This is a genomic window from Rudanella paleaurantiibacter (assembly GCF_009184635.1).
Classification (GTDB): Bacteria; Bacteroidota; Bacteroidia; order Cytophagales; family Spirosomataceae; genus Rudanella; species Rudanella paleaurantiibacter.
The window spans coordinates 1,038,087-1,095,757 of sequence record NZ_WELI01000001.1 but is presented as its reverse complement, the minus strand read 5'-3'; the positions used below and the strand labels follow the sequence as shown (position 1 = coordinate 1,095,757).

At 56.0% G+C, this 57,671-nt stretch carries 47 protein-coding genes (2 of these 47 cut by a window edge); 31 read left to right on the top strand and 16 right to left on the bottom strand.

Going from position 1 to position 57,671, the window contains the following annotated elements:
* Positions 1–2,966, top strand: partial view of a PAS domain-containing protein gene (locus F5984_RS26505; protein WP_185155414.1) — the 3' portion only. Its footprint begins 337 nt before the window's first position; the window shows 2,966 of its 3,303 coding nt (coding positions 338–3,303); the start codon falls outside the window, past its left edge; its stop codon occupies positions 2,964–2,966.
* Positions 2,967–3,000: 34 nt separating this feature from the next.
* On the opposite strand, the gene F5984_RS04220 is transcribed toward F5984_RS26505, so the two are convergent.
* The 5 genes from F5984_RS04220 to F5984_RS04200 all read right to left on the bottom strand — a co-directional run bounded on the left by F5984_RS04220 (position 3,001) and on the right by F5984_RS04200 (position 9,224).
* On the bottom strand, positions 3,001–3,684 hold the full coding sequence (locus F5984_RS04220; protein WP_152122988.1) for an MCP four helix bundle domain-containing protein: 684 nt from the start codon (positions 3,682–3,684) through the stop codon (positions 3,001–3,003).
* A gap of 422 nt (positions 3,685–4,106) precedes the next feature.
* Positions 4,107–5,375: a hypothetical protein gene (locus tag F5984_RS04215; RefSeq protein ID WP_152122987.1), complete on the bottom strand. Its 1,269-nt coding sequence runs from the start codon at positions 5,373–5,375 to the stop codon at positions 4,107–4,109.
* A 25-nt stretch (positions 5,376–5,400) separates the two neighbouring features.
* Positions 5,401–6,765 carry a neutral/alkaline non-lysosomal ceramidase N-terminal domain-containing protein gene (locus tag F5984_RS04210; protein WP_152122986.1) on the bottom strand — a complete coding sequence of 455 codons (1,365 nt, stop codon included), beginning with the start codon at positions 6,763–6,765 and terminating at the stop codon, positions 5,401–5,403.
* On the bottom strand, positions 6,762–8,159 hold the full coding sequence (locus tag F5984_RS04205; protein WP_152122985.1) for a DegT/DnrJ/EryC1/StrS family aminotransferase: 1,398 nt from the start codon (positions 8,157–8,159) through the stop codon (positions 6,762–6,764). Before F5984_RS04205 ends, F5984_RS04210 begins: the two co-directional genes overlap by 4 nt.
* A gap of 57 nt (positions 8,160–8,216) precedes the next feature.
* A complete protein-coding gene (locus F5984_RS04200; RefSeq protein WP_152122984.1) occupies positions 8,217–9,224 on the bottom strand; it encodes a Gfo/Idh/MocA family protein in 1,008 nt (335 codons plus the stop codon).
* A gap of 182 nt (positions 9,225–9,406) precedes the next feature.
* Here F5984_RS04200 and F5984_RS04195 point away from each other — a divergent pair, with 182 nt between their 5' ends.
* From F5984_RS04195 to F5984_RS04135, 13 genes are all read left to right on the top strand, one after another.
* Positions 9,407–10,045: a GntR family transcriptional regulator gene (locus F5984_RS04195; protein ID WP_152122983.1), complete on the top strand. Its 639-nt coding sequence runs from the start codon at positions 9,407–9,409 to the stop codon at positions 10,043–10,045.
* A gap of 197 nt (positions 10,046–10,242) precedes the next feature.
* Positions 10,243–13,407 (top strand): SusC/RagA family TonB-linked outer membrane protein, encoded by a 3,165-nt coding sequence (locus tag F5984_RS04190; protein WP_152122982.1) that lies wholly within the window; start codon positions 10,243–10,245, stop codon positions 13,405–13,407.
* Between the two features lie 21 nt (positions 13,408–13,428).
* Positions 13,429–15,219, top strand: a complete 1,791-nt coding sequence (locus F5984_RS04185; protein WP_152122981.1) for a RagB/SusD family nutrient uptake outer membrane protein — start codon at positions 13,429–13,431, stop codon at positions 15,217–15,219.
* Between the two features lie 296 nt (positions 15,220–15,515).
* On the top strand, positions 15,516–16,331 hold the full coding sequence (locus F5984_RS04180) for a creatininase family protein (RefSeq protein WP_152122980.1): 816 nt from the start codon (positions 15,516–15,518) through the stop codon (positions 16,329–16,331).
* 150 nt (positions 16,332–16,481) lie between these two features.
* Positions 16,482–16,868, top strand: a complete 387-nt coding sequence (locus tag F5984_RS04175; protein WP_152122979.1) for a RidA family protein — start codon at positions 16,482–16,484, stop codon at positions 16,866–16,868.
* 8 nt (positions 16,869–16,876) lie between these two features.
* Positions 16,877–17,848: a 3-hydroxyacyl-CoA dehydrogenase family protein gene (locus F5984_RS04170; RefSeq protein ID WP_152122978.1), complete on the top strand. Its 972-nt coding sequence runs from the start codon at positions 16,877–16,879 to the stop codon at positions 17,846–17,848.
* Positions 17,845–18,978 (top strand): mandelate racemase/muconate lactonizing enzyme family protein, encoded by a 1,134-nt coding sequence (locus tag F5984_RS04165; protein WP_152122977.1) that lies wholly within the window; start codon positions 17,845–17,847, stop codon positions 18,976–18,978. The genes F5984_RS04170 and F5984_RS04165 overlap by 4 nt, the downstream gene beginning before the upstream one ends.
* The gene (locus F5984_RS04160; protein WP_152122976.1) at positions 18,975–19,916 is read left to right on the top strand and encodes a DMT family transporter; all 942 of its coding nucleotides are present in this window, start codon (positions 18,975–18,977) and stop codon (positions 19,914–19,916) included. The genes F5984_RS04165 and F5984_RS04160 overlap by 4 nt, the downstream gene beginning before the upstream one ends.
* Positions 19,913–20,866, top strand: a complete 954-nt coding sequence (locus F5984_RS04155; protein WP_152122975.1) for a dihydrodipicolinate synthase family protein — start codon at positions 19,913–19,915, stop codon at positions 20,864–20,866. Before F5984_RS04160 ends, F5984_RS04155 begins: the two co-directional genes overlap by 4 nt.
* A gap of 264 nt (positions 20,867–21,130) precedes the next feature.
* Positions 21,131–21,874 (top strand): SDR family NAD(P)-dependent oxidoreductase, encoded by a 744-nt coding sequence (locus F5984_RS04150; RefSeq protein WP_152122974.1) that lies wholly within the window; start codon positions 21,131–21,133, stop codon positions 21,872–21,874.
* A 532-nt stretch (positions 21,875–22,406) separates the two neighbouring features.
* Positions 22,407–24,473: a glycoside hydrolase family 20 zincin-like fold domain-containing protein gene (locus tag F5984_RS04145; RefSeq protein ID WP_152122973.1), complete on the top strand. Its 2,067-nt coding sequence runs from the start codon at positions 22,407–22,409 to the stop codon at positions 24,471–24,473.
* 16 nt (positions 24,474–24,489) lie between these two features.
* Positions 24,490–25,575 (top strand): hypothetical protein, encoded by a 1,086-nt coding sequence (locus F5984_RS04140; protein ID WP_152122972.1) that lies wholly within the window; start codon positions 24,490–24,492, stop codon positions 25,573–25,575.
* A 22-nt stretch (positions 25,576–25,597) separates the two neighbouring features.
* A complete protein-coding gene (locus tag F5984_RS04135) occupies positions 25,598–27,010 on the top strand; it encodes a Gfo/Idh/MocA family protein (protein ID WP_152122971.1) in 1,413 nt (470 codons plus the stop codon).
* Positions 27,011–27,208: 198 nt separating this feature from the next.
* Here the strand turns inward: F5984_RS04135 and F5984_RS04130 are convergent, their stop codons facing one another.
* On the bottom strand, positions 27,209–27,841 hold the full coding sequence (locus tag F5984_RS04130; protein WP_152122970.1) for a pyridoxamine 5'-phosphate oxidase family protein: 633 nt from the start codon (positions 27,839–27,841) through the stop codon (positions 27,209–27,211).
* Positions 27,842–27,982: 141 nt separating this feature from the next.
* Between F5984_RS04130 and F5984_RS04125 the strand changes: the two genes are divergently transcribed.
* Positions 27,983–28,729 (top strand): SOS response-associated peptidase, encoded by a 747-nt coding sequence (locus tag F5984_RS04125; RefSeq protein ID WP_152122969.1) that lies wholly within the window; start codon positions 27,983–27,985, stop codon positions 28,727–28,729.
* 148 nt (positions 28,730–28,877) lie between these two features.
* Positions 28,878–31,808, top strand: a complete 2,931-nt coding sequence (locus F5984_RS04120; protein ID WP_246168811.1) for a TonB-dependent receptor domain-containing protein — start codon at positions 28,878–28,880, stop codon at positions 31,806–31,808.
* A gap of 98 nt (positions 31,809–31,906) precedes the next feature.
* Here the strand turns inward: F5984_RS04120 and F5984_RS04115 are convergent, their stop codons facing one another.
* The gene (locus F5984_RS04115) at positions 31,907–33,142 is read right to left on the bottom strand and encodes a 3-phosphoshikimate 1-carboxyvinyltransferase (RefSeq protein ID WP_152122968.1); all 1,236 of its coding nucleotides are present in this window, start codon (positions 33,140–33,142) and stop codon (positions 31,907–31,909) included.
* 168 nt (positions 33,143–33,310) lie between these two features.
* Between F5984_RS04115 and F5984_RS04110 the strand changes: the two genes are divergently transcribed.
* The gene (locus tag F5984_RS04110; protein ID WP_246168810.1) at positions 33,311–34,075 is read left to right on the top strand and encodes a hypothetical protein; all 765 of its coding nucleotides are present in this window, start codon (positions 33,311–33,313) and stop codon (positions 34,073–34,075) included.
* Between the two features lie 28 nt (positions 34,076–34,103).
* A complete protein-coding gene (locus F5984_RS04105) occupies positions 34,104–34,370 on the top strand; it encodes a nitrilase-related carbon-nitrogen hydrolase (protein WP_317163079.1) in 267 nt (88 codons plus the stop codon).
* A 10-nt stretch (positions 34,371–34,380) separates the two neighbouring features.
* Here the strand turns inward: F5984_RS04105 and F5984_RS04100 are convergent, their stop codons facing one another.
* The 4 genes from F5984_RS04100 to F5984_RS04085 form a co-directional block, all read right to left on the bottom strand.
* The gene (locus tag F5984_RS04100; protein WP_152122967.1) at positions 34,381–35,511 is read right to left on the bottom strand and encodes an ATP-binding protein; all 1,131 of its coding nucleotides are present in this window, start codon (positions 35,509–35,511) and stop codon (positions 34,381–34,383) included.
* A 65-nt stretch (positions 35,512–35,576) separates the two neighbouring features.
* Positions 35,577–36,080 carry an MOSC domain-containing protein gene (locus F5984_RS04095; RefSeq protein WP_152122966.1) on the bottom strand — a complete coding sequence of 168 codons (504 nt, stop codon included), beginning with the start codon at positions 36,078–36,080 and terminating at the stop codon, positions 35,577–35,579.
* The gene (locus F5984_RS04090) at positions 36,077–36,733 is read right to left on the bottom strand and encodes a cation transporter (RefSeq protein WP_152122965.1); all 657 of its coding nucleotides are present in this window, start codon (positions 36,731–36,733) and stop codon (positions 36,077–36,079) included. The genes F5984_RS04095 and F5984_RS04090 overlap by 4 nt, the downstream gene beginning before the upstream one ends.
* Before the next feature lie 64 nt (positions 36,734–36,797).
* Positions 36,798–37,856, bottom strand: coding sequence for a glycoside hydrolase family 5 protein (locus F5984_RS04085; RefSeq protein WP_152122964.1), 1,059 nt, complete (start codon positions 37,854–37,856; stop codon positions 36,798–36,800).
* Between the two features lie 208 nt (positions 37,857–38,064).
* On the opposite strand from F5984_RS04085, the gene F5984_RS04080 reads away from it, so the two are divergent.
* The 7 genes from F5984_RS04080 to F5984_RS04050 all read left to right on the top strand — a co-directional run bounded on the left by F5984_RS04080 (position 38,065) and on the right by F5984_RS04050 (position 47,461).
* Positions 38,065–38,676: an RNA polymerase sigma-70 factor gene (locus F5984_RS04080; protein ID WP_246168809.1), complete on the top strand. Its 612-nt coding sequence runs from the start codon at positions 38,065–38,067 to the stop codon at positions 38,674–38,676.
* Positions 38,677–38,739: 63 nt separating this feature from the next.
* On the top strand, positions 38,740–39,762 hold the full coding sequence (locus F5984_RS04075) for a FecR domain-containing protein (RefSeq protein WP_152122962.1): 1,023 nt from the start codon (positions 38,740–38,742) through the stop codon (positions 39,760–39,762).
* 59 nt (positions 39,763–39,821) lie between these two features.
* Positions 39,822–43,355, top strand: coding sequence for a SusC/RagA family TonB-linked outer membrane protein (locus F5984_RS04070; protein WP_152122961.1), 3,534 nt, complete (start codon positions 39,822–39,824; stop codon positions 43,353–43,355).
* A 13-nt stretch (positions 43,356–43,368) separates the two neighbouring features.
* Positions 43,369–45,012: a RagB/SusD family nutrient uptake outer membrane protein gene (locus F5984_RS04065; RefSeq protein ID WP_152122960.1), complete on the top strand. Its 1,644-nt coding sequence runs from the start codon at positions 43,369–43,371 to the stop codon at positions 45,010–45,012.
* Positions 45,013–45,019: 7 nt separating this feature from the next.
* Positions 45,020–45,694, top strand: a complete 675-nt coding sequence (locus F5984_RS04060; RefSeq protein WP_246168808.1) for a hypothetical protein — start codon at positions 45,020–45,022, stop codon at positions 45,692–45,694.
* Between the two features lie 139 nt (positions 45,695–45,833).
* Positions 45,834–47,003 (top strand): right-handed parallel beta-helix repeat-containing protein, encoded by a 1,170-nt coding sequence (locus F5984_RS04055; protein WP_152122958.1) that lies wholly within the window; start codon positions 45,834–45,836, stop codon positions 47,001–47,003.
* 89 nt (positions 47,004–47,092) lie between these two features.
* Positions 47,093–47,461 carry a hypothetical protein gene (locus F5984_RS04050; protein WP_152122957.1) on the top strand — a complete coding sequence of 123 codons (369 nt, stop codon included), beginning with the start codon at positions 47,093–47,095 and terminating at the stop codon, positions 47,459–47,461.
* Between the two features lie 8 nt (positions 47,462–47,469).
* Here F5984_RS04050 and F5984_RS04045 read toward each other — a convergent pair whose 3' ends face one another.
* On the bottom strand, positions 47,470–49,665 hold the full coding sequence (locus tag F5984_RS04045) for a beta-galactosidase trimerization domain-containing protein (protein ID WP_152122956.1): 2,196 nt from the start codon (positions 49,663–49,665) through the stop codon (positions 47,470–47,472).
* A 189-nt stretch (positions 49,666–49,854) separates the two neighbouring features.
* On the opposite strand from F5984_RS04045, the gene fbaA reads away from it, so the two are divergent.
* The 4 genes from fbaA to F5984_RS04025 all read left to right on the top strand — a co-directional run bounded on the left by fbaA (position 49,855) and on the right by F5984_RS04025 (position 52,652).
* Complete coding sequence (fbaA, locus tag F5984_RS04040) at positions 49,855–50,934, top strand: class II fructose-bisphosphate aldolase (protein WP_019987362.1); 1,080 nt, start codon at positions 49,855–49,857, stop codon at positions 50,932–50,934.
* Positions 50,935–51,036: 102 nt separating this feature from the next.
* Positions 51,037–51,621 (top strand): Uma2 family endonuclease, encoded by a 585-nt coding sequence (locus F5984_RS04035; RefSeq protein ID WP_152122955.1) that lies wholly within the window; start codon positions 51,037–51,039, stop codon positions 51,619–51,621.
* Between the two features lie 367 nt (positions 51,622–51,988).
* A complete protein-coding gene (locus tag F5984_RS04030) occupies positions 51,989–52,309 on the top strand; it encodes a hypothetical protein (RefSeq protein ID WP_019987363.1) in 321 nt (106 codons plus the stop codon).
* Positions 52,310–52,412: 103 nt separating this feature from the next.
* Positions 52,413–52,652 carry a hypothetical protein gene (locus tag F5984_RS04025; protein WP_152122954.1) on the top strand — a complete coding sequence of 80 codons (240 nt, stop codon included), beginning with the start codon at positions 52,413–52,415 and terminating at the stop codon, positions 52,650–52,652.
* Here the strand turns inward: F5984_RS04025 and F5984_RS04020 are convergent.
* Positions 52,609–53,994: an MATE family efflux transporter gene (locus tag F5984_RS04020; RefSeq protein ID WP_185155413.1), complete on the bottom strand. Its 1,386-nt coding sequence runs from the start codon at positions 53,992–53,994 to the stop codon at positions 52,609–52,611. The two genes, F5984_RS04025 and F5984_RS04020, sit on opposite strands and share 44 nt — an antisense overlap.
* 122 nt (positions 53,995–54,116) lie before the next feature.
* Positions 54,117–54,539, bottom strand: a complete 423-nt coding sequence (locus F5984_RS04015) for a RidA family protein (protein ID WP_152122953.1) — start codon at positions 54,537–54,539, stop codon at positions 54,117–54,119.
* 120 nt (positions 54,540–54,659) lie between these two features.
* Between F5984_RS04015 and F5984_RS04010 the strand changes: the two genes are divergently transcribed.
* Positions 54,660–55,427: a DUF4290 domain-containing protein gene (locus F5984_RS04010; protein WP_246168807.1), complete on the top strand. Its 768-nt coding sequence runs from the start codon at positions 54,660–54,662 to the stop codon at positions 55,425–55,427.
* A 93-nt stretch (positions 55,428–55,520) separates the two neighbouring features.
* Positions 55,521–56,819 (top strand): UDP-N-acetylglucosamine 1-carboxyvinyltransferase, encoded by a 1,299-nt coding sequence (gene murA, locus F5984_RS04005; RefSeq protein ID WP_152122951.1) that lies wholly within the window; start codon positions 55,521–55,523, stop codon positions 56,817–56,819.
* A gap of 258 nt (positions 56,820–57,077) precedes the next feature.
* Here murA and F5984_RS04000 read toward each other — a convergent pair whose 3' ends face one another.
* Both F5984_RS04000 and F5984_RS03995 read right to left on the bottom strand, forming a co-directional pair.
* Entirely contained in the window at positions 57,078–57,461 is a 384-nt protein-coding gene (locus F5984_RS04000) for a hypothetical protein (protein ID WP_152122950.1), read from the bottom strand.
* 50 nt (positions 57,462–57,511) lie between these two features.
* Positions 57,512–57,671: the final stretch of a site-2 protease family protein gene (locus F5984_RS03995; RefSeq protein ID WP_152122949.1), read on the bottom strand. The gene runs 1,007 nt beyond the window's last position; the window shows 160 of its 1,167 coding nt (coding positions 1,008–1,167); its start codon lies beyond the right edge, outside the window; the stop codon is at positions 57,512–57,514.

Here is a 57,671-nt window from a genome sequence, read left to right as displayed (position 1 = left end):
ACGAAGGGGCTTTTCTGGACCAATACACCTACCGGGAAGAGTCGACCGACGGAAGCTGGGCGCTGAGTTACAGCCCTATTCGCAACGAGTACGACGAGGTAGCAGGGGTACTGATTACGGCTACCGACGTCCCTACCCCATCTGCTGCAGAACTGACTCCTCAGCCACGACCGACCACATTTGGTTCGGCCCAGATCGGTATCAGTCTTCTGTCGCCAATTCGGGATGCTCAGGGGGCTATTGTTGATTTTGTCTATAACCAAACCAACTGGGCCCCCGAATCCATCCGGGCCGGGTCTGACCTGACAGGCGAACGGTTTCTGGCTATTCACCATTCCCCCGAATTACTGGGCCTTTTTGACGTACTAAAGGAAGTTGCCGAGGTCGGCGTATCGCGCCGATTGGTATTTCGCTACCGGGCTTATGGTATTGAAAGCTGGTACGATACGGCTATTCTTTACCGGAACAACGAACTCATTCTGGTCTTTCATGATGTGACCCAACAGGCCGAAGCCCACCGGCAACTGGAACAGAGTGCCTTGTTTGTGCAGAGTGTCATTGAACAGTCGCCGATAGCCAAAGCCGTATTCATTGGCGACTCCATGGAGATTCAGATCGCCAACGCCCGGATGCTGGCTATACTCGGGCACGATGCGAGCATTATCGGCAAACGACCCGAGGAAGCACTGCCCGAATCTATTCTGGCTTCAACACGAGCCGTTTTGCAACAGGTGTACCAACAAGGGCAACTGTTGCATCAGCGCGAAGTACAGTACGCATACGTCAAAAACGGGGTCACCCGAATTGAGTATCATAACCTGACGTTCCAGCCCCTGCGCGACCCCCAGGGTACCATCTACGGGGTGCTCATGTCGGCCCTCAATGTGACCGATCAGGTACTGACCCGCCAAACCGAACAAGTGGCGCAACAGGCCCTCGCCGAAAGCGAAGAGCGGCTGCGGTTTGCGCTCGAAGCGGCCCAGCTCGGCGTCTGGAACCTCGACCCCGTCACAAACCTCATCAACTGGGACAACCGGAGTAAAGGGTTGTTTGGCATTGCCGACAACCAGCCCTACACCTACGAGCAGGCCGTACAGTTTATCCACCCCGACGACCGGGCGGGCGTTGATGAGGCCGTACATAAAGCTATGGACCCGCAGCACGATGGCACCTACGACATGACCTACCGCACGGTTGGAGCCTCCGACGGTGTGGTCCGCTGGGTTCGGTTTATGGGCCGGGGTTATTTCAACGCATCGGGGCAGGTATATCGGTTTGCGGGGATCGCCCAGAACGTGACTGACCAGATTATGGCCCGCCAGCATATTGAAGAGAGCCAGCGGCAGTTGCTCGACTCGTTTGAACAGGCCCCGGTCGGCATTGCCCTGCTGCATAGCGACCCGCAGCTGACCTTCCGCATGGTCAACCCATTTTACGCCCAGTTGGTAGGGCGCACGCCCGAAGAGCTTGCCGGTAAGCCCCTGCTCGAAGCTTTACCCGAGTTACAGGGACAGGGTTTCGACGAATTGCTGAGAAACGTGATCGAGACGGGCGAAGCCTACGTAGCCCATGAGATGTCGGCGAGGGTGGTTCGAAACGACCGGCTCGAAACCATCTACGTTGACCTAAGCTACCACCCCCAACGTGGTATTCAGGGCGGCACCGATCCGGCCGGGGCTGCCCCAAACGCCGTCACGGGGATTCTGGTGGTGGCTACCGACGTGACCCAGCAGGTAAACGCCCGCCAACGGATCGAAGCAAGCGAACGCCGATTCCGGCAGTTGATCGAAGACGCGCCCGTGGCTATTGCTTTGTATATGGGCCCGGATCTGGTGATCGAGTACTCCAATGAGCGCATGCAGAAGTTATGGGGCAAAGGCGAGTACGTCAACGGCATGTTGCTGCACGAAGCCCTGCCCGAACTCGATGGCCAGCCGTTTATCGAGCTGCTCAACGAGGTGTACCGAACGGGTGTACCCTACCATGCCTCCAAAGACCGGGCCGACCTGGTAGTGGATGGTAAACTGAGCAGCTTCTACTTCAATTTCACGTACGAGCCCCTCCGGGATGAAAACGGCCAGATTTACGCCATTCTGAACGTAGCCACCGATGTATCGGAGCAGGTATTGGCCCAGCAGCAGGTCGAAGCGAGCGAAACCCGGTACCGGGAACTCTCGCTGGAACTGGACGAACGTGTGCAGCAACGCACGCACGAGCTAAATGAGATCAACAAGGAACTGGAGCGATCAAACCGGAACCTGGAGCAGTTTGCCTACGTGGCCTCGCACGATTTACAGGAGCCCCTGCGCAAGATTCAGTCGTTTGGCGACATCCTGAAAAACCAGTACGCCGACCAACTTGGTCCCGGTGCCGACTTTATCAACCGCATGCAGTCGGCCGCCACCCGCATGTCTATTCTGATCAAAGATCTGCTCTTGTTCTCCCGGCTGTCTACCCGTCAGGAGCCAGCCCTCCCCGTCGACCTTAACCGCATAGCCGCCCGGGTGCTGGACGACCTCTCGCTCACGATTGAGGAGACAGGTGCACAGGTTACTATCGGGTCGCTTCCTACGGTGCTGGGCGACGGCTCGCAGCTGGGTCAGTTGTTTCAGAACCTGCTCACCAACGCGATCAAATTCCGGCGGCCCAACACCGCACCGCATATCAACATACGCAGTGAGCGGGTTGCCTTGCGGGATCTGCCCGCCCATCTGAAACCTGCCCGACAGGCCGATTGGTACGAATGCATCCGCGTGACCGACAATGGTATCGGGTTCGAGAATAAGTACACCGACCGTATTTTTCAGGTGTTTCAGCGGCTGCACGGCAAGCACGAGTTTGCCGGAACCGGTATTGGGCTGGCCATTTGCGAAAAAGTGGCCCTAAATCACGGAGGAGCCATCACGGCCCGTAGCCAACCCGGCGAGGGGGCCACATTTTTGGTCTACCTGCCAGCACTTGGCTAAATACAGGAAACCAGTACACTATGCCTAACTCCCGTTAGTTTAAGTGGATATTTTGCACCGGTCGGTTCACCAGCTTCGAGTTATAAATAAGCGCCTGAATCACAAACCCCACAATCAGGGCTAAGGCTACCAGCAACATGGCATTGATAGAACCGCCTGCGGCCTGCCGGTGTACCTGGTCGACGGCTTCGCGGCCCGTGGCGGCCTGAATATGCGCCAGCTCGTGCAGGTTCCGAATACCCCGCCCAAAAATCACGCTGCCTTCGCCGTACAGCAGTTGTACCGCTGCCGCAGCCTGCCCCGATTCGTGCAAACGCAGCACGCGGTGTTCCAACTGGGCGTAGTCGGCCATGCGTTTCTGGAAACCATCCAGTTGCACACCCTCGCCCTCGGCCAGTTTGGTTTTACGAAACTCATCGACCATTTTCTGGCTTTGCGCGTCGTATTGGCTTATTTTCTGACGTACATCGGTCGCCGTCAGGCCCGTCCGGCCCGACAGAAAATCGTCGAGCAGGAGCCGTTTGATGTACAGGTTTTCGCTCAGGTACACAATATCGATGGCGGGTTGCAGCCGATCGACATACACCGACGTTACCGTCTGATCCATATCCTGAATGGCGTGTTTCATGCTGAGCGACGTCAGCACGGTCACAACCATAATCCCGAAGAGCAGTCCGGCAGCTTTTAGCTTTTGTTCAATGATAAACGACCATTTCATGATGCTCCCGCCCGAATACCCCACACCAGCTGGCGAGGGCAGGAATCGCGGTCGGCAGACAGCCAGACCTTTTCGCGGGGAAAACGACTCCCGAGGTTTGCACTCCTCTACCCGACAGATAAACGGACAAAAGATCTCTATCCATCGACGGCGAAAGCGGGTAAAGCCTGCGCCATGTTACGGGTAAATTAACAAAAGTTACCCGCAAAACGCAACTTTCGGGAGGCCCATTATCTGGGTACTCTCTTCGTGCATGACGTCACTAACGGTTGTAGTATACGCGAAGTATCTTTATGGCGCTGTTAAAGAGATGACCGCCGGGCGGCTCCGATCTTTCCAAACAAGATCGGGGCCGCCCGGCGGTCATCTCTAAGTCTCAAGGCAACCAGCATGTAAAGCAAGATTGTCGAATTACCGGCTAGCTACTTATCGACCAGAATCCGCACCAGGTCCTGAATTTCGTGGCCTTCGTGCCAAAAGCGAGCCAGGGTGTACACGGTACCGTCGGGTCCCACGGCAATGGAGTTCACGTACGTCGGTCGCGAACCGTCGGGGTAAAAAATAGGGCCGTGATCGCGGTAGGTTCGGGTAGGCAGATGGTACGTGACCAGATGCAGGTTTTCGAGCCCTTTGGCCGCACCTTTGGCAATCTGATCGACGCCCTTCACCCGTTTGCCGTTTTCGTAAATAGGCCCGCCCGTGAGGTAATAGATGGTTTCGCCATCGGGGCCGGGCCCAAAACCCAGGTAGCCATAACTAAACTGATCGAACATACCGCTCCGGCGCGAGGGCACCGACGTGAGCCGCTCCACCAGCTCAATGCGGGGTTCTTTCGGATCGAACCGGAACAAATACCCCGAATTGCCGTGAATGCCGTAGGCCACCTGTTCGGGGGTGTACCAGAAAATCTTGCGCCAGTTGTAGCCCATGCTACCCGGCCGGGTGGGGTCGTACTGCCCGAAGTAATCGAGCCGCAAATCGACCTCCGCTACCGGTTTGAGGGCATCGGCACCGGGCGTGTAGCTCAGAATTTCGCCCTCGGCCGTGGAAAGATACACCGTTCCGTCGCGTGGGTCGACAAGCATACTCCGGCACAGCACCCGGTAATCCGTTCCGGGGGTACCAGCCTCGCCCTGTGCCGATACCGGACCGAGGTTTTTCAGGATTCTGGTGGCAGGGTCGTACCAGACAAAGTAGCCCACGGGCCACGTAATGCCGTAGATATGCCCCCGCTCGCGGTCGAGAGTCATGGTCAGAATTCCCTCGCCGTGGGGCGCAGTAGCCAGCTTCTCGAACTGCCCCGTTTGCAAATCGAACGATATGAAATGGCCGCCGGGGTAAAGTGACAGCCCATCGGGCGCATTGACAGGCAGGCGCTCCATCCCGTCAATCATTTCGTAGTACCCAATATGGGTAGCGAAATAGAGCTTACCCTCGCGCTCGTAAAACCGAACGTGGCTTTTGCCCTGCGCAATAGCCCGCGCCCCGCCTTCACCACAAATTTCGGTCAGGTCGGCCAGGCATTCAGCGGTAGCGGTCGCCGGATTGTAGCGATACAGTTTGCCCCCATCCGTGGGCGACTCTGAGCAGAGCACGTAATAAATGTTGCCGTCGCTCGCGGCCGTGATCGCGTTGTAGGTATCATGAGCGAGCGGGAAGCCCGAATAATGCGGAATAGCAAGTAAAGACATGATGGATAGATACGGGAATGAAAACTTACTTCGGGGCGACTTTGCTCAGGCCGAGGGGGCTAGCCAATCGGTCAACCTCGGTCAGAATCTGCGCCTGTAGCCCGGTGGTCCAGGTGCTCGGCAGGCCATACACCATCTGTGAGGAGTCGCCTTCGTAGCCACCTTCTTTCAAAATGGTTTCCGACGGAATGTACCCCATAACGTCGTTGCTATACGCGAGCACAAAGGCATCCGGTCCGAACCGTTTTTTGATTTCCAGCGCGTACTCAATCACCAGCTCCCCCCCGAAACTAAACAGAGCCTGACCGCCCACGTTCCAGACCTGCACCGGATACGGGTAACTGCGGATAAACTGGGCACCCGCCTTTTTTTCGGCCAGCATCCGGGTAGCCCAGCGCTGCATGTAGGTGTCTTTGTGGGTGGTGAGCCTAGTCAGGTCGGCATCCGACAATATGGGGTTCAGTTTCAGGTCGACCTCGGCGTAGGCGGTACCCAGTTGAGCGGGCAGCGAACGCATAGGCTCGTCGAGCACCCGCTCCACAGCCACCGCCATCTCGCGGCCATACTGCCGGGCCAGCGGAATAGTTCGGCGGGGCAAGGGGTTCTGATCGCCGGCGGCTCCCTGAAAAAACAGGGCTGTAGCACCCGGATAGGCCTTTTCGAGTTCGATCTGGGCAAAGCCCGGCCAATCGCCCGAAAGCTGATACAGGTCGAGCACCGTCGGGTGGCAGGCATATCCAAACGCTACGGCTTTGAGCCCCCCCCGCCGGTTCAGCACCTTCAGCACAGGCACGGCATAGTCGTTGGGGCCCCGCAGTTCGGTCTGTTCGCGGAGCGAGGCTTCCTTATTGTTGCGCCGGTTCACCTGAAACCGGGTCACGCCGTTCTGGCTAAACAACTCGGCGGGTTCGAGGTCGGCCAGGGCTTTGGTGACCAGTTGCACCATCTGCTCTTCGAGCCAGCGGGTATAGGTATCAATCGTGGCCTGTTCGGGCGGCCCAACGGGGTAAATATCCTGCAAGGCTTTGCCCAGCACCGGCCCGGAGTGCGTATGCGAACTATTCAGAATCACGTCGGCTTTGGCCAGCCCAAGCGATTGTTGCAACCGCTGCCGAATCCGGTCCGACAGGGGCTTCGGGAAACCCAGCAGATCGGTAGTGACCAGCACGGCCCGCTTGCCGTTGGCGTCTTGCAGGGCCAGGGCCTTCGCCCAGAGGTCGTGCAGTTTTCCGTCGGATGCGTGCGTACGCGAGGCATAGCCACCCTGCCAGATAGCCCCCTGCGGAGTAATCACAGCACGGGCCACGCCCGCTTTCCAGCCCTGCGCTTTGGCCCCAATCGTAAGCAGGCAAGCCACCAACAAACCGGCAATAGGTTGTATCAGCCTCATTTTTGCGCCCTCAGTTTGTCGGCCTGTGTGTACACTTTCTCAATAGCCCGGGCAATATCATCCATATCCTGCCGCGTACCGAGCAGCATGTTTTGCGTCAGCCAAACGGCCTCTTCGTTACAGATGCGGTCGTTTTGGGGGCATTGATTCCGGTCGAGATACCCCTTGAAATCGAGCATCTCTTTCGGGTACATTTTCTGGTAGTTCTTCGATTGGAAGGTATCTTCCAGATAGGGCATCTTGTTCAGGGGCGCGTACCCTTTGAGGCACGGAACCCCCTCGGCCGTGAGGGCTTTGATAAACACCTCGCGCGAGAGGCCCTTGAACTCGTTCTGATGAAACCGGAACGGGAACAGGTGAAACGCAGCCCGCGTCACGTCGGCATACAGCTTATAGGGCACAATCCCGGGAATCTTCTCGATTTTCGCTTTCAAATAAGCCGCGTTTTCGTTGCGGGTGGCCGTTTCGGCATCGAGCCGTTTGAGCAGGGCCAAACCGATGGCCGCCTGATACTCCGTCAGGCGCAACTTGGTGCCCTGAATAAGCGTACCAATGCCAATCACACCAGATACCGTGCCGTAGGGGTTGCCGTAGTTATGGTACGAGAAACACCGATCCATAAAGGCATCGTTGTTACTCACAATGGCCCCACCCTCCCCAATCGCCATATTTTTGGAGTTCTGGAAGCTGAAACAGCCCGCATCGCCGAAGGTACCCACTTTTTGATGGTCGATTTCGGCCATGTGTGCCTGACAGGCATCTTCAATCACCACCAGATTGTGCTTTTTGGCAATGGCCAGCACCTTTTTCATGTCGACGGGCAGACCCAGAATATGCACCGGAATGATGGCGCGGGTGCGGGGGGTGATTTTGGCCTCAATCTTGGCCGGGTCAATCTGAAACGTTTCGGGGTCAATGTCGACAAATACGGGCATAGCACCCGTTGCCAGCACCGGGGCCACCGTACCGATAAAGGTGTAGGCCGGCACCAGCACCTCATCGCCCCCGCGAATGTTGAACTGCGCCAGCGAAGCCACCAGTGCGTTGGTGCCGTTGACCACCGACAGGCACCGCTTCGACCCGACAGTAGCCGCCCATTTGGTTTCAAACTCGGTTACCACATTGGCCCGCGACCACACCCCGCTCCGAATCACCTCAAGCAGCTGCTTTTCGTCGGTTTCGGGTTTCCAGATGGGCCAGGTGGGCCACTCTTTCGCCCGCACGGGTTTACCACCGAGCAAAGCAAGTGGCTCGGCCACAGAGTGCGAGAACGGACCTACGGGCGCGGGGGCCGGGGCTGCCTGCGTGAGTAATGAGGGCGTCAGGGCCACGCCGAGGCCCGTCAGCGAATGGCGTTTGATGAATTCACGGCGCGAAAAATGGCGATTCTTCATGCGTCATAAAAGGGTTAAGTTGGTTTGGGTGACCGAAGCAGGGAGCGAGTCGGTGCGTTATTTAGCCTTAGCCAGCACACTTTCGAGCGTGACGGGCACGCCCCCCCGACGCTTGCTTTCGTCGGCGGCCTCCATAAAGGCAAAAATCTCGATGGTTTCTTCGGGGGTTACGGGCACTTCGCCCGTATCGAAATAGCGAACAATATCTTTCAGCAGAGGGTCGTAACCGCCGTAGGGCCCCAGCGTGAGGTTACCGGTTTGGGTAAACACTGTGCCGCCGTAATCGTGCTTGCCCGTGCGCGTACCTCTGAATGTACCCACGCGACCGTCGGCCCAGGTACCCACTACAATATCGGTGCCCTCGTTATGGATTCGTATCACCTGCCGGCAACCGGTACCCATTACGGTGTATAACGTTTCGACCCCGTGGATGCCGTACCAGAACAGGTCGGGGTGCGTTTTTTCGAGCACGGCCGGGCTGAACGTGTCGGCCCCTACCACCTTCGACTTGTCGACGGCTTCGATCCCTTTTATATGGCGGAGCGACGAGGCCGAAAAAATAGGGATTTTGTACTGCCGGGCCGCTCCGAAAATAGCCAGCACGTCGGTTAGCGAGGCCGCAATGGGTTTATCAATAAACAATCGTTTGCCCGCCTTCAGCACCTGAAGGGCCTGCTCGCGGTGCAGACGGCCGTCGTTGGTTTCGAGCATCACCACATCAACCTTTTTGAGCAGGGCGTCAATCGAATCCACAATCTCGACGCCTGCTTTCTTCACCTCCTCAGTATAACCCGGAATCCGCTTGGTACTGCTTTCGATGTCGCGGCTCCCGTACGGGTAAGCCGCCACCACCTGATAACCCAAAAAAGCCGGGTCGGGCGTGGGGGCGTTGAGTACCTTGACAAAAGCGGTGCTGTGCGATGTATCGAGGCCAATGATGCCTACCCGTTTGCCGGGGGCAACGGATGCGGTAAAAAGTGAAGTGGGTTCAGACAGGCTCAGCACCACACTGCCCAGGGCAGCCCGCTGCATAAACTGTCGTCGGTTTGGATAAGAAGTAGGCATAAACGATTGAATTCAGTATGTGTTTAGAAGCTATTACAGAAGTGGTTTTACTTTTCGGCGAAAAACACGCGCCCAGAAAACCGGCCCTTCGCTTGTTTATGTGCAAAAAGTAATACTACCTTTATTCCAACACCAAATTTTGTTTACAAAACAAGGCATTTTTTGTTTAAAAAGAAATAAGCATGAAAATCGATTCGCTCGCCAATAAGGTCTATCTGGAGCTCCGGCGAAAGATACTTTCTAACCAGTTGGTATCGGGAACCCGGCTAAAAGAGGATATCTGGGCTAAAAAGCTCGACGTAAATCGGATGGCGGTCCGCGAGGCCCTGACCCGTCTGCTGGGCGAACAGCTAATTGAGTTTGGCGAGAAAGGCGGCTACTTTGTAAAGACACTCACGGCTGCCGATGTCCGCGAGATTCGGGAGTTGCGCGAAATTCTGGAACTGGGTGCTATTCGGCTGGCTATTCAGAAGATTGATGCCGAGGGAATTAAGCAGCTCGAACAGATTTGCAACGACTTTACAGCGATGGTTGAACGGGGGTATTTTGGCGGTGCCTGCGAAGCAGACGTAAAATTTCACGAAACGCTCATTGCCATTGCCGCCAACGACAAGCTAAAGAATATATACGAGCTGAGTAACATTCCGCTGTTCCATCAGAAGCTGGGCAAGACCCAAATTCACATGGACGACTACGAACAAACGGACCAGGAGCACCGGCAAATTGTACAGGCCTTACGCGAGCGCGATCTTAAACTAGCCCAGGAAGCCCTCTCCAAACACCTGATCCGGGGCGAGGTATCGGCCCTCGAACTCGAATAAGGTAAACATATTTTATCTATACCGTAAAAAGGCATTGGGACTCCAATGCCTTTTTTAGTTCTATCTATGGCCAAACCCCATCCCAGAAAAATTTTTTTAACCACTTTTTATTGTTTACAAAATTTACCTTTATTTGTAAACACAAAATCGTAACAACGGTTGGCCATTGCACTGACACCTTTAAACCTAACTTATTTATGGTCTACACTCTCCTGTTCCGCAAAGCCAGGGTTTGCCTTTTGCTGGCCTGTTTATTGACCTCCATTGTGGTGCATGCCCAAACCCAGCTGAAGGGTAAGGTTATCGGCACCGACGACCAGAAGCCCATTGCCGGGGCTACTATTCTTTTGAAAGGCACCACCAACAGCGGCACCGTAACCGACGCCGAGGGTGGATTTACACTCAACGTTCCCGCCAATGCCGTTGTGGTGGTTTCGTACATCGGGTATCTCACCCAGGAAATTACGGTAGGCAACCAGACGTTTCTGGACGTGGCTCTCGCGCCAACCACCACGTCACTGAGCGAGGTAGTGGTGACGGGCTACAACACTGAGCGCAAGAAAGACATCATCGGCTCGGTGTCGATTGTCGACATGAAGGCGCTCAAGTCCGTACCGGCGGGGTCGGCGGTGCAGGCGCTGCAAGGGCAGGCAGCCGGTGTCAACGTGATCAGTTCGGGGGCACCGGGTAGCCCGGCCAACATTTTTATCCGGGGCATTAGCTCATTTGGTAACACCCAGCCACTCGTACTCATCGACGGGATTCAGGGCGAACTGAACGACGTGAGCGCCGACGATATTGAGTCGGTGCAGGTGCTGAAAGATGCCGGTGCTGCCGCCATTTACGGGGTTCGGGGCTCCAACGGGGTATTGGTTGTGACCACCAAAAAGGGGAAGTCGGGGCAGCCTACGCTCTCGTACGATGCCTACTACGGCACCCAGATTCCGCAGCAGGGTAACGTCTGGAACCTGCTCAACTCGCAGGATTTTGCCCGGCTTACCAAAATTGCGTATCCCAATACGGGCCTGTTTCAGAACGGCCTGCCCGACTTTATGTACCGGGGGCGTAGTGCAACCGGGGTAGGCAACGCAGGCACCCCGGCCGTTGACCCCTCGCGCTATAATTTCGACGCCAACAATCCGGCCAACAACTACCTGATTCAGGCCGTCAACAAAACCGGTACCGACTGGTTCCACGAGGTATTTAAGCCCGCGCCCATCACCAACCATAACCTCACCGCCAGCGGGGGCACCGACAAATCGAACTACCTGGTTTCGCTGGGTTATTTCAACCAGCAGGGCACACTCCTGAACACCTACCTCAAACGCTACTCGGCGCGGGTGAACACCCAGTTTAAGGTGCGCAAAAACATCCGGGTAGGCGAAAACCTGTACGTGTTCTACAAGCAGAACCCCGGTTTTGATAACCTCAGCACAGGCAACCCTATTGCCTGGACCTACCGCGCCATGCCGATTATCCCGGTATACGACATTCGGGGCAACTACGGCGGCACGTTTGCCGGGCCAGAACTGGGTAGCTCATCGAACCCGGTGGCCGTGCAGAACAACACGCTCAACAACAAGTCGAACACCTGGAACGTGGTGGGCAATGTGTTTGCCGAAGTCGATTTCCTGAAGTACTTCACGGCCCGCACCAGCATCGGCGGATTCATTGACAATCAGTACTATACCAACTTTACTTTTACGCCGTACAACAACTCAGAGGGCAACACCAACCCCAACTCGTTTGCCGAGTCGGCCCTGTACAACAGCAACACGATGTGGACCAACACCCTCTCGTTTGCCAAAACGCTCGGTCAGCATTCGGTGAAAGTAATTGCCGGTTCGGAGGCCATTCGTAACTACGGCCGGTTCCTGACGGGCTCATCGAGCGGGTTGTTTTCGACTAATTTCGACTACCTGAGCCTCACCAACGGTACCACAAACATCACCAACGGCAGCAGCGCGTACAACAACACCCTGTTTTCGCTGTTTACCCGGCTCGATTACGCCTATGCCGACAAGTACCTCGTGGGGGTAACCGTTCGGCGCGATGGTTCGTCGCGGTTCGGAGCCAACAAGCGGTACGGTGTATTCCCGTCGGTATCGCTCGGCTGGCGCGTCAAAGGCGAGAAGTTCATGGAAGATGTTACCTGGATCGACGACCTCAAACTGCGGGGTAGCTACGGGGTACTGGGGTCGCAGAACAACGTGAGCCCACAGAATGCCTTTACGCTCTTCGGGGGTACGTTCTTCAATGCTTATTACGACATCAGCGGGGCCGGGCGGCTCTCACAGGGATTTGCCCAAACGAGCATTGGCAACCCCAACACGGGCTGGGAAGAAAACATTGTGCAGAACATCGGTCTGGACGCTACGTTCCTCAACAACCGACTCGACCTCTCGCTCGAATACTACAAAAAATCGATCAACGGGCTGCTCTTCAGCGAGCCACTGCCCGCTACGGCCGGTGGCGCTACCCCCCCAACAGTTAACATCGGCGACATTCAGAACAAGGGTTTCGACGCGAACCTGACGTATAGGGGCACCGTAGGCACCGATCTGCGCTACAGCATCGGGGCCAACATTACCACCTACCAGAACACGGTGGTAAATATTCCAGGACCGGGCTATTTCGACGCGGCCAACACCCAAAACCTGGGCAACGTGATTCGGAATCAGGAGGGGCAACCGGTGAGCTCGTTCTTCGGGTACAAAGTGATGGGCCTGTTCAAGAATGAGTCGGAGGTAACCTCGGCCCCCGCGCAGAGTGGGGCCGCACCGGGCCGGTTCCGCTACGCCGACATCAACGGCGACAACAAAATCGACGCCAACGACCGCACTTTCCTCGGCAGCCCCAACCCGGCCTTTACCTACGGCCTGAATCTGGGCCTGACGTACCGCAACTTCGATTTTTCGAGTGTGCTCTACGGCTCACAGGGCAACGAGATTTACAACACCGTGAAGTCGTTTACGCACTTCTTCAGCACCTACGTAGGCGGCAAAAGCAACGATTTGCTCAACGCCTGGTCGCCGGAAAACCCCAACAGCAACATCCCCAAAATCGAGTCGACGGGTTCGTTTAGCTCATCGGGCGTTTCCAACTCCTTCTATGTCGAGAACGGGTCGTTCCTGAAACTGCGTTCGCTGGTGATTGGCTACACCATCAGCCCGGCCCAGCTCCGCAAAATCGGCCTGAACAAACTGCGGGTGTACGCGCAGGGGGCCAACCTGTTCACGCTGACGAAATACACCGGCCTCGACCCCGAAATCAGCGGATTAAGCTCAGCCTTCGGCGTCGATTACGCCAATTATCCGGGCAATCAGAAAAATTTCATCTTCGGTTTGAACCTGTCTTTCTAACCCGCCAAACTCTTTATCGCCATGAAAAAAGCGAAAGCCTTACTCTCCGCAGCAAGCCTGGCCCTTTTGCTCGTTACCACCAACGGCTGTAACAAAGACTACCTCGAAATTGGGCCGCTGGGTACTACCGGCGAGGCCACTCTGGCCAACAAGGCCGGGGTTAATGGTCTGCTCACGGGGGCATACTCGCTGCTCGACGGCTGGGGTGTACCCAACACCACCTACTATTTTGTGGGTGTGAGCAACTGGATTTTCGGGGGTGTCACCTCCGACGACGCCCACACGGGTACGCAGGCATCGGCCCTGCCCCCGATGGAATCGGTCGAGAGCTACAACTACGACCCCTCGCTGGCTCCTTTCAACAACAAATGGGTGGTGCTGTATGCCGGGGTGCAGCGCGCCAACGACGTACTGCGGGTGCTGGCCAAGGTGAACGACCCCTCGCTCTCGGCCGACGAAGCCAAGCAACTCAAAGCCGAGGCTACGTTTCTGCGGGCCGTGTATCACTTTGAGGCTGCCAAGATGTGGGAAAACATTCCGTATCTGGACGAGAACGTGAGCTACTCGAACGGTAACTTCAATGTACCCAACTCGACCTCAGCCTGGCCCAAGATCGAAGCCGACTTTAAGTTTGCCGCCGATAACCTGACGGCCACCAAAACCGAAGTTGGTCGGGCCAACAGCTGGGCTGCCAAGGCGTTTCTGGCCAAGGTGTATATGTTTCAGGACAAATACGCCGAGGCTAAACCGGTGCTCGAAGACATTATTGCCAACGGCGTAACGGCCGCCGGGCAGAAGTACGCGCTAGTGAACTACGCCGATAACTTTAACCCCTCGAAGAAAAACGGCCCTGAGTCGGTATTTGCGGTGCAGATGTCTGTGTCGGAGAACTTCCAGAACGGTAACTACGGCGACGCCCTCAATTTCCCGATGGGTGGCCCGGCTACCTGCTGCGGAGCGTATCAGCCCTCGTTCAGCCTCGTTAATTCGTACAAAACCGACCCAAATACCGGTCTGCCGCTCATCGATACTTTCAACGATTCGGACGTAAAAAACGACCAGAACATTGAAAGCAGTACGCCGTTTACCCCCCACGAAGGTACGCTCGACGCCCGGCTCGACTGGACGGTAGGCCGCCGGGGTATCCCCTACCTCGACTGGGGCAACCACCCCGGCAAGGCCTGGATTCGGGTGCAGTCGGTAGCGGGTCCGTACAGCCCCATCAAGACGGTTTATTACCAGGCACAGGCCGCTACAACCTCGGCTTTCTCGCGCTGGACATCGAACAATTACACCATGATTCGCTTTGCCGACGTGCTGCTCTGGGCCGCCGAAGTAGAGGTTGAAATCGGGAGTCTGGCCAAGGCGCAGGAGTACGTAAACCGGGTGCGGGCACGGGCCGCCAATCCGGCGGGTTGGGTAAAAAAGTACATCAACCCGGCCAACCCGTTGCAGGGTTTCACCAATGAACCGGCTGCCAACTACAAAGTGGGTCTGTACACCAACGAGTTTACGGCCAAAGGCAAGGATTTTGCCCGCGAGGCTGTCCGGTTTGAGCGCAAACTGGAGTTGGCCATGGAGGGACACCGGTTCTTCGACCTACGCCGGTGGGACAACGGTACGGGCTACATGGCCAACGTGCTCAACGCCTATGTAAAACACGAAACGTCGATTCCGGGCTACGACTTCACGTACATGAAAGGGGCCACCTTCAAGAAAGGCAAAACCGAACTTTACCCGATTCCGCAGGCCCAAATCGACCTGAGTGTGGTGAACGGTACGCCCACACTGAAGCAGAATCCGGGGTATTAATTGATCACAACCACCCCCCGGCCCCCTCCTTGAACTAAGGAGGGGGTGGTGAGTAAGTTAAACTTGACTACCAAAGGGGTACTTCTAGTCTCACAGCTTGACTGGTAAGTCTCCCCCTCCTGTTTTTCAGGAGGGGGCCGGGGGGTGGTAAACATTTAAATTGGTAAAGCGAGTCAGTCTACCCCATTTGCAGCAAGTATCAAGGGGTTCCATCAGCACCGGATTACAACTTGTTTGGCAGATGGGGTAACTTAAACGCCCAAACCACCGCTTCTATTCCACCGCTTTCCTTCTGTATGCTTTTTCACGCAGCCCCATACCCTACCCTTAACCAATGTCGCGCCGATAAGGTGGTGCTGTTGCCGCTCGGCGCTATCGAGCAGCACGGCCCCCACCTGTCGGTGTCGACGGATACCGACATTGTGACCCAACTGGCTCAACAGGCCGAAGCCCAACTGCCCGATACGGTCCTGCTCTGCCCTACCCTGCCGGTTGGGTCGAGCCACCACCATCTGGCGTTTGGGGGCACGCTGAGCCTGAGCCCGGAGCTGTACACGCAAGTGGTGATCGACCTGGTGAGCTCGCTGGTTCAGGCCGGTTTCGAACGCATTGTGCTGCTCAACGGGCATGGTGGCAACATTACCCCGGTTCGGCAGGCATTGGCTCTGCTCAGCCACCGCTTCGACCGGACCCATAGCCCCCTTATTGCCCTGGCTACGTACTGGGAGTTGGGCGGTAAAGCGTTTGCGGGCGAGGCACCTATGGAAAGCCCGGCCCTGAGCCATGCCTGTGAGTACGAGACAAGCCTGATGCTCCACCTGTTCCCCGAAAAGGTCTGGATGGACCGGGTCGAACGTGCCCGACGACCGGCCCCTAACGGCTACGTCGGCTGGGAAGACGACGAGCCGTACCGGGGCGTTACGGTGTTCAAACAAACCGAGTTTATCTCCAGCAACGGTAGCAGTGGAGAACCCCAAAAAGGTACCGCCGACAAAGGAAAACACCTGTTCGAAACGGCCCTGAACGCCCTGACCGAGTTTTTGAGTGCCTTTAGCGGATGGAGAAAGAGTGAATTGGTGATAAGTAGTCAGACAGAGTTAAATGTAAAATGAATAGTGTAAAATGGACAATGACATGGCTGATTATCAACAGGTAATACAATTGTTCATTATACATTTTACATGATTCATTCACTTAGTAAAAATTAGTCGAAACCACGCTAGAAACTCGAAACCTAAACCCTTAACCACAAGCCATTAAACATGCAAAAAATCGAAATTCATCACCCCGATAAACAGGTCGATACAGGCGCGTACTCAGCGGGTGTACTCGTTGGCGATCTGCTTTTTGTGAGCGGTCAGGGGTCGCTCAACCTGGCCACGGGCGAGGTGCTCCACGGCACCATTGAAGAAGAAACCCTGCTGACGCTTCAACATGTGCAGAAAATTGTAGAAGCCGCCGGAGGGACAGTCGACGATATTGTGAAATGCACCGTTCACCTCGAAAATATTGCCGACTTCGACCGGTACAACGAGGCTTACAAGCGTTTCTTTCCGGGCATCAAGCCCGCCCGCACCACGGTACAATCTGTGCTGGCCGACGGGATCAAAATTGAAATCGACGCCATTGCGCGTATCCAATCCAAATAACCCAACGCGTGAAAAACCCGCAACAGAACATACCAATTGGCACGGTGGGCCTGGGCCTGATGGGAAGCAGCATTGCCACCTGTTTGCTCGCGGCTGGCCACTCTGTCACCTCATTGGTCAAAGACATCCAACAGGCCGACGAAGCCCGGACCCGAATTCGGGGCTACCTGGAACAGCTACAGGCCGAGGGACTGCTCACCACCGCACCGGAGGCTCTGATTCAACGTATACAGATCACCGACGAGGTGGCCGACCTGCGCGGGCACGAGGTGGTGATTGAGTCGATAATTGAGAGTGTAGCAGAGAAAAAAGAGGTCTACCGACGGCTCGAAACGGTGTTGTCGCCCACAGCTATTATCGGCAGCAACACCTCGGCCATTCCGGTCTCGGTTCTGCAAAGCGGCCTCCAACACCCCGAACGCGTGCTCGGTTTGCACTGGGCCGAACCCGCCCACATCACCCGGTTCATGGAGGTGATTTGCGGTGATGCCACCGACCCGGCTTACGCCCACCGGCTGGTATCCCTGGCCGAAAGCTGGGGAAAAGAGCCGTCGCTGCTGCGGAAAGATATTCGGGGCTTTATCACCAACCGCATCATGTACGCCATGCTGCGCGAAGCGTTTTATCTGGTCGAGAATGGCTACGCAACGGTGGAAGACGTTGACCGGTCGCTGCGCAACGACCTGGGGTACTGGATCACGTTTGCCGGGCCATTCCGGTTCATGGACCTGACGGGTATTCCGGCCTACCTCACCGTCATGAACGACCTGTTTCCCGACCTCAGCAATACCCCCAACACCCCGCGCATGATGGAAGAACTGGTAGCGGCCGGGGCCAAAGGCGTGCAAAACGCCCACGGGTTTTACCCCTACACGCCCGAGACCGCCCACGCGTGGGAAGAAAAATTCATTGCGTTCAGCTACGACATTCGTAAGCTGGCCCAGAAATACAGCCTACCCCCTACCGACCCCGCCCCATGACCCGTATTACTGCCATCAAAGCCACCGAAGTCGTGGTGCCGGCCAAACCCGGCAGCCTCAACTCAGACGAGGTGCATGACAAAGACGCAGCCTTCGCCCAGAAGTTTCTGACGGGCGAACGCTGGACCGAATTTGCCAATCAGCCCAAATGGATTATCGAACTGACGCTCGAAAACGGGCTCGTGGGCATTGGTGAAACGTACCGCAGCGCCACCGCCGAGGCCATTGAGCAGGCCATGCAGAGTTTACTCGGAAAAGATGTGCTGCGGCTCAACTGGCGACAGTTGCCGGTGAACGATGCCCGCGTGTACGAAGCCTTTGAATGCGCCGTACTCGACGTAGTGGGCCAACGACTCGGTGTGCCGGTTTCGCAACTACTCGGCGGAGCCTACCGCGACCGCGTCGACTGTTTCGGCTGGACGGGCCGGCGCACCCCTGAAGATGCCGCCCAAAAAGCCTACGAAGCCATGCAGAAGGGCCACAAAGCGTTTAAGTTCAAATGCTCCGACGAAGACCCCGTACGGCTCTGGACCGAAGAAATCCGTAAAACGTGCGGAGAAGGCATTAAAATTCTGCTCGACCCGAACCAACGGTGGACCGACGTAGAAACCACCCTCCGGCTGATGGAGGGCGTCGACAAAACAATCATGCTTGGGCTCGAAGACCCCATTTTGCACCCCGACGTGGCCGGTTTCAACTACCTCCGCGAGACGCTCGGCATACCCATGTACCGGCACATTTCGCTGCCGTACACCCAGGATATCCGCGACATGATTGACTTTGTCCGGGCCGACGCCGTCGACGGGTACAACTTCAACGGCCCGGCCTACAGCTGCGTGTTGCTGGCCGAAATAGCCCATCTGGAAGGGAAAGCCTGTTGGCGAGGCTCAGAGGTAGACCTGGGTATTTCGGAAGCCATGGGCCTGCACATTGCCGCTGCCAGTATCAGTTGCACCCTCCCCGCCGACCTGTTCGGTGAGCTGGTACGCACCGACGACCTGATTCAGGAACCCATCCGGTTCGAGAGCGGAGCCGCCCTGGTACCGTCGGGGCCGGGCCTCGGTGTCGAGCTGGACCGGGCTGCTCTTAGTCATTTCTCAACGAACCGGATTTTAGACAAGCGCGTATGAACAAGTCAATTATGTCGTGGGCCATTCTGTTTTTCTGCAACCTGATCTGGGCGTTTCATTTCACCAGTATCAAGCTCACGCAGGATCAGGTGGGGCCGTACTTCACGGTCTGGGCACCTATGTTGCTGGCCACCATTTTTCTGGCACCCTTTGTGGTGCGCGATTTCCGTAAGGGCAACAAGCGGCTCAAAGACGTGCTGGTGTTTGTGCAACTGGCCGCACTGGGGGCGTTTCCGTCGCAGGTACTCATGACCTGGGGCACCCAGTACTCGCTCGCCAGCAACGCGGCCATTCTGGTCATGGCCCTACCCGTGATTACGGCAGTGTTCGCGTTTTTCATCCTGCGCGAAAAAATGAATACTGCCCGCTGGATCAGCTTCGGCATTGCCATTATCGGGGTGGTGCTCTGCTCTACCGACGACATTAAGAGTGCCGACCTAAGCTCGCGCTATGCCGTGGGCAACATCATGATTTTTCTGGCCATATTGGGCAACGCCTACTACAACGTAGGCTGTAAAAAAGTAGCCAACGACTACACCGAGATGGAAATGGTGTTCTATACCTACCTCGTGATGTCCATTCTGCTGACGCCCCTGGTGCTGTACTACGAGCCCGACACGTTTGCGCGCATCCCCGATTTTACCACGAATACCTGGATCGGGATGATTTCGCTGACGGTGTTCCATAACTTCCTGTCGATGCTCCTGCTGTTCAAGGCCATGAAAAATCTGGACGCCATGCAGATAGCCGTTTCCAACTACCTGATCACGTTTATGGGCTTGCCCATTGCCGCCATCTGGCTCGGCGAAACCCTGAACCAGCAAGCCATTATTGGCGGTATCCTCGTCTTAACCTCAACCCTTATCCTATCCATTGTTGATAGTAAAGTACAACAAAAAAAAGTGGTGAATATCAACCCAGAAACAGCCAAGTTATGACAACGACAGACAACGATCTTTTCGGCGTAGTACCCATTATCCCCACCCCATTTACAGAGCAGGAAGAAATTGACGAAAACGCCCTCCGCAACCTGGTCGATTTTGCCATTGCCGGGGGTATCGGGGCCGCCTGCCTGCCCGCTTACGCCAGCGAATTTTATAAACTCACTGACGACGAGAAACTCCGGGTGGTGCGGGTAGCCGTAGACCACGCGGCCGGCCGGATGAAAGTAGTGGCCCAGTCGAATCACCCTTCGCTCAAAGTAGCTATCCGGCTGGCACAGGCCAACGTAGATGCCGGGGCCGATGTGATTTCACTCGCCGTACCGCGCATTTTCAGCCTGCCCGAAACCTCCCTCAAGGCCTACCTGTCGGAGTTTCTGGAGGCTATTCCGAACACACCCGTTCTGATTCAGGATTTTAACCCCGGCGGCTCGTCGATCAGTGTGTCGTTTATTCAGGAGCTGATGAACGAGCACCCCAACTTCAAATACCTCAAACTGGAAGAGCCCCTGTGCGCGCCCAAGTTTGAGGCTATCATCGAAGCCACCAAAGGCAAAATTGGTCTTTTTGAGGGCTGGGGTGGCCTCTACATGCTCGAACTGGTGCCGGTAGGTATTCAGGGCGTGATGCCCGGCCTGGCCGTAGCCGATATTCTGCAACGGGTGTTTACCCTCCGCCGAAACGGTGAAGATGCCAAAGCCTTCGATCTGTTTGAGAAGATTATGCCGCAGATTTTCTTTTCGCTGCAAAACATGGAGCTTTTCCACTATGCCGAAAAAGAGCTGCTCATGGCGCGTGGGGTACTCTCAAACAGCATTGCCCGCAAAGCCGCTTACATCCCCGACGCGTCGAGTGTACGCTACATTCGGGAGCTGAACGAGCGCGTTGTGGAGCTGCTCAACGACGAAACGTACGCCATTCGGCCGGTAGAGAAAGTGCTGGCGTAAGCGACAAAATCACATAAGTGGTTCATGGTTTCGGGCAGTTGGTGCTCCGGTTTCTGGTTCACGGTTTCACGCGACTTGCGGTTCGTTCAATAGGTCGCCTTGGAAAACGACTCACTTCTGGACATTAGACGTTGGACACTGGACATTAGACCTTCATACAGAAAGGTAGTAAGTCTAACGTCCAGTGTCTGAAGTCCGAATATCCAGAACTGAAACAACACGATAAACCTTAAACCCTAAACTATTTTAAACCCTATTTTTAGGATGCAGGAATTTAGCGGACAGGTAGCCGTCGTGACGGGGGCTGCTTCAGGCATCGGGCTGGCCATTGCCCACAAATTACTGGCCGAAGGCGCCAACGTGGCCCTCCTCGACTTCAATACCGAAGGGCTCACCGGGGAGTTTGGTCAGGGTGCCGACAACGTTCTGCCCATCGGCATTGACATTACCGACGAAAACCGGGTGAGCGAGGTCATGCAACAGGTAGTGGCCCACTTTGGCCGGATTGATATTCTGGTCAATTGCGTAGGCATTACCGGGGCAACCAACATCAAAAGCCACGAGGTTAGCAGTGAGAATCTGCAAAAGGTGTTCATGGTCAATTTTATGAGCAGCTTTTTCACGGCCAAGGCGGTTCTGCCGATCATGTTGGCGCAACACTACGGCCGGATTTTGCACATTGCTTCTATTGCCGGCAAAGAGGGCAATGCGGGTATGCTGGCGTACTCAGCCTCCAAAGCGGCCGTTATCGGCATGACCAAAGTGCAGGGCAAGGAGTACGCCGAAACGGGCATTACCGTCAATGCACTAGCCCCGGCCGTGATTCGGACCCCGCTCGTAGACGCTATGCCCGAAGCGCAGGTAACGTACATGACCGACAAGATCCCGATGAAACGCTGCGGCACCCTCGACGAGGCTGCCAACCTCGCGGCCTACATCGTTTCGCCCAAAAACAGCTTTACCACAGGCTTCACCTTCGACCTGTCGGGCGGCCGGGCTACGTATTAAGGGGGATGTTTTACCACCACCGGCAGCGGTTGACCACCCCCTAACCCCCTCCTTGAATTAAGGAGGGGGAAACTTACCAGACAAGCAATGAAATCATAAGCAGTCGCTTACGTTATTCAAGATTGACGTTTCTCCTCCCCCTCCTTAATTCAAGGAAGGGGAAACTTACCAGACAATCAACGAAATCATAAGTAGTCGCTTACGTTATTCAAGATTGACGTTTCTCCTCCCCCTCCTTGAATTAAGAAGTGGGAAACTTACCAGACAATCAATGAAATCATAAGTAGTCGCTTACGTTAATCAAGATCGACGTTTTCTCCTCCCCCTCCTGGTTTTCAGGAGGGGCCGGGGGGTGGTCAACAGGGGCCGGTGATCAACCTTGATTACCGTAAGGCTACCTAGGATCGCATCGATTGTCTGGTAAACCTCCCCCTCCTTAGTTCAAGGAGGGCGGTCCGGCGTTCCGGGGCCGGGGGGGGTCGGCCGCTGCCGTTGGTAAACCTCCCCCAAAAAAAACCTTAAACCACATTGTATGTTCCGGGTTCTTACCCTCCTTGTTATTGGCCTGTTTTGGCACCTGAGCAGTTTTGCCCAGCAGCCAGTCTTGCTTCCCAAACCGGCATCAGTGCAATACGGGTCGGGGCAACTGCCGCTGCGCAACCTGACGGTGTTTGAGCGGGCCAATACACACAGGGCGTTTACATTTTCAATCAACGAGCTAAAAAAGTGGATCGAGGAACGAAGCGGCTCCCCCGTCCGGAAAGCCGCTTCGGCCTCGGCCGCTACAGTCCGGTACACTGTTCGGTCGGTGGGGGGTGAACTGCCCGGCCCCAACGAAGCTACCAACGGCAACAAACGCGAAGCATACCGGCTAGTCGTAACGCCCAAAGGCATCGACATTACGGCCGAAACCTCAGCGGGCCTGTACTATGCTGTGCAAACCCTCCGGCAACTGATACAAGGTAGTGGCCCCACAGCCTGGCTGCCCACGGTGACAATCGACGACAAACCCCGCCTGGCGTACCGGGGCGTCATGATGGATTTTGCCCACGGTGGCCTGCTGACCGTGGCCGAAATCAAACGTCAGCTTGATTTTCTGGCCCGCTGGAAAACCAATCAGTACTACTTCTACAACGAAGTGAGCATTCAGCTCGACGGCTTCCCAACGCTCAATTACAAAGCCAGCTATACGAAAGCCGAAGTCAAAAGCATTGTCGAATACGCCCGTGAGCGACACATCGACGTGATTCCGTTCGTAAATTTTTACGGCCACCTGCACGAACTGATCCGTAACGAAAAATACGCCGACCTCGCCATTGGCACCTACGGCCACGAACTCGACCCCCGCAAGCCGGGTGTGCAAACCCTGCTGCGCAACTGGATTGGCCAGTACATGGACTTGTTTACGAGTCCGTTTATCCATGTCGGATTCGACGAAACCTGGGAAACCAAACGGTTAGCTGGCGATGCTACAACCGGGCTCAACCCCGAAGCCCTGTACATTGATCAGCTCAAGTTTGTGACGGAGGCCCTCAAACCGTACAACAAAACGGTGATGGCCTGGACCGATATGAGTTCGTACTACCCCGACATTATCGGTAAGTTTCCGGCCGAAGTGGTGCCCGTCATCTGGGAGTACACCCCCGACTCCACGGCCATCTACCGCTACCTGAACCCCGTTCTGAAAGAGAAAAAGCCGTTTTTTATCCAACCAGCCGTGTCGGGCTGGGGGCACATCTACCCCGCTTCTGACTATACGTACACCAATATGGACCTTTGCCTACAGGTGGGGCTCAAGCACCAGACACGCGGCTACATCACCTCCGTCTGGACCGATTCGGTGGAGCCGTTTGTGCGGGCGTCGTGGTTGTTTATGGCGTATGGGGGCATCGGTGCCTGGCAAGGTATTGCCCCCGACAAGGCCAGTTTCACGACCGCCTACTCCGCCCTGGTTCACCCCGGCATAGCAAGCGAGCTGCAACAGGCATACGACCATCTGGCTACGGCCGGGCAGTATCTCGACAAATGCCTCGGCAAAAACACCCAAAGCCTGCCGCGTGGCACCCTCATCGAAGCCTGGTCGAATCCGTTTTCGGCCTATTACCTCAAAAATACGACCGAGCACAAAACCGACTTCGAAGCCGTGCGAAAACACACCGAAGCGGCTGCCGAACAACTTATTACGGCCATTCAAAAAGCCCCCAAAGCCGACCGTGGCCTGGTCAACTCCCTGCTCGTAACGGCCCGGCTGGTCAACTACACGGCCATGCGGTTTTTGTGGGCTAAAGCCATTACCGACCGCTGGAACGAGGCTATGGTGGTGCGCAAAACCGAAGATTTTGTGTTTTACGACCTCACCTACCCTTGCCATAGCCTGCTGGTAGATGCGCAGGACGAAACTGGCGAACTCAAAACCGCCTATGCCGAAGCCTGGCTCGACGAGTGTATGCCGTTCCGGCTCAACACCATGCTCGGCCGCTTCGACCTCGACTTTAGCCTCTGGCGCAAGCTGCACCTCAAGGTACTCGATTACAAAATCCAGAACCTTAAAACCGAGCCGGTACCCACGTTCGAGAGGCTGTTTACCCCCGATTTCTAACCCACTCAACAACCCGATGAACACATCAACCCTTCACTTTGTCAACCCCATTGAGGGCGATATGCTCCACACCCGCGATGGGCAACGGCAGGGCAACACCCTGCTGATTCCAGTGCAGGTGCAGGCACCAACGGGACATTCGGTCACGATTAACGACCAGCCTGCCACCGAACATAACGGGCTCTATACGGCCGAGGTAAGCCTGTCGGCCTTTAAAAACACGCTGGTGGCCCGCGACCACACGACGAATGAGCAAGCCCGAATCACGGTGTTTCGGCTGCTGAACTTTGCGGGCCACTACCGCCTGTCTATCGACGATAACATTTGGTTTCTGCGCGACATTTACAGGAATCAGGACACCTACAGCTCCCTGTTCGACAATCCGTTTCTGGGTTTTCTGCGGGAGGTACACGCGCAGTACGGCACCCCCATTCACCTGAACCTTTTTTACCAAACCGACGGCTTCAATCTGTCGCAGTTTCCGGACAAGTACCGCGCCGAGTGGCAGCAGAATGCCCATTGGCTCCGGCTCAGCTTTCATGCCCTGGCCGAATTTCCCGATATGCCCTACCGCACGGCTGGCTATGAGGTGGTACGCCGTGACTGTGATCTGATTATGAACGAGATCCGCCGGTTTGCGGGCGAGCCCCTCATGGGCCCCGTAACCACCATTCACTGGGGCGAAGCCACCATGGAGGGGTCGCGGGCCATGCGCGATGCGGGCTATGTAGCCCAACTCGGGTATTTCAACGTCGACGACGACCTCCCGGCCGTATCGTACTACCTCGACGTACCGCAACGGCGGCACCTGAAAAAGCGGTTTGTGTGGCACGACACCCGCGAGAGCATCACCTTTGTCAGGAGCAGCATAGTGCTCGACAAAAAAGACCTGCCCGACATTGTGCCATTTCTGAACAGCTACGCCGATGCACCCTCAGGCCTGCCGCCCTACGTCGATTTTCTGGTGCATGAACAATACTTCTACCCGTTTTACGAAGCCTATCAGCCCGATTACCGCGACCGGATTCTAACAGCCGTCCAATGGGCTACCGACAACGGTTACAGACCGGCTTTTCTGGGCGATGCCCTTTTCAACGAATAAACCCCTCTTCAACGACACTCCGATGGAAAACAACCGCAGAGATTTCCTTAAAAAAACCGGCCTCGGTCTACTGGCAGGCAGCTCGCTGTCGGCGTTTGCTGCTACCCCCGACGATCTGCTCCGCATTGAAGAACAAGCCCGGTACGCGCCCCCACAAACGTTTAATATGTCGGGGTACGCAGCCCCCAAACTAGATACCGTTCGGGTAGGCATTATTGGCATCGGAAACCGGGGCATGGGCGCGGTAGAGCGGCTCAACAAACTCGCGGGCGTGGATATCCGGGCGCTCTGCGACCTCCGCGAAGAGCAGGTAAACAAAGCCAAAAAGCTTGTTTCGGCATCAGGCCATACCCCCCAAACCTATTCGGGGAGTGCGGATATCTGGAAAAAGCTGGCCGAGCGCACCGACCTCGACCTGGTGTATATTCTGACGCCCTGGGCCTACCATACGCCAATGGCCCTGTTTTCGATGAACCACGGCAAACACGTGTGTGTGGAGGTGCCAGCCGCTAAAACGCTGGAAGAAGCCTGGCAACTCGTCGAAACGTCGGAAAAGACCCGTAAGCACTGCATGATGGTTGAAAACTGCTGCTACGATTTCCATGAGCTGCTGACGCTCAACATGGCCCGGCAGGGATATTTCGGCGAAATTGTGCACTGCGAAGGTGCCTACATCCACAATTTGCAGGACTACATGTTTTCAAAGACCCACTTCTACCAGATGTGGGAGCTGGAAGAAAACTCAAAACGCAAGGGTAACCTCTACCCCACGCACGGATTAGGACCAATTTGTCAGGTACTCGACATCAACCGGGGCGATCAAATGGACTATCTCGTCTCGATGTCGACAAACGATTTCAGCCTCGGCGACCGCGCCAAAGAACTGGCCGCTCAGGACAATTTTTACAAACCCTATGCCGGGCGTTCGTTCAACGGCAACATGAACAACTCGACCATTCGGACCAAAAAAGGAAAGACGATTCTAGTACAGTTCGATGTGTCGTCGCCCCGGCCTTACTCCCGAATTCAGCTCGTGAGCGGCACCAAAGGCGTTTCGCTCAAGTACCCGGAGCCGGGTCGGTTCTCAACGAGTCACGACTGGGTGAGCGAGGGCGAATACAAAGTTTTGGAGGCCAAATACATGCCGCCCATTGTGAAAAAAATGGGCGAAGTAGCCAAAAAAGTGGGTGGTCACGGCGGCATGGACTTCCTGATGGACTGGCGAACCATTGACTGCCTGCGCAACGGGCTTCCGCTCGACCAGGACGTGTACGATGCGGCCCTCTGGAGTTCAATTGGGCCCCTGAGCACCTGGTCGATTGCCAACCGCTCCAACTCAATTGATGTTCCCGACTTTACGCGTGGAGCCTGGAAGAAAAACAAGCCCGTCGATATTTCGATGACCACCGGCGGCACTACGCAGGCTAAAGTGTAGGGGGTAGGTTTACCACCGATTTTACCACCTCCTACCCCCTCCTGAAAAACAGGAGGGGGAGGAGAAAACGTCAATCTTGAATAACGTAAGCGACTACTTGTGGTTTCTTTGATTGTCTGGTAAGTTTCCCCCTCCTTAGTTCAAGGAGGGGGCAGGGGGGTGGTCGCCCCCCCGCCAGTAGTCAAACCGCTCCCCCACTCAAGGCGCTAACCAAATCGCTTCGGGGTCGCCGTCGTATGAAAAACGGGCGCGGGTTTGGCCCGCCCGGCCCAGATTGAGGTAATCAATTGATAATACCGTACAGGCCACAGCTGCGAAATTAGCCCGCCCGGCCTCCGACTCATCGCGGGTGGGTAGCCGCTCACCCAGCTCACGCGGAAACCCCGGATACGGCTCCGGCTGCGGGCTTCCCGGCTCCTGTTCCGACAGATACATTTTGCGACTCCCCTCCCACGTTGCCGCCCACTGCGCGTCGGCGGGGGCATCGTCGGTGTGGAGCTGCGCCTTTACCCGGCAGCGGAGTTGCACCTGCGTAGTTCGGTCCCAGAACAAGAGCGTAGCCACCGGGTGAACCCGAAGCTGAGCCACTTTCCCCGCCCGACGATCGGTATGAAACCAGAGCACCCGGCGCTCGGCGTCCACCTGCCGCAACACAACCATCCGGGCATCGGGCGGCCCGTCGTCCGACTGCGTGACGAGCGTCAGGGTTTGAAATCCGTTTTCTTTTTCACCCGGTGCCGACGCCAGCTGCGCCCAGAACTTCTGTTCGATATGGGTCAATGTCGTATGAACGGACGTATCCGAAACAGTCGATTTGGGGAATGAATCCATCGGGAAAAATGCGGGGTTCGTCGGTTGGTCAGAACTCTTTTCTAACTCCATCCCTTTCTGGTTTGTTATACCTAAGTCTAATCCTTGTTACGCTTACCCGGTGCCTTATACGGCTCAACGGACCGCACCGGACCGTCAATCATGTGTTATCATACTTCGCTCATAACGGATCAACCCGCGCTCGAACGTCGGTTTAAAGCCACCCTCCCCAAGGGGAGTACGTTGGAACCGGTGTACCACGCCAGCGCGTTCGGGTTTCCGGCATGGCCCATTCTAACCCGCCAGCAACCCGAGCAGTTTCGGTACATCCGGTGGGGGCTCATTCCGCGTTGGGTGCGCTCGGCCGACGATGCCGATCAGATCCGGGCCAAAACAATCAATGCCCGCTCGGAAAGTATCTTCGAGAAACCCTCGTTCCGAACGGCCGCCCAGCAGGGGCAGCGTTGCCTGATCCCGATGACCGGTTTTTACGAGTGGCATACAATTGGTAGTAAAAAGTACCCCTTTTATATCACGACGACCGACAGCCCCCTATTTTCGGTGGCCGGTTTGTGGGACGAATGGCCCGATCCCGAATCAGGCGAGTTGGTTACTACCTACACGCTGCTGACCACCGACGCCAACCCGTTGCTGGCCGCCATTCATAACACGAAGCAGCGGATGCCGTGCCTGCTCACCCCCGAAGCCGAACAGGCCTGGCTGCACGAGTCGCTGGACGAAAAACAGACCCTCGAACTACTGGCTACGCCCTACCCCGCCAGCCGGATGCACAGCCACTCGATCAGCAAACGGATTACCTCGCGCACGGAACCCAGCGATGTTCCGGAGGTGCTGGAGCCCGCCAACTACCCCGAACTGGCCCGCAAACCCGAATTGTTTGCCGCCTGACCGCTCATCCGCGTCACGAACCACTAACCCCATTCGGTCGAGGAGTTCGTCATAATGTATACCAATTTTGAATCATTGTCTGCTTTTCGGAGTACAGCAAAACGGACAAGGCAACCTGAATACAACGGGCCACATGGCCGCTAAATTTATGAAGATTGAATTTTTAGCTTTTTTACTCACGGGTAGTACGACCCTGGCCCTCGCCCAGTCGACACCCGCCACACCGCCCGACAGCAGTACCCGGCGGAGCGCCATCATGGGTGCTGTCCGTGACTCGCTGCCTGCTTCAACGGCCGCGCGCCCCGATACAACGCGCCCGGTTCCGGGTACGGTACCGTCGACGGTAACGGCCAATCCCGATAGCGCAGCCCAACCAGGAGCGGCCCGGCCAGGTCAACCGGGCGGACCAGGTACGGGTGCACCCCGGCAACGCCCGGCAGGCGGAGCGCCAGGTGGTGCCCCCGGCGGCATGTTCCCCGGCATGGGGGCCCAAACTCCTCCGCCCGTTATTCCGGGTACGAGCAGCGACAATGCAAACCGGGGCAACGTAAAGATCACGGGTATCATTCTTGATTCCACCTCGCGGCAACCGGTTGAGTTTGCCAGCATCGCCCTTATCGATCCGGCTACCAACAAGCCAATCGACGGAACGGCCGCTGACGAAAAAGGTCGGTTTACCATCAACCGGGCCGTGGTGGGTGAATACAACGTCCTGATTTCGTTTATTGGCTATCAGAATAAAACAATCCCGAGCGTACGCATTGGCCGCCGGGGCGACGACCTGAACCTGGGCGTTATTTACCTCCGTTCGGAAACCCGTACCCTGAAAGAGGTAACGGTAACCGGACAAGCCGCTCTGATTGAGGAGAAGGTTGACCGGTTGGTGTTCAACGCTGAAAAAGACGTGACCAGCAAAGGGGGCGATGCTACCGATGTCATGCGGAAGGTGCCCCTGCTCTCAGTCGATCTGGACGGAAACGTGTCGCTGCGCGGCAGCAGCAACGTGCGGGTATTGATCAATAACAAGCCCTCGACCATTGTAGCCAGCAGCGTAGCCGACGCCCTGAAGCAGATTCCGGCCGACATGATCAAAACGGTGGAGGTGATTACCTCGCCCTCGGCCAAGTACGATGCCGAAGGTACCGCCGGGATCATCAACATCATTACGAAGAAAAACACCTTGCAGGGCGCTACCCTTAACCTCGACACCGGGGTGGGTAACCGGGGGGCCAACCTCGCCCTGAATGGTAGCCTGCGCACGGGTAAAATGGGCTTCAACCTCGGTGGTTTTGGCCGCGCCAACTACAACGTGAAAGGAGCATTCGATAACACCCAGCGTACCGTAACGGCCGCTGGCGTATCGAGCACCCGCCAGATTGCTAATACCCTCAACCAGGGTGCTTTCGGGCAGTATAACCTGAGCTGGGATTACGACATCAACAAGTACAGCGCCCTGACCGCCAGCGTACGTTTCGGTTTGCGGAACAACACAACGACGCAGGACAACCTACGGACAGAAACCCAGTTGCCTACGTCGACCTCACTGCTGATTGGTATTCGTGATGTATTGACCCGCGACAATTCCAACACGGTTGATGCCAACATCGATTACACCCGCACGTTTGAGAAGCCCCAGAAGGAGTTTAGCATTTCGGGGCAGTTTAGCCGGAACACCCGCGAAAACAACTTCACGGCCGACATTCTGAACAATGTAGACCTGCAAACGATTATCTCGCGGCAGCGCAACATCAACCCCAGCTACAACCAGGAATCGACCATTCAGATCGATTACCAAACTCCGCTCGCGTCGAATCAGTTGATCGAATTTGGCGGTAAAGGAATTATGCGGCAGGTAAACAGCCGGTTCTCGTTTCTGACATCAACCGCGCCGAACCTCGACAATTTCCAGTCGAGCCAGGCGGGCAACACCCTTGATTACAACCAGGATATTGCCGCTACGTACCTCTCGTACACCTACCAGTCGAAAACCAAGTACACAATCAAAGTAGGTTCACGGTACGAGTACACGTTTATCAATGCCCGCTTCAACAACGAAGCGCAGGGCGGCAACCTGAGCGATATTCCGGATTACAGCAATCTGGTGCCGAGCATCAACATCTCGAAATCGCTCAAAGGTGGCAAAACGATTAAGCTGGCTTACAACCGCCGGATTCAGCGGCCGGGTATTCAGTTCCTGAACCCGAACATCAATGCCGCTAACCCGCTCAATATTACGCAGGGTAACCCCAACCTGCGGCCAGAGATGAACGACAACTTCGAGTTTAGCGGTAGTACGTACATCAAAGCTGTGTACATCAACGGTTCGGTATTTGCCCGGTTCTCTAACAGCGCCATCACCAACGTGACCACGAGTACACTAGTGCAAACTGGTTTCGACGTGCTCAACCCCGTTTACCAAACGGCCCTGTTCACCACGTACCAGAATATCGGTACCGAAAACGCGTACGGTCTGAACCTGTTTGGAAACGCTACCCTGTTCTCGAAATGGCAGATCGGTGGTGGTATTGATAGCTACGTAGCCTACCTGAAAGGGCAGGTTCCATCAGGGCCAACGGGCGGAACAGGCGGAACCGTAGAGGCTACCAACTCGGGTCTGGTCATTTCGGGTCGTTTGTTTACGAACCTGACCCTGAAAAATGGCTGGGGTATCCAGGGCTTTAGCTTTGCCCGGGGCCGTCAGGTGCAATTACAAGGCTATCAGGGCGGTTTTATGTTCTACAGCCTGGGAGCCAAAAAAGATTTCAAGAACAAGCGTGGCAGCATCGGTATTGCGGGCGAAAACTTCTTCAACAACCCATTCCGGGTACGGTCGCAGTCTGAAACACCGGGTGCCTTCTCACGTAACAGCGTAACGAGCCTCTACAACTCAGGCGTTCGGATGACGTTTAGCTACCGACTGGGTAAGATGAGCTTCGATCAGCCACAGGGCCGTCGGCGTCGTGGTGTGAACAACGACGACGTGAAAGAAGGTGAAGGTGGCGGTGGCGAAGGCGGTGGTCAGCAGGGCGGTGGCGCTCCGGCTGGTGGCGGAGCCCGTCGTGGCGGTGGCCCACGGTAATAGCTTCAGGGTCGGCAGACCAATGGTCTGCCGACTACTTTAAAGGCGAAAAAGGCTCTGCTGTTCAGCAGAGCCTTTTTTGTGCGTTCTCAAGGAGGTTATTCAACACCCGCTACCTGCCGAAAATCATCCCAAAATGAGGGGTATGACTTGGCCACTACGCCCGGCTCCTCGATCACCACTGCCCGGCGCATAGCTACCGGCGCAAACGCCATCGCCATCCGGTGATCGTCGTAGGTGTGAATGGAAGGAGCAGAGGAGAAGGCAGGGACGGCGGAAAGGGGCCGGACCTCGTAACGCGTGTTGGGTTCTACTTCTACCAGTTCGGCTCCGAGCTTCTGGAGTTCGTTCTGGAGAGCTAAAACGCGGTCGGTTTCTTTGATTTTAAGACTTTCAATACCCGTCAGGGTGTGCGGAATCCCGGTCATGGCGGCACAAACGGCTACAGTCTGCGCCAGATCGGGGCAACCGGTATAGTCCCACGTCAGGCTTTCCTGCGCGGGTATTTTGGTCAGCCGAACCCCACGCTCGGTAAAGGTACTCTCGACTCCAAACGCCCGCATAATGGTTTGAATAGCACTATCGCCCTGCAACGAGTGAGCTTTCAGGCCGAGCAATTCCAGCTCGCTTCCTTCTTCGGCCAATGCCACCACACTGTACCAGTAGCTGGCCCCCGACCAGTCGGACTCCACCGCAAACGTAGTGGGCGTGTAAGGTTGCGGAGCTACCGTGAGCGTTTGGGCTTCCCAATCGGTCTGCACCGACGCCCCGAAGTGACGCATCTGCTCAATCGTCATTTCGATATATGGCCGCGACCCCACTTCGCCGGTCAACTCGATAGTCAGGCCGGTAGGCAAGGTGGGTGCAATCATCAACAGGGCCGAGATATACTGACTGCTCACATCCCCCCGGATAGCCACCCGGTCGGCCCCTGAGGGGGTAAACCCGTTGATGCGCAGGGGTGGGTAACCGTCTTTTTGCAGGTACGTGATGTCGGCGCCCAATGTTCGCAGGGCCTCAACCAGCAACCCAATGGGCCGCTCGCACATGCGTGGGGTGCCGGTCAGGGTTTTTTGTTGCCCGGTGGCGGCAAAATAGGCGGTCAGAAAGCGCATGGTCGTACCCGCATCGAGTACGTCGGCCACCTCGTCGGTCGATGCCAGCAGCCGAATCATGGTTTGGGTATCGCGGGCGGTGGCCAGGTTCTGCACCTCGCCCTTGAACTGAGTCAGGGCGTTGATGATGAGCGCGCGGTTGCTTTCGCTTTTGGAAGAGGCTAACGGAATAGTGGCCCGAACAGGGCCCTCAGGCGGGGTTAAGCGTAACGACGTCAAAACGATTCGGTTGTGATTCAGGGCGCAAAGATACAACTAACCCGAAAGGAGAAGGCAGGAAACCCGTTCTTTCCTTTATAGCAAAGCTACGGCTTCAGGTCAGTTAAGCTTTTTTAACCAAACCAAATGGCCTGCACCAGACGTTATAGGCTAACTTTACGGTCAACCATGCATCCTTTTCTTTATATACTACTGGGGAGCACAGCACTCTGGCTAACCACGTTTGGCTCCACCCACGCGCAGGGTCGTTACGTGGTCGGAATGGTGTTCGACCAGGCCAACCAGATCGGCGTGAATCAGGTGACTGTGACCAATAAACGGACGCTCCAACGGGTACGCACCAACACGGCCGGGCGCTTTTTTATCACAGCCCTGCCCGGCGATTCGCTCATTGCCACCAGCCAAACCCACGCCCGCGCGGGCATTCGGTGGGATGGCTCCGACAAACCCGTGATTACCGTCAACAAGCTCCCTTATGTGGTCGACCGCTCCTACGACCTTGCCGAAGTGACGGTCAAAGCCAAACGGTACGAGGAAGTGAAACGCGAAATTCAGCAGCTACTAGCCGAGCCCGTTGCCTCCCGAACCGTGACCGGCGAACAGGCTTTCGACCGGCTTGCCGACGGGGCGGGTGTGACGCTTCTGTACGAGATGTTCAGCAAAGAAGCCAAAGGCCGACGGAAGGCGGCTGTGTTGGCGCAGGAATACCGACGGCAGAAACTGGCCAATGAGCGCATGCGGCTCCTAGTCGATCAGGCTACCGATTTGAAAGGGAGTGAGGTCGATCAGTTTATCGACTTTTGCGACTTTGCCGACGACGATGTGTTGCAGGCTACCGATTACGACCTGATTCGGGCCATTCAAACCCGCCACAAACTATTCCGGTCGGGCCGCCGGAGTCTGCGGCTCAGCCCCGACCCTGAACAGAAGTAAACCATGGCTTTACCCACCATAAAAGTAGGTGTTGTGCAGGCGGTATCAGCCCGAATTGGCCGACGAACCCGACATCATGAGTCCGGGGGGCAGCGTTATTGTATCGCCCATGGGTGAGGTGCTGGCCGGACCGCTCTGGAATACCGAAGGGCTTCTGACCGCCGAACTCGACTTTTCGGTGCTGGCCAAAAGTAAACTCGACTTCGACGTTACAGGGCACTATGCCCGGCCCGATGTGTTTCAGCTTCACGTTGTGAATCAGCCCGACACGCAACGGGTTCGGAAGGAGAAGTAGTCAAATTCACTTACCGAACAAATGAAATGAAGTTATCCCGATTAATAAGCTCAAAATGGGCACTGGGGTAGTTAGTTTCCCAGGCAGTTGGAATCTTCGCCTTTTTGCTGGTTAGTTTAAACTCAAACCCCAACAACTGGCCATTGGCCTCTTCCACGTAGTCTAATTCAGCCCCTGTGTAGGTTCGCCAGAAATAGCTGTTCGTGAAAGTACCAGCGTACGCATGGCGTTTACGCCGTTCTACAATCAAAAAGTTTTCCCAAAGGGCCCCTACATCGGTTCGCAGGTCGAGCGGGCTGAAATTGTCGATCAGCACGTTTCGAATACCTAGATCATAAAAATAGATTTTATCCATTTTGGTAATCTCCTTCCGCAAATTTCGACTGAATGCCGAGAGCCGAAAAATCACAAAGGCTTTTTCCAGCAGGTCGATATAAGTGGCTACGGTGTCTTTACTCATACCCAACGTGTTGCCTAACTCATTGAGCGAAACCTCAGACCCAATCTGGAAAGCCAGCAGGCGTAACATCTTCTGAAGCTTATCGGCATACCGAATCGAGGCCATTTCGAGTACGTCTTTGTACAGATAAGCCGATGACAACTCCCGCAGATAACGGACTTTATCGGCAGCTCCAGCTAGTTGCAACGTATCGGGATAAGAACCAAAACGTAGCAACTCATCGAGCCGTTGCTGCACAAAAAATGTGTTTTGCTCTTGCAGCATTTCCCCAACCGATATAGGATAAAGCTCGTACGTCCAGGTGCGCCCGGTCAGAGGTTCGCGCGTTCGGTTAGCTAATTCGAACGACGATGAGCCGGTAGCGATGATTTTAAGCTCAGGTAGCGCGTCGTGCAGAATTTTCAGGTTTAAACCGACATCAGGAATACGTTGGGCTTCATCGATAAACAGCAACTCATATCCCTCTACCAGTAACCGCATCTGGGCTAAATCACGACTCGACAACACATTACTATAGGGCAGTTCATCAGCGTTGACTGCCAATGCCCGATACGGCAATTGCCGTATGAGTTCACGAACGAGAGTTGTTTTTCCCACCTGCCGCGGGCCATACAGAACAATAATCTTGTTTGAACTGAGCACACGGCTCTTGATTTCTTCAAAAAGCAAGCGAGGTATCATGCGCTAATATTAGCCAAATTCGCGCTAAATCAGCTAACGTATTAGCCAAATTCGCGCGAATTTGGCTAATACACGCCATCGACCAGCACCTCTACGGTATCGCCGAGCCGGATTTCGCCCCCTTCAACCACCCGCGCCGTGATACCCCCGTGCCCTCGAACGGCATTATAACCGCCCGGCCCCAGTGTTGCCTCCATTTTGGTGCAGGGGTGGCACTCGCCCGTGTATTCGAGCACGGCCTTGCCAATACGGAAACGGGTATCTTTCAGGGTCAGCAGGTTCAAGCCCGATACCACCAGGTTTCGGCGGAGTTCGGCCGGATTCACTGTGTCGCGGCCCAGGTAGCTCCCGATAGCGGGCAAGTGTTCGGCCTGAATGAGGGTTACGTGTCGCTTGCCACTTGCGGGGCTGTCGCGCCGACCAGCGTAATGGTCGCCCAGCAGGCCTTCTTCTACCGACGCCAGCACCTGTTCAACCTCCGCCACGGGGCCACGACGTTCGGGTCGGAGGCCAATCCAGACCACCCGGCCCGTGCGCGGAAACGATTTCAGCAGGTCTTTGATATTCATGCTTCGCAATGGTCACAGCCGCAGCTTCCGCCCCGCGCTTTCTCGAAACTTTCTTTTCCCTCGCGGTACGAAAACCACGCCAGCCCCAACGCCCCGATAGCGTCGGCGTAGGCAAAGCCGGTCAGGGCATACAGCCCACCCGACAGCAACAATATGCCCGACATGTACAGGCACACCCGCGCGCAGGCGGCATCGGCCATAATCGGGGCCGAGTTGAGTGCCCGCCCAACGCGCTCTTTGGAACGGATAAGCAACCACATAATACTGATGGATACAGATGAGATAACCACGCTCCAGAACGAATTTTCGGGCCGGTGCCCCGTGTACACATTGTACAGGGCCGAAGCTGTGAGGCCGGCCGTGAGTACGTAAAATCCCCAGCCGGTTATTTGCAGGGCCTGTCGTTCAAAATCAGAGCGCCCGGCAACGGGATTTTTCTGCATCCGAAACACCATGTAGGCGATACCTATGGCCGAGGAAACTTCAACGAAACTATCGACGCCAAACCCAAACAAGGTGAGCGACTCGTCTTCCCAGCCCTGCCAAACGGCAATGAGCCCTTCGGCGATATTGTACACAATGGTCAGCAGGCTCAACCACCAGGCCGTGCGGATAAGCTGCGATGTATTGGGCGATTCTACAGTCAGGTTCATACCTTACAAACAATGGTTCGGGCAATTTAGTGGCAGTTTGGCTCACCCACACCCATTTCACCCACTAATACCGGCGTAGCAATTCGAGCATTTTTTCGTCGAGCCGAGCGCCTTTGAAATCCTTGTAGGCCACATCGGGCCGGTCGCTGTTGAGAATACCAAAAGCCCCCCGGAAATTCCAGAGGCTCCAGCCCCAGCCCGCAGCCTGCCACAGTTTGAGCTGATCTTCCATCCAGGCCAGGGCTACTTCGTGCGGGGTCCGGTTATAGCAACCCCACTCGCCCACATGAATCCCCACGCCCTTCGCCTGTAGTTTCTGCCAGGGCTCGATCATGTTGCGACGCAGAGCCTCAACCGACCCGTTCGACCCTTTGGCGGGCCACGTAGGTACGGCCCAGTCGGAGCTACCCTGCACCCAGTTGGCCCCATAGTGACTCACCACCATCGGCGCGTAGCCACGGGTACTTTGGCCCAGGCCCGTACCCGCCAGGCCAAACACCGGCAAAGTGCCGTACTGAAGCCCGTCGGCAATGATGAGCCGCTCCCGATCCACCGACCGGATGCCCTCGACCAACGCCCGTACCACCCGCACGTAGGCGGCTTCGCTCACGTTGGCAGGCTCGTTGATGAGGTCGAAACTAACCTCGGCGTTTGGAATACCTTTGTACCGTTGGGCAAGGTGTTTCCAGTGAAAGACGGCCGCTTCGAGGGCCCGGTCGTCGGTCCAGAGGTTGAGGGCTTCGGCGGGCGGATTGACGCAGTAACCCGGAATCCGGTGCAGATTCAGGTTGACATGCAGGTTGTACTGTTTGCCCAACCGCACGGCCGCATCTACTTCTTTGAGCACCGTTTCGTTCAGTTCGGTCCAGTGGTCGGGGTCGCCGGGAGCCCAGCACCGGTACGACATTGGGAGCCGGACAAAATCAAAGCCCCAGTTGGCCATCCACTCAAAATCCGACTCCCGGTACATGCCCCGCCGACCGGAGCCCCCCTCGCGGGCGACAAATTTTTCGAGCAGATTGAACCCACGCCACCGGGGCAACGGGTTGGGCAACGGCTGGGCCTTGATTTGTGAAAAGGCACCAGCGGCCGTGGTGGCAAGAAGAAACGTGCGTCGGTTCATGTCCTATAAAGCAGGGGGGCGCTCAGGCTTAATGCCCGTTGGCTAAGCCGTTCGGCCTGAAGGTAATCGGGCGAATCAGAAGCGCGGGGCGAATCGTCGAGGGCAATTTAGAGGCCCTCTCAAACCGGCCAACACAAAACCTTGTTGAAAATAGTTATTGCTACTGATTCATTCCTATTTTTTCTTTGGATCAGAAAACTACGGTAGTATGCCTGTAACGCCCGATATGGTACGCAACTGGTTGGTGCAGATGACGCTGCACAACAACAGCCGTGCCTTTCGCGAGTTTTTTGACTATTTCTACCGCGATGCGTTCCGGCTGGCGTTCTTCTACATTCAGGATAAAGAAACGGCCGAAGAACTCACGTCCGACGTTTTTCTGAAACTCTGGGAACGCCGGGAATCGCTCGGTACGGTGTTGCACCCTCGCTCCTATCTGCTCACATCGGTCAAGAATCACTGCCTCAACCATCTGCGCAAACAGCAACCCGGCTACATGGGCGACCTGTCGCTGCTCGACGACGAACTGTCACTCACAAACGCTACCGACGGACCTGAACAGGAACTGGTTTGGGACGAAATGCAGCAGGCACTCAACCGGGCTATTGCGTCGCTGCCTCCGCGCTGCGGGCTCATTTTCGATATGGTTCGGCATCAGCAGCTTTCGTATCGGGAGGTAGCCGATGCGCTGGGTATCAGCCCCAAAACGGTAGAAATTCAAATGGGGATAGCCCTCAAACGGTTAAGCCAACTGACCACGACCCTGGGCGAGAGCAACCCGACCATCCTGCTGGCCTTTCTTTTTTCGCATTTTTTCTAGAAATCGTTTAGGGGTACCGCTGTACACCCGCTGTCTCCTTCATCAGACACGCTCCTTTGCCTGATGAACGACAATACCCTCTGGCCGTTACTCGCCCGATACCTCGCCAACGAAGCTACCTCCGACGAACGCCGGTCGGTGGAGACATGGCTGGCTGCCAGCGATGCAAACCGACGCCTGTTCGAACGGGCACAAAAACAGTACCGTTCGACCGATACTACCTCCGCCCTACCCGAGTCGGACCCGAGCGCGATTTGGGAACGGCATATTGCCCCCCACCTGACCGATGCCGATACCCCCGTGGTGCAGCCCCTGCGTACAGGCTGGGCCCGCCGACTCTGGCGAGTTGCGGCCGCGGTGGTTGTTCTGGGCCTATCGGTGTACGGGCTGTATCCATTCATTCAAAAACAGACCAACGCGCAAGTGGCCCAAACGCCCGTGGGCAAACGAACACTACTCACCCTGCCCGATGGTAGCCGGGTGTGGCTCAACGCCGACAGTCGGCTTGAATACCCAAAAACGTTTGATGGGTCGCTGCGGGAAGTTAGGCTGGTGGGCGAGGCCTTTTTTGACGTAACCCACAATCCGCGTCAGCCTTTTGTGATTCGGCTGGCCACAGCCAGTATCCGGGTGTTAGGCACCTCGTTCAACGTGCGGGCCTATCCGGGCGAGCAAACGGTTAAAACCACCGTGGTCACCGGCCGGGTTGCGTTTGTTCCGAACCAGACGGTGGCACAGACCCAGCCCACTGACACCCTCTTCATCACACCCAACCGGCACGTGATTCAGCAGGTCGAGACGAGAACCGTGGCCGAAGAAGCCGTTGTGGCCCAGAAAGAAGCCGCCTGGAAAGACAACCAGCTGGTTTTTGACCAGACACCCATGTCGGAGGTAGCCCGCACCCTCGAACGCTGGTACGGCATTACGGTAACGCTCGAACGCCCCGATCTGGCCAACTGTCCCCTCACGGCTACGTTTGAGGGCCAATCGCTTACCGAAGTGATGGACCTGATGAGCCGCACCGGCCGCTTCCGCTACAAACTGAACAACAACCAGTTGACCATTGGCGGAGAAGGTTGTGAGTAAACTACCTCCCCCGAATCCACAGCACGATAGCTATTCCTTCTATATCCAATCGACTCCCGATGAAACGTCTTCTATCCTTCGGTATCGCCTTGTTTCTGAGCCTGACCGGATGGGCTCAGGCCCAGAGCGTGTCGCTGCTGGCACACGGCGCCATTGCCCGGTCAGACACCCCACCCACCCGCGAAGCCACCATCAGCCTGACCGTTGCCAACCGCTCACTCGATCAGATCCTGAAAGAAATAGAGCGGCAAAGTGGCTTCACGTTGCTGTACAGTTCGAACCGGCTCCGCGCCACCCGCCGTTCGGTTGCATTTACCAACCAGCCACTGAGCCGCGTCCTTACCGAACTCATTACCCCATTGGGCATGACCTACGAAGTGGTGGGCCGCCAGATTATTCTGCGGGAAACCAACCCAAACGCGTCGGCGGTGGCCGTGGATCGAGCCGTCGGCGGACGGGTGACGGCTACCGATAGCCCCGACGGCCTGCCGGGCGTAAACGTAACCATCAAGGGCACCAATCGGGGTGCCGTTACCGACGGGTCGGGGCAATATAACCTGACGATTCCCGACGGCTCCAACGTTGTTCTTGTGTTCTCTTTTGTCGGTTACGAACGGCAGGAAGTGGCCGTTGGTAATCAGAGCACGGTGAATGTACAGCTCAAACCCGACGAGCGGTCGTTGAATGAGGTGCAGGTGGTGGCCTTTGGCGAGCAGCGTACCCGCGACATAACCGGCTCTATTGCCGGTATCAAAGCCACCGACATACGGCTCAATACCGCGGCCAGCCCCGACGTAGCCTTGCAGGGCCGGGCGGCCGGAGTGCAGATTACGCAGGCAGGCGGCACACCGGGCGGAGCCGTCCGAATCAACGTCCGGGGGGTAGCTTCCATCAACTCCAACTCCCAACCCCTCATTGTCATCGACGGTGTACCGGTCTTGTCGTCGGCGTTCGGGGCGGGTGGAGTAGCCATGAACCCGCTGGCCGAAATCAACCCAAACGATATTGAGAGCATGGAAGTGCTCAAAGATGCGTCGGCCTCGGTCTTGTTTGGATCGCGGGCAGCCAACGGGGTTATTCTGATTACCACCAAGCGGGGAGCGAGCGGCAAGCCCAAGTTTGACCTCAGCTACGAGGAAGGCATCAGCAACCCCACCAACCGCATTGACCTGGTCGATAACGGGGCCGATTTAATGAACATCTACAAGCGGTCGGCTCAGAACATCACACGCACGGGTCTCACGCCCGTAGGCTCCAACCTGATCAACGTACTGCCCACGGGCATTCTGCAAGGTTCACTCGCTCCCGCCCTGAACAATCGGCTCGTTGACTCCACCACGCTCTACAACACCAGCACCAACTGGCTCGATCAGGTCGTACGGCAGGGTCGCTACCGGCAGGCATCGCTGTCGGCGGGTGTGGGCAACAAGTATGTCACGGCCTATGCCAGTGGCTCGTACCGAAAAGAAGACGGAATCCTTATTGGGCAGGGGTTCGAACGGGTCAGCGGCCGGGTCAAGGTCGATGCGAAGCCGGTACGCTGGTTCAACGCGGGCATTAACCTGTCGGCTAATCAGGTGAACGTACCCACAGTACCCATCGACAACTCTTTCCGGTACGGCCTGTCGACGGCCCTGCCCGCCTACCCGATTCAGCTACCCGACGGTACCTTCTTCAACGGCATCAACAACGGCACGAACAATACGTTTCAGATTGGCACGAACCCGGTTTTCTTCCGAAACAACTATTCAAACCTGGCCCAGACATTCCGCAGTACCAACACCGGCTACATTGACCTAAAACCGCTGGAGGGACTCTCGATTCGGTCGGAAGTGGGCTATGATTACCAGCGCACCCGCAACGATATTCTGTTCAACCAGACCTTGTTTCCGGCGGGTATCAGCAGTCAGGAACGCAATGGAAACGGCCGGGCCGACAACCGGGATGTGACCAATCAGACGGTCAACATCAACAACCTGATTAGTTACGGGCGTACCTTCGGCAAGGCTCATTCGCTCAAGGTACTGGTGGGCAACAGCCTGCAAAGTACCGTGCAGGACAACGAAACGTACATTACCGAAAACGTAGCCGAGGGTGCTACCCGTAGCAGCGATACCACGCGCACGGTTGTTTTCAACGATCAGCTCTCGTACCGGTTCGTGTCGTTTTTCGGGCGGGTAAACTACGCCTTCCGCGACAAGTATCTGCTCGAAGCCAGCTTCCGGTCCGACGGGTCGAGCCGGTTTGGGCCGGGTAACCGCTGGGCCACCTTCCCCAGCCTGTCGGCGGGCTGGGTCGTGAGCGACGAAGCCTTTATGCAAACCCTCCCCGCCATCAGCTTCCTGAAACTACGGGCCAGCTATGGGGTGACGGGCAACGCTGAAATCGGTGATTTCTCGTGGCAAAAGGCCTTCACGTTCGTGGGGTACAACGCGGCCATTTACGGCGGTATTCAAGGTGGGCAGTTTACGAGCCTCGGCAACCGGGACCTGAGCTGGGAGTCGACCCGGCAGTTTAACGCAGGCCTTGACTTCGGGCTCCTCAATAACCGGATCAACGGTAACATTGATTACTACGACAAGGTATCGGACGGCCTACTGCTCGATTATTCGCTGGGGCCCCTCTTCGGCACCATCACCAACATCATCACGGTAAACCTCGGCTCGGTACGCAACCGGGGGGTTGAGTTTGTGCTGAACACCAAAAACGTGGTAAAACCCCGGTTCCGGTGGGAGACCAATTTCAACATTGCGCACAATAAAAACACGGTTCTGAGCACCTACGAAGCGCCCTTTCTGAACTACCCGTTCCAGTTTATCAGCGGCACCAACATTGCGGCCGTGGGTCAACCACTCGGTACGTACTACATGGCTCAGTTCGCTGGCTTCGACCCAGCAACGGGCAATGAGCTTTTCTACGAGCGCGACCGGTCGGTGTTTGCCAATACCGGGCGAACAGTCCGTACAGGCAACCTCTGGGACGGAACACTGAACAACCAAAGCGGTACGAACCAGTTCATCATGTCGAACCGAACCCCCTACCCGACCCTGTTTGGCGGGTTGAACAACACGTTCCAGTTCGGGCCGATTGATGTGAGCGCGCTCATTTATTTCCAGTACGGCAACTGGATTTACGATCAGGGCGAACGCGCCCAGAGCTACCCCGGCATCAACAGCAGTGGCTCGTTTCAGTCGGCTCAGGTGCTGCGCCGAACCATTCCGGGCGTGGGCGATGTGCAGGAAGCCATCCGGCAGAGCGACAACACCGCCCTCAACCGCCTGATTTTTAATTCAAACGCCCGGAGCATCGAGTCGACACGCTTCCTGCACAATGGCTCATTTGCCCGCCTGAAAAACCTTCAGGTCGGCTATAACCTGCCCACCAACGCCCTGCAAAAGCTACGACTACGAAGCCTACGGGTGTACGTAACCGGCCAGAACCTGCTGACCTTCACGAAGTTTAACGGCTGGGACCCCGAGGTATTCCGAAACGGGGGCGCAAGTGGTGGCACGGCCAACCTGTCGCCCGGCGTCACCAACAACGACTTACCCCAGATTCGAACGTTTCTGTTCGGCATAAATCTTGGCTTTTAACCCACAGCACCCCATGAAAACACGACTCATAGCAGGCTGTCTGGCCATTGGTTCGGTACTGGGCCTGGCCAGCTGCGAAAACTACCTCGACGAAGTAGCCACGAAAACCCTGATTCAGGCCGAGAACGTCCGCACGGTTGAAGAACTGGAGATTCTGATGACGGGGGCTTACTCCGGCATTGCCCGAAACCTTGCGTTTGGTGGCAATGCGCTCATCATCGGCGAAACCTTCGGCGACCTGGTGGCTATCAACAACACGGGCTATCGCAACAGCCCCGGCCGTTCGTCGCGGGTGTACACCTGGACCCACCGCGAGGAAGATTACGGGTTTCAGGCGGAGTTTCTGCAATGGAGTACGTTTGGCCTTACCAACGCCAACAACGTACTGGAAATTTTGCGGGCTAATCAGGTGCAAACCTCTGTGCCAGGCGACCCCCGACGCGATATTGCCCAGCAACGCGGTCGGCTCGAAGGCGAAGCGCGGTTTGTACGGGCGCTATGCGTGTTTGAGCAAACGCGCCTGCTGGGTTACCCCTGGGGTTATACCAACGATAACAGCCATCCCGGCCCCATCGCATCGTTCCGGTCGATGTCGAACTTCGGTGATCTGGCCTACCCGCGCCTGAGCGTTCGGGCGGCTTACGACTCTGTGCTCAACGACTTACGCATTGCCGAGCGACTGCTGCCCGAAAACTACGACCCAGCCCGGCACCTGCCCGATTACCAGCCCCGCGCCAACAAATATGCGGCCCTTGCCCTTATGGCCCGCGTGTATTTCCAGCAAGATAACGTAGACAGTTGCCTGGCCGTTTGCAACCGCTTGCTAGGCAGTGGGTCTACCTACCGCTTTCCGCTCGTACCCGGTAATCAGATGCTCACGGGCCTGTTTCAGCGAACGGCCATTACCCCCACCACCAACGCGGCTACGCGCGATGAGGTAATCATGGAGTTTGTGAACGTGGTAGGCCGAAACGTGCAGACCACCAACGCAGCTCCGATCCGGGCGCATTACGTATTGCAATCAGCATACACCACCGCGCAGCTGGGCAACGTGAATACCCTCAGCAGCGGCCCCAACCTGCGCATGAGCCAGCGGTTCAAAACGCTCGCCAGCTTCGACCGCACCCGCGACCTCCGCTATCGCACCCTCATCGACACCTCGCAGACCGCCACCACTACCACCGCCTGGGACAGCCCAAACCGACTGTGGTTCACGCTCAAGTGGGGCATCCGGGGAACCTCAAACCTCGGCCCGGCGCAGGGGGTCAACTCCAACGTGGTGTATTTCCGGTCGGCAGAATTTATTCTGATGCGGGCCGAAATGCGCGCCCGAAAAAACGACATTACCGGTGCCCTCGCCGACCTCAATGCCATTCGCCAACGGGCCGGCCTTACGGCACTCGCGGCTCCACCGGCTGACCTCGTCGCCGAAATTCGCCGGGAATTTGTGCGGGAGCTGTTTACCGAGGGGCAGCGTATTCACGACCTCAAACGCCGACGCGAAGCCGTCGATCCGGGCGATCGGACTTCATCGCCGGGTAGGGCCGATTGTGCCGCCAGCGATTGCCAGCCCGTCCCCTGGAATAGCCGACTCACTGTTTTTCTGATTCCACAAACCTTTCTGGACCGTAACCCGCTGGCGGTACAGAATGACTGATACGACCATGAAAACCCTGTTGCTTACTCTCCTGTTGGCCGTGTCGATCATGGCCTGCAACGACGACGCCCTGCCGACCCTCGCCCCAACCGATGACGCCCTGAAAACGGCGCTGCGCGGGGTTTGGCTACCCACACAGCTCCAGATCAAGTATCAGATTGGCCTGACGCCCCGCCAGCGCGACACCACCGTGACCCTTACCCCAACTACAGCCCCGCTGCTGGTGCCGGGCCGGGCCAACGTCATTATGCCTTTTACCGATACGCTGTACATTGGCACAGTTGCCACCGCCCGTATCGATACGTTTTTTACCCGCAACCGGGGCAGCCGTCAGCAGGGTAATTTCTTCCTGGTTAGCGGGGCCGACGCCGGTGCGACGGTGCTACGCATCGGGCGGCCGACGTACACACGTGGGCAGCTTACGCGCTGGAACTACGACTTTGTGTTTCACGGCACCGTATTGCCCAACGCCCAGAATCAGCCAACGTTTACTTATACCAGTTACCCGAACTACCCGCTCACGGTGCAGTCGGTATCAGGCAATCGGCTGGTGCTGGGTTTTCAGACAACCGGTAACGTGAACAATCTGCCGCAAGTCCCCATTACACCCGCCAACCAAAGCCTGAACACAACCTGGGGCGGACGGGTGGCTCTGATCACCGCTACGTTTACCAAGCAATAACCCGTCTGACAGAAAATGACCGGTTCTCTGATAATTTCTGTTGGATTATTCGGTGAGGGTTACATCCCACCACAAAAATTGTCAGAGAACCAAAAGCCGGAACACCATAAACTCAAAACCCAAAACCATAAACTAACCAATGCGCTGGTTTCTTGCCTTCTGGATAATGGCTACCGTGGCATTTGCCCAAACGCCCATGATTGGCGATGCAGGCTGGCAATTCGACGAGAGCCGGTTCGATCCGCGCTTTCCGGCCATGCGCGAGTGGGCCAAAGCAGGCGTTCAGGGAGGCATACCGGCTCGTTCGGCAACGCCTGTTCGGGCTACCCTCCGGCCCGGTGACAACCTTCAGCAGGCCATTGATCAGATAGCAACTAACGGTGGTGGGGCTATTCTGCTCCGCAAAGGCGATTACCTCATCCGTCAAACCGTAACCATTCGGTCGGGGGTTATTTTGCGGGGTGAGCACCGCGACAGTACCCGCCTGCTGGTGCAGATAAAAGCGCCTTTTTTCAAAACAAACGGCAGTACACCCGCCACCGCTGTTGCCGTGACCGACGCCGAACGAGTAGGTGTTGAGAACCTGACGATGCGGTACGCGGCCGTGCCGTTTGAACCCAACGACCGGGCCGATACTAATGCGGCCTGGTCGCCCGATGTGTTTCACCGGCCCGAACTTCGCGACACAACGGTGTACGTTCACCTGCTGATTTTTACCCGTTGCCGTAACAGTTGGGTCGATGGCTGCACGTTTCTGTGGGCCGGGGCGCACCCGTTGGGTGTATCGGCGTGCCAGCACATGACCCTCCGCCACAACCTCATCGACCGGGCCTATATCAAGCAAGACAGCCGGCATGGCGGGTACTATGGCTGCTGGGGTTCCAGTTACTGTCTGTTTTACAACGAAACCGTTCGGCGTATCCGGCACTTTGCACTCATGCTGCCGGGGTGCCGGTACAACGTGGTACTTAACTGCAACTTTGAGGTTGATGTAAACTTCCACGACCGCGACGATGGCGACAACCTGGTAGAGGGATGCCGAATGCACACACCAGTCTGGCACAGCTGGGCGGCTGTTGCTACCGGTACCCCGGCCAAGCACGGTCCACCCGGCAAAGGGAATCTGCTGTTCAACAATAGCGTGCGCTCGAAAGGCAAGGCCGGTTTTAGCACCAAAGCCCCCCTGCTCGCCGAGCCATCGGTGATCTACGAGGTTACGAATCAGTTCGGCTCGCCCATTGTCTCGGCCCTTCGTGATGCGGGTCCGCCCAAAGGCGGTACGCTTTACGCCGTTCGGGCAGAGCCCTGATCGTTTATTTTTCGGCCCGCACCCAGCGCCCGCTGTACATACGGCCTGCTCTGCCTACTTTTGTCAATCAACAAAAGCTCTCATCAACGATGAAACGATTCCTTTTGAGCTTTTTGGCTCTGTATCCGGCCTTCGTATCAGCTCAAGTAATTGTCAATGGTAAAGACATCAATCAACTACCCGATGTACAGTACCTCGAACTGATTCAGGATCAGCGTCCATTTAGGCAGCAGCAAGTGTATGCCGTAATCGACTATGGACAAACGATTCGGTTGGGTGAGCTCCGGCTGCACCGTGTTCAGGACGAAAAAGGGGGAGACAAACTGTTCGGTAGCGAAATAGATATCTTCAATTTTCTGCACAAAAACGGCTGGATACACGAGACTACCTTTGCCCGCGAATCCTGCGTGTATCACATTTTCCGGCGCCGGGCCAACGTGCTGGCTAACGACCGGTAGTGGTTTGCTTACTTTTCGGCACGAACCCAGCGCCCGCCGTATCCTTCTACAGGGATCGTGGTGGGCGTTAATTTTTCGCCGGTTATGGCATCGGTGAAGGCTTTGTAGCGCATGGTTTTGGTATCGAGCCGCACCGTACGGGCGGGGCCGTCGTTGATCAGAAAATAATGATCGGCCAAGGGGCTCGCTAACCGATAGGCAATGGCTCCCGTACAGGCAAACGGCGACGTATGCGCCCCAAGCACGTACTGAAGTACTTGTTTCTCCGCCAACCCATTACCGGGCTTGAAGCACCCGAGTGAAGCTTCGTACCCCAGTAACAGCGCACTTCCGCGGCCTATCCGGTTTTCCAGAATGGCCGGTTTACCTAGGTCGTAACGAGCCAACGGGCGGGCACTAACAGGCGTCAGGTCGGCCGTGAACCCGGTCAGTGCCTGACCGTTCAGGCGCTGCGGTCGGTTAGTACCAGCATACTGAAGGTCATTCAGCGTAGCTCCGAACAAAGCCGCAAACGCACTTGCCGTGCCCGTTGGCAGTTTCTGCATTTGGGCATCGTACAAGCCTGATGGCAGGTCCATCACCAACCGGCCACCCTGCCGAACATAATCAGTCAGTATGGGCAGAAGGTCGGTTTGCAGGGCAATCACAGCGGGCAGGTAAAGCACTTTGTACCGCCCGGATAGCCCCTTGCGCAGGTCGGTAGGCGTTACGTACTCAAACGGTACGTTGGCATTGATCAGCACCCGGCTGATACCCACCCTAGCCTCTACGGGCTTCATCTTGAAATTATCACGACCGGGCACGGCCATAGCGCCCCAAGCGGCTTCGTTCTCCCAATCGTAGAAAATACCCACTACGGGTTCTTTGTGCGCCTGCCAGAGTTCAAAGCGGTAGCGTTGCATGGCCTGCCCAATCTGTCCCATCCGAATGGCTCGGTCGGTTACCTGCCCGTTGCGGTCCAGAAGGGCATACTCCCCGGCTTCTTTACCCGCCGATCGGCTGTTCCAGCACCAGATACCAAACCCTTTGAAACCGGCCGCTATCTGACTCAGAAACAGTTGCGTTAGCTCGCCCGGACCCACATGGTAGCTATTCACAATGGCCCCGCGCTCCCCGTCGAGCTGTTGCGGCCCACCGGTACTCTCCCACCCGCCTGTCCAGCCACCTTTGAACAGGTCATTCATTAGAGCCGCCTGCATGTACATGGGGCGCGTCAGTTCATGGTTCACCTGATCGTAATGCCACGAAAAGTGCATCGACGGATAGAACGAGCCGTACCCGGTCATCACCTCGGCAATCCCTTCCATATCAACCCCGTACCAGGCAGTGGGCAGAAACAGCCCCAATTCCCCCCCACCCCGGTAGGGCGCGTGCGCATCGAACGCCCGAAATCCGGCCGCCCGTTGCCGAATACGGGCAAGGTTATGCTCTACTTTGAACCGGAAAATATCCCGCACATGCCGATACTCGCGACCGGTAAGGGTACGCCAGTTTTTTGCCACATCGTCCCAGTCGCGAAACACCTTCGTTTCGCCCAGCGACAACCCGGCATGGTGGAGATTCCAACCGTGGTTCAGACTGTCGACGGTGCTGTAGCTTTGCCGAAGCCACTTTAGAAATAAGCGTTCCCCTTCGGGAGTCAGGTCCGCCCCACGCCCGCCCACTTCAGGGTCGTAGGCCACACTGGTTGAGCGCATAAACAGGCCCGAGCGCGCGGTGTCGGCATAAGCTCGCTCTCGGGTGTTCCGCTTCACCAGCACATCCATTTGATAGTTTCTAAAAACGGGATTCTTCAACAACGCATCCGTGGGTGTGTTCGCCGGAATGCCCAACCGCCGAAGCAGCGTATCCGAAGGCGGCACAAAGCCCCCTTCGCCGTACCACCACGGGATGATGCCCTCGCTAAGCGCTATGGCCCCGATCCGCTCAACGGTCCAGTTGGGAGCACAGGGCATAATTTGCTTTAGATTGGTAAAACCGAGCCGCTTCATAGTTCGGAAATGAGTGCGCATTTCGGCCTCGCCCTCGTGGGGTTGCTGCACGTATACCACCCCGGCGGGCATGGGGGCAAGCCTGCGGTAGGCAGCCTGCGCGGGCGAATCGTGCAGCTGATCGTAAAGCCGGTGCAGAAACGGGTCGGTCTGGGGCTTTTGGGCCAACACAGAGAGCGTCAGAAACAGAAGGGGTAACGTCAGGCGGGGCATTGGGTGCGTTTTTCAGGAAAGACAGCATTAGCCGGTGCTCACCCCTAAAGCCGACGAGTCGGCGTGTCGCCCGCGCACATACACTCGGCATGTCCGCAAAAAATAGTAGCTTGCGACAGTTTTCCACCGCACTTCGTAACATCTATCCCTAAACTAAGTATTTTTTGTAATATTCTAAAAACAGTTCACATGAGCGAAGTAGCCTCTCGTTTTGCGCCCGGCGTTATCACGGGCGACGGGGTCACCGAAATCTTCCGGCACGCCAACGAAAACGATTACGCCCTCCCGGCCGTCAACGTCGTTGGAACCAATTCCGTCAATGCTGTTCTCGAAACCGCCAAAGCGGTCAACTCGCCCGTTATCATTCAGTTTTCAAACGGTGGGGGTATCTTCTACGCGGGTAAAAGCCTCTCTAACGAAGGCCAGAAAGCCGCCATTGCCGGCTCGATTTCAGGTGCGCTGCATGTTCACCAGATGGCCAGCCTTTACGGGGTGCCCGTAATTCTGCACACCGACCACTGCGCCAAGAAACTCCTACCCTGGATCGACGGCCTGCTCGACGCATCGGAGAAACACTTCGATCAGACGGGTAAGCCCCTGTTCTCGTCGCACATGCTCGACCTGTCGGAGGAGCCAATCGAAGAAAACATTGAGATTTCGTGCAAATACTTCGAGCGGATGGCCAAAATGGGCATGACGCTCGAAATTGAACTGGGTGTGACCGGTGGCGAAGAAGACGGTGTTGACAACTCTGATGTTGATGACTCGAAACTCTACACGCAGCCTTCAGAGGTAGCCTACGCCTACGAGCACCTGAGCAAGATTTCGCCCAACTTCACCATTGCCGCTGCATTTGGCAACGTACACGGGGTGTACAAGCCGGGCAACGTGAAGCTGTCGCCGATTATCCTGAAAAACTCACAGGACTACATTCAGCAGCAATTCAACACGGGAGCCCTGCCGGTGAATTTCGTATTCCACGGTGGCTCAGGCTCAAGCCGCGAGGAAATCCGCGAGGCTATCCAGTACGGTGCTATCAAGATGAACATCGACACGGATATGCAGTGGTCGACCTGGGAAGGTGTTCTGAACTACTACAAAGCGAAAGAAGGCTATCTGCAAACCCAGCTCGGTAACCCAGAAGGCCCCGATTCGCCCAACAAGAAGTACTACGACCCACGGGTGTGGTTGCGCAAAGGCGAAGAGAGCATGGTAGCTCGTTTGAAGGTAGCCTTCGAAGACCTGAACTGCATCAACCGGTTGGCGTAAGCCCATCGGCCCGATTAATCAGAAGCCCCGATTGTCAGGATCGGGGCTTTTTTTATACAATCTGTTTTGGGTATCTTTAGAATGTACCTGACTATGCAACCCATGGAAGCCGCCGTTACCGACGACCACATGACCGTTGCCGAGTTTCACCAACTCGAATTCGACGATAACGACCCGTTTCTGTACGAATTGCTCACCGGTGAACTTGTGAAAAAGAAAGTTCTTTCTCCCCGCCATCAATTACTATTGGCCGAACTCTACGACCAGGTAAAGGCCCATGTCAAGGCAAGTCAGGCCGGTACGGTTCTCTTCGCGCCCGTTGATGTATTTCTGAGCGATTATGACGCTCCCCAGCCCGATCTGGTCTTTGTCGAAAAAGCCAAAGCAAACTTTATTACCCATGATGGGGTGATGGGAGTACCTACACTTGTGGTTGAGGTGATATCCCCATCATCTGTCTTTCGCGACCGTGTAACCAAGAAACAGTTATACCAGCAACACGGCATACAGGAGTATTGGCTTATTGAACCGGCCGACAATTTTATCGAGATCTTCACGCTTGTCGACGGACGCTATGACCTGCTTTCTGCCGCTTCGCCCCAAGAGGGCACTCTGAATTCAGGCGTATTGCCGGGGCTGACCCTTAACTTAAAAACGCTGTTTGGCGAGACAGAATCCAAGTCTTAAATCATATCTGTAGACAAAAAAATGAGTCTGCTACCCTTCGGTAGCAGACTCGTTTTTTTGTCTATACCCCGGCGGACTAATCTCCGAAAACGGCCCCTCTTTGAGCAATCAATACCCGTGTTCCGGTAGTCAATCTCTGACCGTATATTTACCTATTAACTTTATAGATTAATAAAAGACGGTTGCAACTACTCATTTTTGAGGCAACGGCTAATGTATTAATTTTCAACACATTACAAAAAGGAAAAACGGGTAAATAGAGGGTATTTTCACAAGTAAAATCAAACACTTTGAAATGGCTGCCTGTTCTATTTGCGTAGTAGGCCAGTAACCAATTGGTCTATTTTCACCATAAACTCAACACGTTATGAAAAAGGTAATGATTGCGGCCTCATGTGCCCTCCTTCTGTTTGCACAAGGTGCTTTTGCTCAAGCTGTTCAGGAAGCTAAAGAAGCAAAGAAGGAAATGAAAGCGGAGAAAAAGATGAACAAAGCGCGCGAAAAGCGTCAGGACGTGAACGACCGCAGCCGCATCGAGGTACCGATGGTATCAGACGATAAAACGAAACTAGCCGAAGCTCGCAAGAAAGAAGAAAAAGCGGTGAAGAAAGCGATGAAGAGCGACGCCAAAGATGTGAAAGCCAAGGCGAAAGCGGTAACCAAGAAAGCCGATCGCGTTGACGACTAATTTTGGTCGTTTGTTTACAAATCACCATTCACAAGCTTACTAGACTACCAAACCCCGGCTTGACTCTGTGTACAGAGCAAACCGGGGTTATTTTTGTGCAGCTATGTGGTATTTTATAATTCAGCAAGACGACCTGAGTACGGTACAGTACCGGACACTCCAGAAAAAAGCGGCCCTGACCGAGGTCGAAACGTTTTACGATCCCTACCCCAACCTTTACCTATTCGATGTGGAGCGCGATGGGTACGCCGACTTTGTTGACTACCTCGATCTGGAAGGTATCCGGTACGAAGCCACCGCTACGAAACCGTCGCGGGAGCAACTACTGGATCAGATGCGGTAACCCGGTACCGGTTGGCCAGCCGGAAAAACCGAATAGTCAGAAAAATAGCCGCCGTGGTGAGGCCAATGAGCAGCCCCAACCATACCCCTACAGCTTTCATTTCGAAGGTAAACGCCAGCAGATACCCCACTGGTAACGATAGCACCCAGTAAGCAAACAAGGTAATCCAGGTAGGTACGTTCACGTCCGAAAGACCACGCAGGGTGCCAATGCCCACCACCTGAATACCATCGGAAAGCTGGAAGAAACCGGCCACAATCACCAGCGACGCAGCCATACCGGCTACCGTCGGGTTGTCTTTAATGTACAGGCCCACGAGGTAGTCGTTGGCCGTAAAAAACACGAGGGCGCAAACGGTCATGAAAGCGGTAGCCAGTACAAAAGCCGCCAAACCCGCCTGACGCACCCGCAGGCGGTCGCCGAGGCCAACGGCATTACCGACCCGGATAGCCCCCGCTGTGGAAATTCCGGTCGCAATCATGTACGTGGTTGAAGCCATGTTGAGCGCAATCTGATGCGCTCCCAGCTCGGCCGCCCCAAGCCAGCCCACCATCACGGAGGCAATGGAAAAGGCTGCAATCTCAAAAAAGAACGTAAGCCCGCCGGGTAAACCCAGCCGCATGATTTCAGTAACCTGTGTTTTGGTGGGCAGATGCGCATAAGCCGCCTGCAAAAACGGCCGGAACCGGTGCGAGCGATACACATACGCCAGCATAGCGACCGCCATAAAAATGCGGGAAATAAGCGTTGCCAGCGCCGACCCATTCAGCCCCAGCTCAGGAAATGGACCATAACCGGTAATGAGCAGGTAGTTGAACAGGGCATTGATGGCCAAAGCAAGCATGGTGATAGTCATGGTCACGCGGGGTTGCCGGAGCCCATCGGCCAGTTGGCGGGTGGCCGTAAAAAGGAGCAAAGGTAAAGTCGAAACGCTCAGGATAAGGGTAAACTCGCGGCCCATCTGCGTCACTTCGGGCGTTTGCCCAAACCAATGAAAGTTTAGCCCTACAATGGCTGACAACCCACCAAACACCAGGCTAAACAGCAATGCCACCCGCAACGAGGCCCGGAACAACTGATTGATTCCCTGCTCGTTGCCCTGACCAGCCGCCCGCGACACCATAGCCGCAATCACCGAGAGCCCCCCAATACCGATACTCGACACCAGAAACGATAACGAATTGGCCAACCCGGCTGCTCCGAGCGGCACCGCCCCCAGCAAACGGCCTACAAACAGGTTGTCGGTAACGCCCATGAGCACCACCCCAAGCTGCGCAATCACAATAGGCACACTCAGCCGAAGCGTATCGGCCAATTCAAGCTTTAATACACGAAGATTCATACCCGTTTAATCGCGGCTTACCGTCAAAAGTTCGGGCTGAAATACTAAAGTGGAAGAAGCGCGCGCCCGGCCGAACGCGGCCATTCACGCTTTGCCGCCCCGGAGCGACGGCCCGCACTCGGTTACTCTTTCACCTTTGCTATCCCCGCAATCTCCACATTGGCATTAAACGGCAGGTCGGCAACGGCAATGCACACGCGGGCGGGCAACCGGTTCCCGCGAAAATATGTCCGGTACACCTCGTTCATAGCCGCGTAGTGTTTCATGTCCTTTAGATAGATTGTTACGCTCACCAGATCGTCATGCGTGAGCTTCCGTTTTTGCAGAATGTCGCCGATATTACGCATGACCTGATGCGCTTCGGCCGCAAACGATTCGGTCACGAGCTGCCCGTTGGCACGGCCAATTTGCCCCGAAACGTACAGTACTCCACCCGCTTCAACGGCGTCGGAGTAAGGAGGCCCCGACGCGGGCGACTGAGCCAAAGCAGGCAGGGATACCGAAAAAAAGCCGACAACGAGAGAGATAATCCAGAAGGTGCGCATGGCGAACGGTCGTGTTTGAATAGATTCCGCCGTAAAGTTCTTACTTTTGTTCTTATTCATCGAATCCAATAAGCTGGCTTGAAAGAATACGGCAGTAATATTCAAAAACTCGTTGACAATATGGTCAACATTGAGGATCGGGAGCAGCGTACCCGCTACGCCCATATCCTCGTCGAGCTGATGCGCCAGATCCACCCGAACATGAAAGACGGGCAGGATTACTACAATAAACTCTGGGACGACCTATACATCATATCCGGTTTTACTCTCGACGTAGACAGCCCCTACCCACCCCCGTCGGAAGAGGCCCTGGGTAAACAACCGCAGCCCGTTCCGTACAATACGCATAACCTCCGCTTTCGGCATTTCGGCTACAATCTGGATTTGTTGATTAAAAAAGCGCTTGCTGTTGAAGACCCCGACGAGAAACGGGCCTTCGTATCGTACCTGTTCCGGCTGATGAAGTCATTTTATACCACCTGGAACAAAGAGTCGGTCGAAGACGAAACAATCTACCAGAGCATGCTCGAACTGTCGAAAGGGCAGTTGGCCGATGATGTAGACCTGATCCGGCGTGAAGGTCTGGTAGAGTCGACCCCGCGCGAGCGGACCGGCGAATCGACCCAGCCGCAACGCCTGAGCCAGCAACCACAGCGCGGTAACAACCGGCAGGGGTATGGCAACAACCGACCCAACTACGGCAATAACCAACGCAACGCGGGCGGTAATAACAACGGGCGCAACAACGGCCCCGGCGGACGCAATAACAACAATAACGGACGCAACAACGGCCCCGGTGGACGTAACAACAACAATAACAACAACGGTGGTCGGAATGACTTCCGGGGCAATACCGGGGGCCGCAATAACGACCGGCGTCGGAGGTAAAATGCCCACCTATGCCCCAGGCAAGCCCGGCACCGTGGATGGGCCGTTGGGCGTTGCGAATCCTTTGTCATTTCTCATTCATTAGTCATACGCATGTCATCATTTAAAATCACCGGTGGGCGGCAGCTCAAAGGCGAATTAGTGCCTCAGGGTGCCAAAAATGAAGCTCTCCAGATTTTGTGCGCGGTTCTGCTAACCAAAGAGCCCGTTACGATCCATAACATTCCGAACATCCGCGATGTCAATCAGCTGATCGACCTGCTGGGCGATTTGGGTGTGTGGGTAACCAAAATCGGCGAATCGTCGTACCGGTTTCAGGCGAGCGATGTGAACCTGGAGCATATGGAAACCGAAGCCTACAAGCGGAAAGCCGCGGCACTACGGGGTTCGGTTATGCTGCTGGGACCGATGCTGGCCCGCTTCAAAAAAGGCCGGATTCCGCGGCCCGGTGGCGACAAAATCGGCCGTCGGCGGCTCGATACCCACTTCCTCGGCTTTGAGAAATTAGGCGCTACGTTCCACTACGACGGTGATTTTTACCGGGTTGAAGGTGACCACCTCAAAGGTGCGTACATGCTGCTCGATGAGGCTTCGGTAACCGGTACGGCCAACGTGCTGATGGCCGCCGTAATGGCCGAGGGCACTACTACCATCTACAACGCGGCCTGCGAGCCTTACCTCCAGCAACTGAGCAAGATGCTCAACCGGATGGGGGCCAAAATCTCAGGCGTGGGCTCTAACCTGCTCACCATTGAGGGCGTGTCGGAACTGGGCGGTACTGAGCATACCATGCTACCCGACATGATCGAAATCGGCTCGTTTATTGGCATGGCCGCCATGACGCAGTCCGAAATCACCATCAAAAACTGCCGGATTCCTGAATTGGGCATCATTCCCGACACGTTCAAGCGGTTGGGTATTCAAATGGAATTCCGGGGCGATGACATCTTTGTACCGGCTCAGGAGCGTTACACTATCGAAACGTTCCTCGACGGAGGCATGATGACCGTGGCCGACGCGCCGTGGCCGGGTTTCACGCCCGACCTGCTCAGTATTGTGCTTGTGACTACGGTACAGGCTACGGGTACGGTGCTGATTCACCAGAAGATGTTCGAAAGCCGCCTGTTCTTTGTCGATAAGTTGATTGAGATGGGCGCGCAGATTATCCTCTGCGACCCGCACCGCGCTACGGTGGTGGGCCTCGGCCGTCAGCAGCAGCTGAAAGGCATTCGGATGTCGTCGCCGGATATCCGGGCGGGTGTTGCCCTGCTGATTGCCGCCCTGTCGGCCAACGGCACCAGCATCATCGACAACATTGAGCAAATCGACCGGGGGTATCAGAACATCGACACCCGCCTGAACGCCATCGGTGCGGAGATTATCCGGTTGTAGGTATAGTTTAGGGTTTTTGGTTTATCGTTTATGGCGTACCGGTGGCCGGCTTGTGGTTAGTTACCAACACCAACTTGCGCGACTACGACCTAACATAAAACATGGGGCTTGTACAACATCCTCCCTGTCCTACAAACAAAGGCCTTCGACAGGCTCAGACTGACGGTTAGCATTCAAGCTTACAGTCAGCCTGAGCCTGTCGAAGGCCTTTTAACATCAATCTCCTTCCTAAGCCAGATAAGTATGGCTCTGTTTGGATCAATGCACGGTCAAAACCGCTTTGCGTTTGGGGGCCTCCCAGAGGTTTTGTAAACCCAGAAGCGTAACCGCAGTCGAACGGCCATTAGTCTCAAATACCCGGCTGCTGGGCTCTCCCTTCGCATACCGACCGCAGTCAGGGCCAAGGCATAACGTATCCGAAACGGCATCGATCGACATCACGACCGTTACTTTACCGCCGGTGATGCAAACCCCTCCGGGCGGGCACAACGAGTTAGTGACTTGCCCTACCCGTAGCGTTGCCCCATTGGACAGTTTCACCCACTCGCCCGGCGCCATCGTTAACTGCCCATCAACCGCATCAGATTGGCATCCCATCAGCAGGGGCAGCACCCAGAACCCAAAAATGGCAGCTCGTTTCATGACTCATTTTTTGAACAAGACACTCCAACAGCTCAATCGGTTGGAAAGCCTCAGAGAAAAATAAATGGCTTGGGGCTAAAGCTAATTACAAACACAATCAGAGCCAGCCAGCCCAGTATTTTTCGTTTGGTATCGAGGGGCTCCCGCAACTCGGTTTCGGGGTGATAAACACCCAAAAAGCGGCCCAGAATCAGAATAAACGCAAAAAAG

Bases quoted from the DNA above. Each gene is read 5' to 3' on its own strand.
- F5984_RS04220 (WP_152122988.1), bottom strand. From the start codon at position 3,684: ATGAAATGGTCGTTTATCATTGAACAAAAGCTAAAAGCTGCCGGACTG.
- F5984_RS04215 (WP_152122987.1), bottom strand. From the start codon at position 5,375: ATGTCTTTACTTGCTATTCCGCATTATTCGGGCTTCCCGCTCGCTCAT.
- F5984_RS04210 (WP_152122986.1), bottom strand. From the start codon at position 6,765: ATGAGGCTGATACAACCTATTGCCGGTTTGTTGGTGGCTTGCCTGCTT.
- F5984_RS04205 (WP_152122985.1), bottom strand. From the start codon at position 8,159: ATGAAGAATCGCCATTTTTCGCGCCGTGAATTCATCAAACGCCATTCG.
- F5984_RS04200 (WP_152122984.1), bottom strand. From the start codon at position 9,224: ATGCCTACTTCTTATCCAAACCGACGACAGTTTATGCAGCGGGCTGCC.
- F5984_RS04195 (WP_152122983.1), top strand. From the start codon at position 9,407: ATGAAAATCGATTCGCTCGCCAATAAGGTCTATCTGGAGCTCCGGCGA.
- F5984_RS04190 (WP_152122982.1), top strand. From the start codon at position 10,243: ATGGTCTACACTCTCCTGTTCCGCAAAGCCAGGGTTTGCCTTTTGCTG.
- F5984_RS04185 (WP_152122981.1), top strand. From the start codon at position 13,429: ATGAAAAAAGCGAAAGCCTTACTCTCCGCAGCAAGCCTGGCCCTTTTG.
- F5984_RS04180 (WP_152122980.1), top strand. From the start codon at position 15,516: ATGCTTTTTCACGCAGCCCCATACCCTACCCTTAACCAATGTCGCGCC.
- F5984_RS04175 (WP_152122979.1), top strand. From the start codon at position 16,482: ATGCAAAAAATCGAAATTCATCACCCCGATAAACAGGTCGATACAGGC.
- F5984_RS04165 (WP_152122977.1), top strand. From the start codon at position 17,845: ATGACCCGTATTACTGCCATCAAAGCCACCGAAGTCGTGGTGCCGGCC.
- F5984_RS04160 (WP_152122976.1), top strand. From the start codon at position 18,975: ATGAACAAGTCAATTATGTCGTGGGCCATTCTGTTTTTCTGCAACCTG.
- F5984_RS04155 (WP_152122975.1), top strand. From the start codon at position 19,913: ATGACAACGACAGACAACGATCTTTTCGGCGTAGTACCCATTATCCCC.
- F5984_RS04150 (WP_152122974.1), top strand. From the start codon at position 21,131: ATGCAGGAATTTAGCGGACAGGTAGCCGTCGTGACGGGGGCTGCTTCA.
- F5984_RS04145 (WP_152122973.1), top strand. From the start codon at position 22,407: ATGTTCCGGGTTCTTACCCTCCTTGTTATTGGCCTGTTTTGGCACCTG.
- F5984_RS04140 (WP_152122972.1), top strand. From the start codon at position 24,490: ATGAACACATCAACCCTTCACTTTGTCAACCCCATTGAGGGCGATATG.
- F5984_RS04135 (WP_152122971.1), top strand. From the start codon at position 25,598: ATGGAAAACAACCGCAGAGATTTCCTTAAAAAAACCGGCCTCGGTCTA.
- F5984_RS04130 (WP_152122970.1), bottom strand. From the start codon at position 27,841: ATGGATTCATTCCCCAAATCGACTGTTTCGGATACGTCCGTTCATACG.
- F5984_RS04125 (WP_152122969.1), top strand. From the start codon at position 27,983: ATGTGTTATCATACTTCGCTCATAACGGATCAACCCGCGCTCGAACGT.
- F5984_RS04120 (WP_246168811.1), top strand. From the start codon at position 28,878: ATGAAGATTGAATTTTTAGCTTTTTTACTCACGGGTAGTACGACCCTG.
- F5984_RS04110 (WP_246168810.1), top strand. From the start codon at position 33,311: ATGCATCCTTTTCTTTATATACTACTGGGGAGCACAGCACTCTGGCTA.
- F5984_RS04100 (WP_152122967.1), bottom strand. From the start codon at position 35,511: ATGATACCTCGCTTGCTTTTTGAAGAAATCAAGAGCCGTGTGCTCAGT.
- F5984_RS04095 (WP_152122966.1), bottom strand. From the start codon at position 36,080: ATGAATATCAAAGACCTGCTGAAATCGTTTCCGCGCACGGGCCGGGTG.
- F5984_RS04090 (WP_152122965.1), bottom strand. From the start codon at position 36,733: ATGAACCTGACTGTAGAATCGCCCAATACATCGCAGCTTATCCGCACG.
- F5984_RS04085 (WP_152122964.1), bottom strand. From the start codon at position 37,856: ATGAACCGACGCACGTTTCTTCTTGCCACCACGGCCGCTGGTGCCTTT.
- F5984_RS04080 (WP_246168809.1), top strand. From the start codon at position 38,065: ATGCCTGTAACGCCCGATATGGTACGCAACTGGTTGGTGCAGATGACG.
- F5984_RS04075 (WP_152122962.1), top strand. From the start codon at position 38,740: ATGAACGACAATACCCTCTGGCCGTTACTCGCCCGATACCTCGCCAAC.
- F5984_RS04070 (WP_152122961.1), top strand. From the start codon at position 39,822: ATGAAACGTCTTCTATCCTTCGGTATCGCCTTGTTTCTGAGCCTGACC.
- F5984_RS04065 (WP_152122960.1), top strand. From the start codon at position 43,369: ATGAAAACACGACTCATAGCAGGCTGTCTGGCCATTGGTTCGGTACTG.
- F5984_RS04060 (WP_246168808.1), top strand. From the start codon at position 45,020: ATGAAAACCCTGTTGCTTACTCTCCTGTTGGCCGTGTCGATCATGGCC.
- F5984_RS04055 (WP_152122958.1), top strand. From the start codon at position 45,834: ATGCGCTGGTTTCTTGCCTTCTGGATAATGGCTACCGTGGCATTTGCC.
- F5984_RS04050 (WP_152122957.1), top strand. From the start codon at position 47,093: ATGAAACGATTCCTTTTGAGCTTTTTGGCTCTGTATCCGGCCTTCGTA.
- F5984_RS04045 (WP_152122956.1), bottom strand. From the start codon at position 49,665: ATGCCCCGCCTGACGTTACCCCTTCTGTTTCTGACGCTCTCTGTGTTG.
- fbaA (WP_019987362.1), top strand. From the start codon at position 49,855: ATGAGCGAAGTAGCCTCTCGTTTTGCGCCCGGCGTTATCACGGGCGAC.
- F5984_RS04035 (WP_152122955.1), top strand. From the start codon at position 51,037: ATGGAAGCCGCCGTTACCGACGACCACATGACCGTTGCCGAGTTTCAC.
- F5984_RS04030 (WP_019987363.1), top strand. From the start codon at position 51,989: ATGAAAAAGGTAATGATTGCGGCCTCATGTGCCCTCCTTCTGTTTGCA.
- F5984_RS04025 (WP_152122954.1), top strand. From the start codon at position 52,413: ATGTGGTATTTTATAATTCAGCAAGACGACCTGAGTACGGTACAGTAC.
- F5984_RS04020 (WP_185155413.1), bottom strand. From the start codon at position 53,994: ATGAATCTTCGTGTATTAAAGCTTGAATTGGCCGATACGCTTCGGCTG.
- F5984_RS04015 (WP_152122953.1), bottom strand. From the start codon at position 54,539: ATGCGCACCTTCTGGATTATCTCTCTCGTTGTCGGCTTTTTTTCGGTA.
- F5984_RS04010 (WP_246168807.1), top strand. From the start codon at position 54,660: ATGGTCAACATTGAGGATCGGGAGCAGCGTACCCGCTACGCCCATATC.
- murA (WP_152122951.1), top strand. From the start codon at position 55,521: ATGTCATCATTTAAAATCACCGGTGGGCGGCAGCTCAAAGGCGAATTA.
- F5984_RS04000 (WP_152122950.1), bottom strand. From the start codon at position 57,461: ATGAAACGAGCTGCCATTTTTGGGTTCTGGGTGCTGCCCCTGCTGATG.